The organism is Ruminococcus sp. XPD3002, assembly GCA_900119535.1.
Taxonomy (GTDB): Bacteria; Bacillota; Clostridia; order Oscillospirales; family Ruminococcaceae; genus Ruminococcus; species Ruminococcus flavefaciens_H.
The window spans coordinates 246,004-294,359 of sequence record FPJT01000004.1 but is presented as its reverse complement, the minus strand read 5'-3'; the positions used below and the strand labels follow the sequence as shown (position 1 = coordinate 294,359).

33 protein-coding genes and 2 rRNA genes (1 of these 35 running past the window's edge) are annotated in these 48,356 nt (G+C 45.4%); 29 read left to right on the top strand and 6 right to left on the bottom strand.

Going from position 1 to position 48,356, the window contains the following annotated elements; all coding sequences use genetic code 11:
* The 3 genes from BT127_RS05650 to BT127_RS05640 form a co-directional block, all read left to right on the top strand.
* A 23S ribosomal RNA gene (locus BT127_RS05650) occupies nt 1-140 on the top strand; the annotation flags it as partial.
* Nucleotides 141-190: 50 nt separating this feature from the next.
* Nucleotides 191-307 (top strand): 5S ribosomal RNA (gene rrf / locus BT127_RS05645).
* A gap of 56 nt (nt 308-363) precedes the next feature.
* Nucleotides 364-1,953 carry a DUF6056 family protein gene (locus BT127_RS05640; protein ID WP_075424048.1) on the top strand — a complete coding sequence of 530 codons (1,590 nt, stop codon included), beginning with the start codon at nt 364-366 and terminating at the stop codon, nt 1,951-1,953.
* A gap of 257 nt (nt 1,954-2,210) precedes the next feature.
* On the opposite strand, the gene BT127_RS05635 is transcribed toward BT127_RS05640, so the two are convergent.
* Nucleotides 2,211-3,374 (bottom strand): phosphoglycerate dehydrogenase, encoded by a 1,164-nt coding sequence (locus tag BT127_RS05635; protein ID WP_075424047.1) that lies wholly within the window; start codon nt 3,372-3,374, stop codon nt 2,211-2,213.
* A gap of 74 nt (nt 3,375-3,448) precedes the next feature.
* Complete coding sequence (serC, locus tag BT127_RS05630) at nt 3,449-4,534, bottom strand: 3-phosphoserine/phosphohydroxythreonine transaminase (RefSeq protein WP_075424046.1); 1,086 nt, start codon at nt 4,532-4,534, stop codon at nt 3,449-3,451.
* A gap of 322 nt (nt 4,535-4,856) precedes the next feature.
* Here serC and htpG point away from each other — a divergent pair, with 322 nt between their 5' ends.
* The 13 genes from htpG (at nt 4,857) to BT127_RS05565 (ending at nt 22,219) form a co-directional block, all read left to right on the top strand.
* Complete coding sequence (htpG, locus tag BT127_RS05625) at nt 4,857-6,761, top strand: molecular chaperone HtpG (RefSeq protein WP_075424045.1); 1,905 nt, start codon at nt 4,857-4,859, stop codon at nt 6,759-6,761.
* A gap of 366 nt (nt 6,762-7,127) precedes the next feature.
* Entirely contained in the window at nt 7,128-8,486 is a 1,359-nt protein-coding gene (gene trkA, locus BT127_RS05620) for a Trk system potassium transporter TrkA (RefSeq protein WP_075424044.1), read from the top strand.
* Nucleotides 8,487-8,504: 18 nt separating this feature from the next.
* The gene (locus tag BT127_RS05615; protein WP_075424043.1) at nt 8,505-9,944 is read left to right on the top strand and encodes a TrkH family potassium uptake protein; all 1,440 of its coding nucleotides are present in this window, start codon (nt 8,505-8,507) and stop codon (nt 9,942-9,944) included.
* A 91-nt stretch (nt 9,945-10,035) separates the two neighbouring features.
* Nucleotides 10,036-12,489, top strand: a complete 2,454-nt coding sequence (locus BT127_RS05610) for a leucine-rich repeat protein (protein ID WP_075424042.1) — start codon at nt 10,036-10,038, stop codon at nt 12,487-12,489.
* Between the two features lie 745 nt (nt 12,490-13,234).
* Complete coding sequence (gene rpsL, locus BT127_RS05605) at nt 13,235-13,651, top strand: 30S ribosomal protein S12 (RefSeq protein ID WP_075424041.1); 417 nt, start codon at nt 13,235-13,237, stop codon at nt 13,649-13,651.
* Nucleotides 13,652-13,878: 227 nt separating this feature from the next.
* Nucleotides 13,879-14,349, top strand: a complete 471-nt coding sequence (rpsG, locus tag BT127_RS05600; protein WP_031559491.1) for a 30S ribosomal protein S7 — start codon at nt 13,879-13,881, stop codon at nt 14,347-14,349.
* Nucleotides 14,350-14,367: 18 nt separating this feature from the next.
* The gene (gene fusA, locus BT127_RS05595) at nt 14,368-16,446 is read left to right on the top strand and encodes an elongation factor G (protein ID WP_075424040.1); all 2,079 of its coding nucleotides are present in this window, start codon (nt 14,368-14,370) and stop codon (nt 16,444-16,446) included.
* Nucleotides 16,447-16,611: 165 nt separating this feature from the next.
* Nucleotides 16,612-17,811, top strand: coding sequence for an elongation factor Tu (tuf, locus tag BT127_RS05590; protein ID WP_075424039.1), 1,200 nt, complete (start codon nt 16,612-16,614; stop codon nt 17,809-17,811).
* A 165-nt stretch (nt 17,812-17,976) separates the two neighbouring features.
* Nucleotides 17,977-18,495 carry a MotA/TolQ/ExbB proton channel family protein gene (locus tag BT127_RS05585; protein WP_075424038.1) on the top strand — a complete coding sequence of 173 codons (519 nt, stop codon included), beginning with the start codon at nt 17,977-17,979 and terminating at the stop codon, nt 18,493-18,495.
* On the top strand, nt 18,492-19,088 hold the full coding sequence (locus BT127_RS05580; protein ID WP_075424037.1) for a hypothetical protein: 597 nt from the start codon (nt 18,492-18,494) through the stop codon (nt 19,086-19,088). The genes BT127_RS05585 and BT127_RS05580 overlap by 4 nt, the downstream gene beginning before the upstream one ends.
* Nucleotides 19,089-19,101: 13 nt before the next feature.
* Nucleotides 19,102-19,596 (top strand): hypothetical protein, encoded by a 495-nt coding sequence (locus BT127_RS05575; protein ID WP_075424036.1) that lies wholly within the window; start codon nt 19,102-19,104, stop codon nt 19,594-19,596.
* Between the two features lie 417 nt (nt 19,597-20,013).
* Complete coding sequence (locus tag BT127_RS05570; protein WP_075424035.1) at nt 20,014-20,958, top strand: flavodoxin family protein; 945 nt, start codon at nt 20,014-20,016, stop codon at nt 20,956-20,958.
* Between the two features lie 238 nt (nt 20,959-21,196).
* Nucleotides 21,197-22,219 (top strand): dockerin type I repeat-containing protein, encoded by a 1,023-nt coding sequence (locus BT127_RS05565; protein ID WP_075424034.1) that lies wholly within the window; start codon nt 21,197-21,199, stop codon nt 22,217-22,219.
* A 166-nt stretch (nt 22,220-22,385) separates the two neighbouring features.
* Here the strand turns inward: BT127_RS05565 and BT127_RS05560 are convergent, their stop codons facing one another.
* Nucleotides 22,386-23,180 (bottom strand): PfkB family carbohydrate kinase, encoded by a 795-nt coding sequence (locus tag BT127_RS05560; RefSeq protein WP_318257164.1) that lies wholly within the window; start codon nt 23,178-23,180, stop codon nt 22,386-22,388.
* 556 nt (nt 23,181-23,736) lie between these two features.
* Between BT127_RS05560 and rpoB the strand changes: the two genes are divergently transcribed.
* The 3 genes from rpoB (at nt 23,737) to BT127_RS05545 (ending at nt 33,092) form a co-directional block, all read left to right on the top strand.
* Complete coding sequence (rpoB, locus tag BT127_RS05555) at nt 23,737-27,651, top strand: DNA-directed RNA polymerase subunit beta (protein ID WP_075424033.1); 3,915 nt, start codon at nt 23,737-23,739, stop codon at nt 27,649-27,651.
* 98 nt (nt 27,652-27,749) lie between these two features.
* Entirely contained in the window at nt 27,750-31,475 is a 3,726-nt protein-coding gene (gene rpoC / locus BT127_RS05550; RefSeq protein ID WP_075424032.1) for a DNA-directed RNA polymerase subunit beta', read from the top strand.
* A 468-nt stretch (nt 31,476-31,943) separates the two neighbouring features.
* Nucleotides 31,944-33,092 carry a hypothetical protein gene (locus BT127_RS05545; protein WP_075424031.1) on the top strand — a complete coding sequence of 383 codons (1,149 nt, stop codon included), beginning with the start codon at nt 31,944-31,946 and terminating at the stop codon, nt 33,090-33,092.
* Nucleotides 33,093-33,137: 45 nt separating this feature from the next.
* On the opposite strand, the gene BT127_RS05540 is transcribed toward BT127_RS05545, so the two are convergent.
* Nucleotides 33,138-34,466 carry a hemolysin family protein gene (locus tag BT127_RS05540; protein WP_075424030.1) on the bottom strand — a complete coding sequence of 443 codons (1,329 nt, stop codon included), beginning with the start codon at nt 34,464-34,466 and terminating at the stop codon, nt 33,138-33,140.
* A 392-nt stretch (nt 34,467-34,858) separates the two neighbouring features.
* Between BT127_RS05540 and BT127_RS17145 the strand changes: the two genes are divergently transcribed.
* The 6 genes from BT127_RS17145 to BT127_RS05515 all read left to right on the top strand — a co-directional run bounded on the left by BT127_RS17145 (nt 34,859) and on the right by BT127_RS05515 (nt 41,229).
* Nucleotides 34,859-34,993: a hypothetical protein gene (locus BT127_RS17145; RefSeq protein WP_318257162.1), complete on the top strand. Its 135-nt coding sequence runs from the start codon at nt 34,859-34,861 to the stop codon at nt 34,991-34,993.
* A 24-nt stretch (nt 34,994-35,017) separates the two neighbouring features.
* A complete protein-coding gene (locus tag BT127_RS05535) occupies nt 35,018-35,569 on the top strand; it encodes a 4'-phosphopantetheinyl transferase family protein (protein WP_075424029.1) in 552 nt (183 codons plus the stop codon).
* Nucleotides 35,566-36,249, top strand: a complete 684-nt coding sequence (locus tag BT127_RS05530; RefSeq protein ID WP_075424028.1) for a response regulator transcription factor — start codon at nt 35,566-35,568, stop codon at nt 36,247-36,249. The genes BT127_RS05535 and BT127_RS05530 overlap by 4 nt, the downstream gene beginning before the upstream one ends.
* Nucleotides 36,242-37,906: an ATP-binding protein gene (locus BT127_RS05525; protein ID WP_075424060.1), complete on the top strand. Its 1,665-nt coding sequence runs from the start codon at nt 36,242-36,244 to the stop codon at nt 37,904-37,906. Before BT127_RS05530 ends, BT127_RS05525 begins: the two co-directional genes overlap by 8 nt.
* An 11-nt stretch (nt 37,907-37,917) precedes the next feature.
* Nucleotides 37,918-38,691, top strand: coding sequence for a histidinol-phosphatase (locus BT127_RS05520; RefSeq protein WP_075424027.1), 774 nt, complete (start codon nt 37,918-37,920; stop codon nt 38,689-38,691).
* Between the two features lie 156 nt (nt 38,692-38,847).
* A complete protein-coding gene (locus BT127_RS05515) occupies nt 38,848-41,229 on the top strand; it encodes a glycoside hydrolase family 94 protein (RefSeq protein WP_075424026.1) in 2,382 nt (793 codons plus the stop codon).
* Between the two features lie 354 nt (nt 41,230-41,583).
* Here the strand turns inward: BT127_RS05515 and BT127_RS05510 are convergent, their stop codons facing one another.
* On the bottom strand, nt 41,584-42,549 hold the full coding sequence (locus tag BT127_RS05510) for an exonuclease domain-containing protein (RefSeq protein ID WP_075424025.1): 966 nt from the start codon (nt 42,547-42,549) through the stop codon (nt 41,584-41,586).
* A 331-nt stretch (nt 42,550-42,880) separates the two neighbouring features.
* Between BT127_RS05510 and BT127_RS05505 the strand changes: the two genes are divergently transcribed.
* The 3 genes from BT127_RS05505 (at nt 42,881) to BT127_RS16725 (ending at nt 46,443) form a co-directional block, all read left to right on the top strand.
* The gene (locus BT127_RS05505; protein WP_075424024.1) at nt 42,881-43,060 is read left to right on the top strand and encodes a DUF1540 domain-containing protein; all 180 of its coding nucleotides are present in this window, start codon (nt 42,881-42,883) and stop codon (nt 43,058-43,060) included.
* Between the two features lie 523 nt (nt 43,061-43,583).
* Nucleotides 43,584-45,329 (top strand): DUF6583 family protein, encoded by a 1,746-nt coding sequence (locus BT127_RS05500; protein ID WP_075424023.1) that lies wholly within the window; start codon nt 43,584-43,586, stop codon nt 45,327-45,329.
* 256 nt (nt 45,330-45,585) lie between these two features.
* The gene (locus BT127_RS16725; RefSeq protein ID WP_075424022.1) at nt 45,586-46,443 is read left to right on the top strand and encodes a hypothetical protein; all 858 of its coding nucleotides are present in this window, start codon (nt 45,586-45,588) and stop codon (nt 46,441-46,443) included.
* A 276-nt stretch (nt 46,444-46,719) separates the two neighbouring features.
* Here the strand turns inward: BT127_RS16725 and BT127_RS05490 are convergent, their stop codons facing one another.
* Nucleotides 46,720-47,697: a hypothetical protein gene (locus tag BT127_RS05490; protein ID WP_075424021.1), complete on the bottom strand. Its 978-nt coding sequence runs from the start codon at nt 47,695-47,697 to the stop codon at nt 46,720-46,722.
* A 382-nt stretch (nt 47,698-48,079) separates the two neighbouring features.
* Here BT127_RS05490 and BT127_RS05485 point away from each other — a divergent pair, with 382 nt between their 5' ends.
* On the top strand, nt 48,080-48,356 hold the start of the coding sequence (locus BT127_RS05485) for a radical SAM/SPASM domain-containing protein (RefSeq protein ID WP_175541914.1). Its footprint extends 695 nt past the window's final position; 277 of the gene's 972 nt are visible here — the first part of the coding sequence; it begins with the start codon at nt 48,080-48,082; its stop codon lies off the right edge, out of view.

Genomic DNA, 48,356 nt, shown 5'->3' with positions numbered 1-48,356 from the left:
AAGCGTGAAGCCGACCTTAAGATAAGATATCCCTTCGTAAGAGTAAGACCCCTCAAAGACTATGAGGTTGATAGGCCTGAAGTGTAAGCATGGTGACATGTTCAGCTTGTAGGTACTAATCGGTCGAGGGCTTTTCCTTTTGATTCATGTAAAGAGTTCTAAGTATTACAAAAGCTGTTCAGTTTTCAAAGTCGGTGTTTATGGCGCAGAGGTCACACCCGTTCCCATTCCGAACACGGAAGTTAAGCTCTGCCGCGAAGACGATACTTGGCTGGTGACGGCCCGGGAAACTATTTCAATGCCGACACATTTTTAGCCTGTTCTTTTGAACAGGCTTTTTTGTTATTTATTCGGAGGTGTGATATGCTTAATAAGATCAAAGAAAATAAGTTTACTTTTATTGTATGCGGAATATTTATGTTATATGCTATTATTCAATGTTGTACATTTGTTATGTCCGGTGATGACTATTGGTGGAGTTCTTTAGATACTATTTCTGAGATTTTTGGTGATAGTGATTTGAATGGCAGATATCTTACTAATTTTATTACGTATTATGTTATTAAAGTACCAATTTTTAGACCTTTATTTTGTGTTCCATTCCTTGTTGCACTTTTTTTCCTTATTGCTGATGTTCTTAAGACTTCAAAAAAATCATCATTAATGACATATTTAATATCAGGACTTTGTATTATGCTTGTACCTTCTGGTATTGCTATGCTTACCACTCTCTGGATATCTGGATTTACTAATTATATTGTTTCGATTGTTTTAACACTTATATATATTAATTTTGTTATTCCTCTTTTTAATGGTAATCAATGCAATTTACCTGTGTGGAGCTCAGTATTATTTTTATTACTTGGTTTTATAAGTGCTCTATGTTTGGAAAATATTACTATTTATAATAATGTTCTTGCTGTTTTTACAGTTATTTTTTCTTATGTTCGGTTTAAGAAATTACATATCATGCATATTTCTTATTTAGTAGGTTCGATTGTTGGTACAGTGATAATGTTCTTAAACCCGAATTATCATCAGATTGCATCAGATAAAGGCGATCAACACGGATTAAGAACTTTTGAATTCGATTTTAGCGATATTTTTTCAACGTTATATCGAGACATATCTACGGCATTCAGTCATTCCTTCCTTTTTATTCATCTTGCAATTGCTGTATCAATTACGGTTTTATTTTATAAAAAATATCATTCTCTTAATTCTAAAGGTGCTCCTAAATATGCAAAAATTTTTCTTCCTGTTATAATTGCATATGCTGCTTATTCAGCTTTTTCTCAGGTGTTTTGCGGTTTGATCTCAATGACTCCTGCATTAAGAGTAAATGCGATTTTGCTTGCTTTTGCATTTATATATATGCTTGGTATTGTTTATATGTCATTTGTTTTGCTTGATTTATCCAGATTTATTAAGGTTAGTTTCTTAATATGCTCTGTTATCATTGTTACAGCACCTTTTATAGTAGTTAAACCGATAACTCCTCGCTGTTTCTTTGCTACCTACATATTCTGGGGCCTTACTGCAGGCACCCTTCTTATGGAGATGTTTGGTGTTATTTCCTCTATACAGTTAAAGTCGATAAGTTATGTATTGTCTGTGTTCTTTTCTTTTATATGTTTCATACTTTCAGATATTTACATATCTAATTACTTTGTAGATCAGCTTCGAATTGATTATGTAAAAGAGCAATTCGAATCTAATTCTAGAGTTATTGAAGTCATTTCACTGCCATATACGGAATATTGTGATTATTCTATCTATAAACATTTATCTAATAACAGCAATACTGATAATGTTATGGATGGTTTTAATTTATATTATGATTATCCTAGTTATATCATTAAAACGTGGGGTGTTGATAAGGAACTGTTAAATAAGAAATTTGTTGAGATTAGCATACAGGATTATTACATGTCACATTCTCTTGAACAATGAACAATGGCGGTCAGTTTAAAGCTGACCGCCATTGTTGTTAGGGTGGTTAATATGAAATCATCTGGATATCTTATTTATTCGGCAGTATCAAAGGCCCGGGAAACTATTTCAATGCCGACACATTATCAAAGGACTGCAAATGCAGTCCTTTTTGTTTTGTGCAGATTATTTCCTTTATTCTATACATTATATAACTGAAAAGCCATAGCACCTGTAAAAAGTGCTATGGCTTTAATTGTATTAGCTGTAGTGAATTATTACTTATTGATAACTCTTACTCTGATAACGCCGTCAACAGCATTTATCTTGCCCTCAACAGATGCAGGAACATCGCCAGTAACGTCGAGCATAGTGTAAGCGAAATCGCCCTTGCTTGCGTTAGCCATGTTTTCGATATTGATACCCTCGTTACCGACAACAGTAGTAATTGAAGCGATAGTTGTAGGAACGTTCTTGTGGATAACGCAGATCTTAGTACCCTGAGCATCCATAGAAAGGTTAGGATAGTTAACGCTGTTCTTGATGTTGCCCTTTTCGAGGTAATCGATGAGCTCCTCAGCAGCCATAGCAGCGCAGTTATCTTCACTTTCGGGAGTTGAAGCGCCGAGGTGTGGAAGAACGATAACGTTTTCTGCGCCGAGAACTGTATCATCAGCGAAGTCTGTAACGTACTTGGCAACCTTACCATCAGCAATAGCCTTAACTACTGCCTCACTGTTGATGAGTTCGCCTCTTGCGAGGTTGATAAGACGAACGCCGTCCTTCATCATAGCGATCTGCTCAGCATCGATAGTATTCTTTGTCTGAGGAGTGTAAGGCATATGGATCGTGATGTAATCACTTCTCTTGTAGATATCGTTGATATCCTTAACGATCTCAACAGTAGGATCGAGGTGGAGAGCAGCGCCGACAGAGAGGTATGGATCGTAACCGATTACCTTCATGCCGAGAGCCTCAGCAGCGTTAGCGATCTTACCGCCGATAGCACCGAGACCGATGATACCGAGAGTTTTGCCTGAGATCTCAGGACCTGCAAACTTGCTCTTACCGCTTTCAACAGTCTTAGGAGCATCTTCTGTGCCCTTAAGTGAAGCGGACCACTGAGCAGCCTCTACGATCTTTCTTGAAGAGAGGAGGAGAGCGCAGATAGCGAGCTCCTTAACAGCGTTTGAGTTAGCGCCGGGAGTATTGAATACACAGATACCTTCCTGAGCGCAGCGGTCAACAGGTATGTTGTTTACGCCTGCACCTGCACGAGCGATAGCGATAAGCTTGTCGCCGAAAGTCATATCGTGCATCTTAGCGGAACGTACCATGATAGCATCGGGGTTCTTTGGCTCATCAGCGATAGTGTACTTGGTTTTGTCGAATACGTCAGTACCGATCGGTGAGATCTTATTAAGAGTCTGTATATTGAACATTTCAGTTCAGTCCTTTCATATATGATATATACCTCCGCCGATAGTCTCAGCGGAGGTCATTTTCTTGGATTTTATCAGGAATTCTCTTCCTCGAACTTCTTCATGAAAGCAACGAGCTTCTCAACGCCCTCGATAGGCATTGCGTTGTAGATAGAAGCACGCATACCGCCGACAGTTCTGTGGCCCTTAAGGTTCTCGAAGCCTGCAGCCTTGGACTCTGCAACGAACTTCTTGTCGAGCTCTTCGTTGCCTGTGATGAAAGGAACGTTCATGAGAGAGCGGTCCTTCTTTTCAACAGTACCCTTGAACATCTTGCTCTGGTCGAGGAAATCGTAAAGGATCTTAGCCTTCTTCTCGTTATGAGCCTTCATAGCCTCGAGTCCGCCCATCTTCTTGATCCACTTGAATACCTTGCCGCAAACATAGATACCGTAGCATGGAGGAGTATTGTAGAGAGACTCGTTATCAGCCTGAATCTTCCAGTTCATCATAGTAGGAGTGATGTCGAGTGCAGGACCGTCAGCGATGAGGTCTTCACGAACGATGATGATCTGAACGCCTGAAGGGCCAACGTTCTTCTGAACGCCGCCGTAGATAACGCCGTACTTAGAAACGTCAACAGGCTCTGAGAGGAAGCATGAGCTTACGTCAGCAACGAGCTCGTGGCCCTTTGTGTTAGGAAGCTCCCAGAACTTTGTACCGTAGATAGTATTGTTCTCGCATATGTAAACATAGTCAACATCGTCGGGGATGTCGAGGTCTGAGCAATCGGGGATATAAGAGAAAGTCTTGTCAGCAGAAGAAGCAACTCTTACTACTTCGCCGTACTTTTCTGCTTCCTGAGCTGCCTTCTTAGCCCACTGACCTGTGATTATATAAGCAGCCTTCTTGTTCTTCATAAGGTTCATAGGAACGCCTGCGAACACGAGAGAAGCACCGCCCTGAGCGAAGATCACCTTGTAGTTATCGGGGATATTCATAAGATCGCGGAGATCCTTCTCTGCGTCCTTGATTATCTCATCATAAACCTTTGAACGGTGTGACATTTCCATAACGGACATGCCGCATCCCTTGTAATCCATCATTTCCTCTGCACATTCCTTAAGAACTTCTTCAGGAAGAACAGCAGGGCCAGCGCTGAAGTTGTAAACTCTGCTCATTTTAATATACCTCCATGATTATATGATTAATGAATTAATAAATAAGTATATTCCATACATATCAATTATACTATCTTCACGGAAATAAGTCAATATTATTCTTGACTTTTTTTGAAAATGAGAGGATTTGTTTCACTGGGTAAACAAAAAGAACGCAGAATAAGGAACGAAGTGCAGTTTGCAAATGTGAACAAATTGTAAATATTCCTTTTCGGACTTGACTTGACTTCTGCAAAGTGGTACACTGTATTTAGCACTCGGAGCATCCGAGTGCTAACACTTTTGTTTGTTAAGTGCTAATTCTATTACGGAGATGTTTAATATGGAAACAAAACAGTTCAAAGCAGAGTCCAAAAGACTTCTTGACATGATGATCCACTCGATCTATACACATAAGGAGATATTCCTCAGAGAGCTCATATCCAATGCCAGCGATGCTATCGACAAGCTCTATTTCAAGTCCCTTACAGATGACAAGGTAGGTCTTAACAAGGACGACTTCGCTATATGGATAACAGCCGATAAAGACAGCCGTACACTTAAGATATCCGATAACGGTATCGGCATGACCGAGGAGGAGCTTGAAAACAACCTCGGTACTATCGCAAACAGCGGTTCTTTCAAGTTCAAGAACGAGAATAAGCTTGAAGAGGATAACCAGATAATCGGACAGTTCGGTGTAGGTTTCTATTCTGCGTTCATGGTAGCAAAGAAGGTCACAGTCATAACAAAGGCTTATGGAAGCGACAAGGCTTATCAGTGGGAGTCGGAAGGCGTTGACGGCTATACCATTACAGAAGCAGAGAAGGCTAATGCAGGTACAGAGATAATCCTTGAAATGCTCGATGATACAGAGGATGAGAACTATACAGAGTTCCTCGACCAGTACAGGATAAAGGGACTCGTCAAGAAATATTCCGACTATATCCGCTTCCCTGTTAAAATGGAAGTCAGCCACAGCAGACCGAAGGAGCAGTCCGAGGAGGACAAGGAAGCAAAGAAGCCTCTTGAATATGAGGACTACGTCGAGGTTGAAACTCTCAACAGCATGGTTCCGCTCTGGAAGAAGAACAAATCGGAGCTTAAGGAAGAGGACTACAAACACTTCTACACAGAGAAGTTCTATGACTATACAGAGCCTTTGAAGTACGCTCATGTAAAGAATGAAGGCGTTCCGAGCTATAATGCTCTCCTTTACATTCCGGGCAGAGCGCCATTTGACTTCTATTCCAAGGACTACGAAAAGGGACTTCAGCTCTATTCAAACGGCGTTCTCATAATGGACAAGTGCGCTGACCTTCTCCCCGATTATTTTAGTTTTGTAAAGGGACTTGTTGATTCCGAGGACCTTTCACTCAATATCTCCCGTGAGATGCTCCAGCATGACAGACAGCTCAAGGTAATAGCAAAGAGCATCGAAAAGACTATCAGCAGTGAACTCAAGAAGATGCTGAAAAAAGACCGTGAGAAGTACGAGGAATTCTGGAAGGCATTCGGACTTCAGATTAAGTACGGCGCTTACAGCGACTACGGCATGAACAAGGAGAAGCTTCAGGATCTTCTGCTGTTCACATCATCCAACGAGAAGAAGCTTGTTACACTTGATGAATATGTAACAGGTATGCGCGAGGATCAGAAATACATCTACTATGCCGCAGGCGACAGCATCGAGCGTCTTGAACAGCTCCCGCAGACCGAGCTTGTAAAGGATAACGGCTATGAGATACTCTACCTCACCGACAAGGTCGACGAGTTCGTTATGCGTACACTTCACAGCTATAAGGAGAAGGAGTTCAGAAACGTTTCTTCGGACGATCTCGGCATAGAGAATACAGAAAAGCAGGAGGAGATCAAGGCTAAGGAAGAGGAGAGCACAGATATGCTCAAAACTCTCGGCGAAGCACTTGAAGGCAAGGTAAGCAAGGTAGTTCTCTCTCAGCGCCTTAAGACTCACCCTGTATGCATTTCCACCGAGGGTGATATCACTCTTGAAATGGAGAAGGTACTCAATTCGATGCCTTCCGACCAGAAGGTTAAGGCACAGAGAGTTCTTGAAATAAACCCGGAGCATGAGATATACGGAAAGCTCAAAGCGCTCAGCGATTCGGGGGACAGCGAAAAGCTCGGCAAGTACGCAAAGCTGCTCTATACACAGGCACTTCTTATTGAGGGAATGGATATAGAGAATCCTGTTGAGTTCTCGAATCTTATCTGCGAGTTGATGTAATTGTATTATCAGGCTGGGATTCTAAAGGGGTTTTACCCCTTTAGCGGATTCCAAAGGCAGAGCCTTTGGTGGGGTTGGAGGGGCAACGCCCCTCACTTAACAAGGCGCTCAGCAAAGGGTGAATTTCAAAACAGTCCGGTGGACTGTTTTGAAAGAGGGAACGCCCTGCAAGAGAGGGCGTTCCTTGATGAATCCATACTTTTTTGACAATCGCGTACTGAATAACATGAGGTTGACGTGACCAAACGTCAGCCTCTTTTTTTATATGGTTTGCTGTATTGACAAATATAAGACAGAGGGGTATAATTATAATGAGTAAATATATCTGTGTTTTGCACAGATAAATATATGCTCGATGGAGGAAATATGGAAATTATCATAGTCGGCGGAGGAAAAGTGGGCAGCGCCCTTGCAGAGGTCCTCAGCGGCGAACACAGCGTAACTATAATAGATAAAAACGAGGCAAGAATAAAGAGCCTTACAAACGATTTCGACGTAATGGGAATCGCAGGAAACTGCCTTCAGACAGAGATACTAAGCGAAGCCAACGTTGACAAGGCAAATATCTTCATTGCCGTTACAAGCTCGGATGAGGTCAATATCCTCTCCTGTCTTATCGCAAAGAAAATGAAGGCGAGACACTGTATCGCAAGAGTAAGAAGTCCCGAATTCGATAAGCAGATGGTCTTCATGCGTGAGGAACTGGGCATCAGTATGATGGTAAATCCCGATTACAATGCCGCAAATGAGATAGCAAAGGTGCTGAGATACCCCGAGGCTATCAATATCGAGTCCTTCGCAAAGGGCAGAGTGGACCTTGCAGAGATACGTATAACCAAGGGAAGCATCCTTGAAAATCTCGCTCTTACACAGCTTTCACGCCGCCTTAGACTGGACGTTCTCATCTGTGCGGTTCAGCGCGGCGAGGAACTTATTATCCCTAACGGCAATTTCATTCTCCGTGCAGGAGACAAGATACATATGACCGCTTCACACAGCGCTATGGTCAAGTTCTTCAAGAGCATCAGTGCCGCATACCGTGAAAAACGTGTAAAATCGGCAGTTCTGATAGGCGGAGGACGAGTGGCTTACCACCTTGCACAGCAGCTTCGTGAAATGGGCGTAAAGGTCAAGATTATCGAGATAAACAAGGAGCGGTGTCTGGAACTCAGCGAACGTCTCAACAAGGTAAGCATCTGCTGCGGAGACGGTACCGACCACGATCTTCTTAAGGAGGAGAGAGTGTACGATGCGGATGCTGTTGTAACTCTTACGGGCATCGACGAGGAGAACATCCTTCTTTCACTCCTTGCAAAGAACAACGGCGTTGAAAAGGTCGTAACAAAGGTAAACCGAATGACTCTTATGCAGCTTACCGAAACTCTCGACCTGGACAGCATTATCTCGCCGAAGTCCATAACCGTCAGCCAGATTCTCCAGTATGTCCGTGCAAAGCAGAATTCTCAGGGCAATAATATCACTACCCTCTACCGTCTTGTAAATGACAGACTGGAAGCCATCGAGTTCATTATCCGCGAGCCGAAGGACTACGTTGACGTTCCCCTTAAGAAACTTAAGATAAGGGATGATGTTCTCATTGCAAGCATCGCAAGAGGAAACGAACTCATCATACCGAAGGGTGACGACTGCCTTAAGATAAACGACAGCGTTGTTGTCGTAACAACAAACAAAGGCCTTGTCAATCTCAGTGATATTTTTGACTAAGGAGCGCTGCCGGACTATATGAACTATAAAATGATAATCTATATTATGGGACAGATACTTAAGGTCGTTGGACTTTTCATGCTGCTTCCCATAATCGTCGGACTCATCTACGGTGAGGACCATGTTATAACATCTTTCGGAATACCATTTGCGGCACTTATGATAGTATCACTTATCATAACGGCGAAGAAACCAAAGAACAATGCCATATTCTCTATGGAGGGATTTGTCAGTGTTGCGGCATCGTGGATAGCAATGTCACTGATAGGTGCTGTGCCGTTCGTTATCTCGGGCGAGATACCCCACTATCCCGACGCTCTCTTCGAGACCGTCTCAGGCTTTACGACTACAGGCGCTACTATCCTTTCGGACGTTGAAGCTATGTCGAAGTCATGTCTTTTCTGGCGAGCCTTCACCCACTGGCTGGGCGGTATGGGAGTCCTTATGTTCGTGCTGGCGGTCATGTCCAGCAACGACAGCCGTACAATGCACATGATGCGTGCTGAGTGTGCAGGACCTAACGTAGGAAGACTCGTATCAAAGTCGAAATTCTCGGCGAGAATACTCTACGGTATATATATATCCCTTACTGTTGCGGAAGCAGTGCTTCTCATGTGCGGCGGAGTTCCCCTCTATGACGCTGTGCTCCATGCCTGTTCATCCGCAGGTACAGGCGGATTCTCCATGTGGGGTGACAGTATCGGACACTATAACAGCGTTTACGTTGAAATGGTCGTTGCGATATTCATAATCCTCTTCGGAGTTAACTTCAACCTGTACTACTACCTCATTATCCGCAAGTTCTCGCTTGCCTTCAAGAACGAGGAGGTAAGAACGTATTTCGGCATTATCATTGCCGCTACGCTCATTATAACCTTCAACGTCATGAAGCTCTATAACGGATTCGGAGATTCACTGAGACATTCGTTCTTCATGGTCGCATCCACCATAACCTCCGCAGGATTCTCAACTACCGATACGGCGCAGTGGCCGATGTTCTCGCAGACACTGCTGCTGCTCCTGATGTTCGTGGGCTCCTGTGCAGGTTCAACGGGCGGCGGTATGAAGGTATCACGTATAATGATAATCATCAAGACAGGCATCAAGGAACTGAAATACATAGTCAGTCCCCGTGCTGTTGCAACAGTAAAAATGGACGGCAAACCCGTCGAAAAGGACGTTGTCCGCGGTGCAAGCAACTACCTGATACTGTTCATCATGCTTATGTGCATATCTCTGCTCCTCATCACTCTCGATAATTTCACCATAGAAGAGAGTGCTTCGGCAGTTATAACATGTATGAACAATATAGGCTTCGGTGTAGGCGCTTTCGGACCTGCGGGAAACCTCGGCGGTCTGTCATCGTTCTCAAAGATAGTCCTCTGCTTCGATATGCTTCTGGGACGTCTTGAGATATATCCGCTTATTATGCTGTTCGTTCCGAAGAAGAACAGCTGATAAATATTATATAAAGAGACCGTTCCCGTGCATGGAACGGAAAAGGGAAAAATTGATAGTGCCGCAGATATTGCGGCAAAAGGAGGAAATTATGAAAAAATTACTGAGTATCGCACTTGCGGGACTTATGTGCGTTACATCCGCCTCGTATGTCCCCGTAACAGCCGCAGATGTCACCTTTGACTATTCTGCTGTGGAAAGCCTCAATGCTGCAACTTCGGGACAGTGCGGAGATAACCTTACATGGAATCTCAGCGGCGGTACACTGACTATCTCGGGTTCGGGAGATATGGCAACATGGCAGATCGTTGAGTATGTACCGTGGCATGAACATGCTTCCGAGATCAGGAATGTTGTGCTTGATGAAAGTGTAACTCTGATCTCAAGATGTGCTTTTGCTGATTGTTCTAATCTCTCAAGCATTAATATTCCCGCAGGTTTAACAGCGATAGCAGCTTATGCTTTCAAAGGCTGCTCATCACTTACAACGATCACCGTTCCTCCGAATGTGGAGTTCATCGGTAATCATGCTTTTCAGGATTCAGGATTACAATCAATTGTAATAGAAGGAATGAATACTGAAATAGTAGGTGTAGGTGATACTGTAAACAATGCGATGATCTATACACCTGAGGGCTCATCAGCTGCCAGAAAGGCATACAGAATCGGTCTGAATTACTCTTCAAGCGGAGCGCCTTCAAACCCGACGCCAACACCTACTCCTACAGCACCGCCTGTAACAACGACTACGACAGCAAGACCTACAACTACGACTACAGCAAAACCTACTACAACAACAGCAAAACCTACCACAACAACAGCAAAGCCTACAACGACTACAGCAAAGCCTACCACTACTACGGCTAAGCCGACTACCACAACAGCGGCACCTACAACAACTGTTCCTGTGACAACTACCGTTGAAGTGACCGAGCCCCCTGTGACTACTACGGACATAAATGCACTTCGTTTCCAGGCAAAGGTAGAAGTTGCGGATATGCCTTCAAAGGTCAATTACGGCATAGGTGAGAAGCTCGACACAGCGGGACTCACCATGGATGTATGGCACAATACCGCAGGAAATGAGCAGAAGGTCTACTCAAAAGACCGTGTATCGGACCACAGTGACAGATATATCGTTTCCGAGCTGGACAGCAGTACTCCCGGCATGAAGCAGATATCCGTTACATATCAGACCTTCAACAACGCTACAGGTGAGTGGGTATACGCAAGCACACATTTCTGGGTAGACGTTATCTCTCCCGTTACCACAACAGAACCGCCTGTTACCACAGTAGTAACAACGACGGTAACTCCGACTGCTGAGCTGGATTTCCGTATCGTATCCGAGCCTTCAAAGAAGTACTATGAAGTTGGCGAGCCTCTTGACCTCAGTGATGCGACCGTTATGGACAAGGTAACATTCCACGATCGCTACGGCAATACTCAGTATATCGATTCGGGCGAGAAGAGCGTTCTGGACTATGATATAGATGCATCCTCATACAACAACAGCATCCCCGGAATCTATCCGATACGTGTTACAAAGCGCTTTGAAAGAGACGGAGTCGTTGCAGAAAAGACTGTATCATTCGATGTTACGGTAAAGGTGCCCGTAGTCACTACACCCCCTGCAACCGAGCCGATACCCGATAATATAACCTACATCTACTTCCTGAACAAGGACACAAGAGAACCTATCGACGTAAGAGGTCTCTTCTATATCACTCCGAGCGGACAGTCGGGACAGCAGACCATGCTGACTGCGATTTACAAAGAGGGATATGAGTTCGAGCATACAAGCAGTGCGGCAATACTCAGGATAAGCGAGCTTGCCAAGGGCTATGAGTTAGAAGGAAGCAAGAGCATCGATTTCAGAAACACCGATAAGGTAGTAAACGTTTATGTCAAGGTAACGGCAGTTGCTACAACGACCACAACTACGGTTACAACAACAACTGTAACAACAACTACTACAACAACTCCCGTGACCACCACAACAGCACCGCCTGTTACAACAACTGCTCCCGTAAAGGAAGTTGTCATCGATATCCAGCAGCCTTCCGCAGATCTTCTTAAGGTTGGCAATACGTTCAAGATAAACTATACCACCGACAGCGATATGAAGATGTTCTACGCTTATCCGAGTGATATGAGCATCGCAAGCGTAACAAATGACGGTGTTGTAACTCTCCTTAAGAGCGGCAAGGTAGTCATCAACATGGGATTCCGCGACAACAAGTGGAACGTTGAACAGCGCAGCATAACCCTGAATATACCGAATTCGGGTACTGTTACGGATTATATGCTCGGCGATATCAACCTCGACGGAACCGTAAATGCATCGGATGCAACAGCGGCACTTTCCGAGTATGCACGCCTTTCAACAGGTGAAAAGGGCATGTTCAGCGAGAAACAGATGCTTGCGGGAGATATCGACAGAAACGGTCAGATAAACGCCACCGATGCGACCATGATACTTTCGTACTATTCGTTCCTGTCAACGGGCGGAAGCGGTCCGATGGAGGATTACATTAACAGGTAACGACAGCATTTAAGTTAATACGTGCTTTGCGGGGAGACCTTTCAGGGGTTTCCCCGTATTTTTATCAGGGAACCTTGCAACATTGCCAGCTTTATAAGAACAGACATTGTTGCAACCTTGATTCGGATGAGATTTGGAAATTATGTGTAGGGGCGCATTCCGTGCGCCCGTCTCTTACACGTACAATCGCCCACAACCCTGATACCTTGTAGGGAACGCCGCTCTCAGCTTTCTGCTTTCTGATCGCTGAGTTCTGATAACTGCTTTCTGAAAACTGAAAGGGGAACATTGCAACATTGTCTTTTCTTATAAAGCCGGCATTGTTGCAACCTTGATTTGGATGAGATTTGGAAACTATGTGTAGGGGCGCATTCCGTGCGCCTGTCTCTTACACGTACAATCGCCCACAACCCTGATACCTTGTAGGGAACGCCGCTCTCAGCTTTCTGCTTTCTGATCGCTGAGTTCTGATAACTGCTTTCTGAAAACTGAAAGGGGAACATTGCAACATTGTCTTTTCTTATAAAGCCGGCAATGTTGCAGTCTTGATTCGTATGAGATGCGGAAAACACGAAAAATAGCCAATACATTAAGGATTAATGAAGTCTGTAATGGTGAAATCTCCGAAAATGGAAAAAATCCCTGTTTTTCATGATTATCTCTTGACAATATGGCTTTTTTAGGATATAATATTTAGGTATGCTGCTTATGGGCATACTATATCTTAAGAAAAAGGAGGAAGATTGTGCCTACATTTAACCAGTTAGTTCGTAAGGGAAGAAAGGACCTCGAGACAAAGTCTACAGCTCCTGCACTCCAGAAGGGCTACAACGCTAAGAAGAAGGCTCAGATCAACCAGAGCTCACCTCAGAAGAGAGGCGTTTGCACAGCTGTAAGAACAGCTACACCTAAGAAGCCTAACTCAGCTATGAGAAAGATCGCCAGAGTTAAGCTTACAAACGGCTACGAGGTAACTTCTTACATTCCGGGTATCGGCCACAACCTTCAGGAGCACAGCGTCGTTCTCATCAGAGGCGGACGTGTTAAGGATCTCCCTGGTGTGCGTTACCACATCATCAGAGGCGCTCTCGATGCTCAGGGTGTTGCAAACCGTAATCAGGCTCGTTCCAAGTACGGTGCAAAGAAGCCGAAGCAGAAGTAATAAGTTCTCTGTATACAGCTTGCGGCATGCTGTATAAATCATCGCCGTATACATTAATATAGGCTATCTACTACCGCAGGATGATGCGGAGATTATATATAGATGATATGATCCTCTGCATTGGCCCTGACGCACTGACCGGTGAAGCATTGTCGGTCAAACGACAGTAATCGGTCAAGTACGAGTACCTATGAATTCATGAATCTATATGAAGGAGGGAAGCGAAAATGCCAAGAAGAGGTAATATCGCAAAGCGTGACGTATTACAGGATCCTGTATACAATTCAAAGCTCGTTACACGTCTGATAAACAATATCATGTTAGACGGTAAGAAGGGTGTTGCGCAGAAAATCGTTTACGGTGCATTCGACATCGTTGCTGAAAAAACAGGCAAGGACGCTCTTGAGGTTTTCGAGCAGGCTATGGAAAACATCATGCCTGAGCTCGAGGTAAAGGCTCGCCGTCTCGGCGGTGCTACTTACCAGGTTCCTATGGAGGTAAGACCTGAAAGACGTCAGACACTCGGTCTCCGCTGGATCACAAAGTATTCCAGAGAGAGAAACGAAAAGACAATGAAGGAAAGACTCGCAGGTGAGATCCTCGACGCTCTCAACGGCACAGGCGGTGCTTGCAAGAAGCGTGACGATACTCACAAGATGGCTGAGGCTAACAAGGCCTTTGCTCACTATCGTTGGTAATGCTCTAAGGAGGATATTATGGCAAGAGATTGTTCACTTGAAAATACCAGAAATATCGGCATCATGGCCCATATCGACGCAGGTAAGACCACTACCACAGAGCGTATCCTTTTCTATACAGGTGTAAACCACAAGATCGGTGAAACACACGAAGGTTCCGCTACTATGGACTGGATGGAGCAGGAGCAGGAGAGAGGTATCACAATCACTTCTGCTGCTACAACTTGCTACTGGGCAGGCCACAGACTTAACATCATCGACACCCCGGGCCACGTTGACTTTACTGTTGAAGTTGAGCGTTCACTCCGTGTACTCGACGGCTCTGTAACAGTTCTCTGTGCTAAGGGCGGCGTTGAGCCACAGTCTGAGACAGTTTGGCGTCAGGCTGATAACTATAAGGTACCACGTATGGCTTATGTAAATAAGATGGATATTATGGGTGCCGACTTCTATCATGTTGTTGACATGATGAAGGACAGACTTAAGTGTAATGCCGTTCCGATCCAGCTTCCTATCGGTGCTGAGGACGAGTTCAAGGGAATCATTGACCTCGTTGAGATGAAGGCTTACATCTATACAAACGATATCGGTACAGATATCAAGGTCGAGGATATCCCCGATGATATGAAGGAACTCGCTCAGAAGTACCACGATGATATGGTAGAGCACGTTGCAGAGCAGGATGAGGAACTCATGATGAAGTACCTCGACGGCGAAGAGCTTACTCAGGAAGAGATCAAGACATGCATCAGAAAGTCTACTATAGCTAACGAAATGGTACCTGTAACATGCGGTACTTCATACAAGAACAAGGGCGTTCAGAAGCTTCTCGATGCTATCATCGACTATATGCCTTCTCCACTCGATGTTCCCGCTATCAAGGGCGTAAATCCCGATACAGACGCAGAAGAGGAAAGACCTTCTTCAGATGACGAGCCATTCTCAGCTCTCGCATTCAAGATCGCTACTGATCCTTTCGTTGGTAAGCTCGCATTCTTCCGTGTTTACTCAGGCGTTGTAAACCAGGGCGACACAGTCCTCAACGCTACTAAGGACACTAAGGAAAGATTCGGCCGTATCGTTCAGATGCACGCTAACCACAGAAAAGACCTTACAACTGTTTACTCAGGCGATATCGCTGCTGCAGTTGGTCTTAAGAATACAACCACAGGTGATACACTCTGTGATGAAAAGCATCCTATCATCCTCGAATCCATGGAATTCCCGGAGCCTGTTATCCAGCTCGCTATCGAGCCTAAGACTAAGGCCGGTCAGGAAAAGATGGGTATCGCTCTCGCAAAGCTTGCTGAAGAGGATCCTACTTTCAAGACATGGACAGACGAGGAAACAGGTCAGACTATCATCGCCGGTATGGGTGAGCTTCACCTCGATATCATCGTTGACCGTCTCCTCCGTGAGTTCAAGGTAGAGGCTAACGTTGGTGCTCCACAGGTTGCTTACAAGGAAACTATCAAGGGCAAAGCAGATATCGATTACAAGTATAAGAAGCAGTCAGGTGGTTCAGGTCAGTACGGTCACGTTAAGATCCGTGTTGAGCCTAACGAGTCAGGTAAGGGTTACGAGTTCAAGAACGCTGTTGTCGGCGGTTCTATCCCGAAGGAGTATATCCCTGCTGTTGACGCAGGTATCCAGGGCGCTATGAAGTCAGGTATCCTCGCAGGTTACGAGGTTGTTGACGTTAAGGTTGAGCTCTATGATGGATCATACCACGAAGTTGACTCTTCAGAAATGGCATTCAAGATCGCAGGTTCTATTGCGTTCAAGGAAGCCCTCAAGCAGGCTAACGCAGTTCTCATGGAGCCTGTTATGAAGGTTGCTGTTATCGTTCCTGATGATTACCTCGGTACCGTTATCGGTGACCTCAGCTCACGCCGTGGTCAGATCCAGGGCCAGGAAGCAAGATCAGGTTCTATCCAGGTCGACGCTCTCGTTCCGCTTTCAGAAATGTTCGGCTATACTTCAGACCTCCGTTCCAACACACAGGGCCGTGGTCAGTATACAATGGAGCCTCACAGCTATGAGGAAGTTCCGAAGAGCATCGCTGAAAAGATCATGGCTAACAGAGCTAAGAACTGATCATTTCTGCAAAATTAACAGAAACTCCGCCTGAAAACGGCGATAATTATCAGAATCATGTGCTTCGGAGAAGTTTTTTCTACGAAACACTTGAATTTACCAAAATAATCTGGTATAATATATATACAGATTTTACTGAATTCTTATTTAAGGAGGAATTTTCCAATGGCTAAGGCTAAATTTGAAAGAACTAAACCCCATGTTAACATCGGTACAATCGGCCACGTTGACCACGGTAAGACAACTCTTACTGCTGCTATCACAAAGACTCTCGCTATGAAGGGTCAGGCTCAGTATGAGGCTTATGATATGATCGATAAGGCTCCTGAGGAGAGAGAGCGTGGTATCACAATCAATACTGCTCACGTTGAGTATGAGACAGATAAGCGTCACTATGCACACGTTGACTGTCCTGGTCACGCTGACTATGTTAAGAACATGATCACAGGTGCTGCTCAGATGGATGGTGCTATCCTCGTTGTTGCTGCTTCTGATGGTCCTATGGCTCAGACAAGAGAGCACATCCTTCTCGCTCGTCAGGTTGGCGTTCCTGCAATCGTTGTATTCATGAACAAGGCTGATCAGGTTGACGACGAAGAGCTCCTCGAGCTCGTTGAGATGGACATCCGTGACCTTCTCTCAAGCTATGACTTCCCTGGCGATGAAACACCTATCATCAAGGGTTCTGCACTTGCTGCTCTTAACGCTCCAGATGATCTCAGCGATCCTGCTTACAAGCCAATCCTTGACCTCATGGATGCTGTTGATGAGTACATCCCAAGCCCTGAGAGAGACGATGCTAAGCCATTCCTTATGCCTATCGAGGATACAATGACTATCTCTGGTCGTGGTACTGTTGTTACAGGTAGAGTAGAGCGTGGAAAGCTCAACGTTAACGAGCCTGTTGAGATCGTTGGTCTTTCTGACGAGAAGCTCAACACAGTTGTTACAGGTCTTGAAATGTTCAGAAAGACTCTTGACTTCTGTGAGGCTGGTGATAACGTAGGTGCTCTTCTCCGTGGTATCACAAGAGACCAGGTTGAGCGTGGACAGGTTCTCTGTAAGCCAGGTTCAATCCACCCACACACAAAGTTCTCTGGTCAGGTTTACGTTCTTAAGAAGGAAGAGGGCGGACGTCATACTCCTTTCTTCAATAACTACAGACCTCAGTTCTACTTCAGAACAACAGACGTTACCGGCGTTGTAACACTTCCTGCAGACAAGGAAATGTGCATGCCTGGTGATAACGTAGCTATGGATGTTGAGCTCATCACTCCTATCGCTATCGAAGAAGGACTCCGTTTCGCTATCCGTGAGGGTGGTAGAACAGTTGGTTCAGGCGTTGTTACAAAGATCAACGAATAATTAAATTTTTGCTCAGACGATTATTAAGACCGTACCTTCGGGTGCGGTCTTTTTGTATGTTCAGGCGGGTTTCTGCGGACCTTCTCCCGATTTTTTTCATTTACCGTCATTTCCCCTTGCATTTCATTGTAAAATGTGTTATAGTTGAATACGGGAGGTGCGATGATGAAAGATCTGATCTCTGTTATTTTTATGAACTTCTGGGGATATGACTGTATCATATTCCTTGCAGCCGTTTTTACGGCTTTTATTTACTATGCAGTCCGAAGATCGTCGGAAAAGCTCCATAAGAAACTCCACCTGACGGTCTATGTGCCCGATGACGAGCTTTCGCAGTACGAAGCAGCCGACGAGATTGCCGAGCTTCGTGAGAATGACGTTCTTACCATGCGAAATCATATGGGCAAGCTTTATTCTCTTTTCGTGAACATGACGGGTATTTTTCCCCTTCTCGGAATACTTGGCACAGTGGTTTCACTGCTATCACTGGTAACGGACATGCATGACGTTACAGGCAATTTCTACGGTGCGCTCACTTCTACATTCTGGGGAATAGTTTTTGCTATCATTTTCAAGCTTCTGGACGGTATTATTTCCCCACGTATCGAATACAACGAGAAAAGTGTCTCTCTTTACCTTGAAAGACAGCGTGAACGCCGTAAGGACAAGGTGAGCGCTCCATGAAAGGCAAGGGTATTATCATAGAGCTTACCGCTCTGCTGGACGTCATACTTATCATGCTGTTCTGGGTTATGATGAACATGAAGGACGAGACCGAAGCCGTGCAGAATGAAGCGGAGGCTAAGGTCAGCGAGGTACAGCAGAAGTACAGTCAGCTTGTGGAGGACTACGAGCTGCTTGAAATGGACAAGGACGAAATGAGTTCGGAGTACGAGGAGGAAGTGAACTTCCTTCAGGACAAGCTTGATAACCTCGATACCGACGCCGCAGTAAATCAACGTGCCCTTGACCGCTATACCGAGGGACTTCCTGTGATGCTGAACCTGAAATACGATTCGGTTGGAAAGCTTTTCGTCTATGATGATGAAAGCGAGATAGGCAAGACTCTGCTCATATCAAAGGACAAGGTAGCGGAGTGCATAATGGATTTCCTTGAAGCGGCGGACATGTCCGAAGATGACGTGATACTCTGTGCGCTGGTCTATGACGGCGAAAGAGCGCTGTACAGGGACGTTAAAATGGTAAGAGATGCGATAGATGAGGTCGGTGTAGAATACCGCCATTTCTACTGCACTTATATAAATACAAACAGATGAAAGGGTGAACTGTATGCCAAAGAAAACGGCAAAAACAGAAAATCAGGCTGCTGAAAACGGCGGAAAGAAGCGCAGGGGAGGAGTTAAAGCAGGTATAGGTGCGCTTATAATCGGACTTATTCTCGCACTTCTGCGTCTGCTTGGATATCTCGGACTCGGTCCCGATTTCGGACTTGGTACAGGAAAGGTATCGGGAAACAGCGAGAGCAGTGTTTCGGCAACTCAGGATATCAACGACAAGGAAGCGGAGACAGAGGCGGCAACTGAGCCTGAAACCGAGGAAGTTACCGAAGCTCCTGCAATAGAGTATGTTGAAGTCAAGGTATCGGGCGGTACTATCATGTATAACGGCGAAGAGGTGTCTGCTGACGATGTAGTTTCGGCTGCAAAGTCCGCAGGTGAGGACGCTATAATCCGTATAACCGACGATGATGCAACTCAGAACGCTATGGAGGCACTTAAGACTGTCCTCGATAACAACAGCGTGAATTATATCATAGTCGAGTAAAATACACTGCCTGAGAGTGATGCTCATACAGCAAGTTAATACGTCTTTATCGGGGAAAACCTTTCTGAGGAAAGGTTTTCCCCGAACCCCTTTCCAAAGACTTTTTGCCCCAAATTTTCAGTCTTACAGGGTACTTAACCAATGTATCACTAAACCGTCAGCTTTACATGCGTACCCTGTAAGGCTGAAAATTTAAAGTAAAGGCTCTGAAACAGTTCGGGAGAACCATTTTCAAAATGGATTTCCCAGATAAGTACGTATAAGCTAACTATGTAGGTATTACTAACAGACGGTGTTTGCTTTTGCTTGATTTTGTATAATTTACAGCAATTATTATCTTGTGTTTATAGGGGATATGCTGTATAATTGTAATATAAACCATGCAGATGCGGAAAAGCATCGGAAAAGGAGTAAAATATGGGATTTAAAGTAATGGGCGTTACAGCCGGAAGAAAAGACAGCAACTGTGAGATACTGCTTAAGGAAGCCCTTCTTGTCTGTCAGGAGCAGGGTGCAGAAGTAACAATGATAAACCTTAAGGATTACGAGCTTCTCGACTGTTCTGGATGTACTTCATGTACAATGGGAATGTCAATGGGAAAGAACACAGGCTGCGCTCTTGCAGACAAGGATGACAAGCATAAGATAATGGAAGTTCTTCTTGAACAGGACGCAGTTATTTTTTCTGCACCTACATATGCGCTTATGCCTTCTTCACTCTTCCTTAAGTTCATGCACCGCAACCTCGCCTACGAGACTGCGTTCCTTACCAAGATAGGCGCTATAACTCCCCGTGACCGTATAGGCGCTCTTATCGCTGTAGGCGGTTCTACACGTTCATGGCAGTCAATGGCTCTTGAATGTATGCAGGCTTCAACATTCTCCAACAGCTTCAAGATAATAGATATGTACATGGCAACAATGGTTCCTGCACCTGCACAGGTGCTCCTGCACGAGGAAAAGCTTGCCCGTGCCCGTGAGATAGGCGAAAACATCATGAAGTCGCTTAACACTCCCGCAAGCGAGAGAAAGTGGCTCGGCGAACCCGATGCAGGCTGGTGTCCTAACTGCCACAGCAACTGTCTCTGTCTCGGTGAACCACAGTGGAGAGGCTTACAGTATCCTATCGAGTGCGCAGTATGCGGCGCAGGCGGAGACCTTGTAAAGACAGATGACGGAAAGTGGAAGTTCGTTATCGCTGCAAACGGACTCGAAAGAGACCGTACCTCGGAAGAGGGACGCGGAGTTCACTGCGACGAGATAGCAGATACACAGGGCGGTTTCTTCATGGATCCCGAAAAACGTGCTACAGTAGCTGAAAAGGTGAAGAAATACAAGGCTATCAAGTTCAAGGGCATCTGATAATTTAAGCGGCTTGCACCTGATTTGAACTTTAAAAATAGCTAATTAATTGTAAAATCAGACAAATTGAACAAAATGGGGAGCAGATCTTTTATGCATGATACACGTTAACCGCGTGCAACATTTGCAAATTTGCTCCCCGTTTTGTGTTATAATTATTCCTGCTGGCGCCAATTTTTTTAATAACGTTATAATAATCAGATCTACTAATCAAATTCAGCAAAGGATTGAAATTACAATGAAGAAGAATTTTACAAAAATTGCAACAACTATCTCAGCAGCTGCACTTTGCGCTGTTCCAATGCTCATGAACACAATGTCAGCAAGCGCTTTCAAGTTTGTACAGGGTTCAAGTATTGCAGGTGATGCAAATCAGGACGGCTCTGTAGACATGTCTGACGTAGTAACTATCAGACAGTTCAGAATCAACCCATCTGTTGCAGGTCAGATAAACATCTATACTGCTGATGTTAACGGCGACGGCGCTGTTAACGAAATAGATGAGAAGCTCGTTCAGAAGTACGTTGGCGGAAACTTTGGTTCAGGCTATACAAATTACAACTTCAGAACATTCTACAGAAGTGTAGGCGATGTTAACGGCGACGGCACAGTTGATATGTCAGACGTTACTTCTATCACACGCTATGTAGCAAACCAGATCAAGTATCCTATCAAGGAAAGCAGAAAGATCTACGCTGACGTTAACGGTGATAACTCTATCACAGGTACAGACGCATACCTCATCCAGCGCCGTCTTCTCGACCTTCCTTGGACTTACACAAAGCAGACAACTGTTTTTGAAAAGGGTTCAGAGATCGCAGGCGATGCAAATAATAACGGAAGCGTTGATATGTCTGATGTAGTAGCTATTACTGCATTCCTTGCAAATCCTAATCCAAATTCAGGAAGCAGCTATAAGAAGAATAAGCTCAATATCTATACTGCTGATGTTAACGGAGACAGCTATATAAACAGCGTTGATGCTAACCTTATCCAGAAGTATGTTGGCGGAAACTTCGGCTCAGGCTATACAAATTACAGCTTCAGAAGCTTCTATAAGTATGTTGGCGATGTTAACGGAGACAATGTTGTTAACAATGCAGATGCAGATGCAGTGCTTCGCTATATTGCTAACAATGATAAGTATCCTATATCTAACGGCAGAAAGATCTACGCTGATGTTAACGGCGATAACGCTATAACAGGTGCGGATGCATCTGCGATCCAGCGCCGTGCAAGCGGACTTCCCTGGACATATTGATAATATTACAGTAAAAGAATAATGCTCAAGCGAAAGGCTCCTGTTTAAGACGGGTACGCATATAGAAGTTTTGCCCCGAAGCACTTCAAAGTGCTTCGGGGCATTGTATTTTATACAACTGCTAAGACAAATCATAATTTGATGTTGCAAGATTAACATATACCCGTTAAAAGCCGCCAATATGACTTAATGTTTTAGAAGCGACTCTTGAACCTTCATTCATTGCATTTATAATATCACAATCTCTCAAATATGAACAAAGAAAGCCAGCATGATAACTGTCACCGCACCCAGTTGTATCAATTACATTATTGACAGGCACAGCATCCACTCTATATTCTTTTCCCATATAATAAGTAACGCTGCCATTTTCTGCAAGTGTAATGTTAAATATGTTGTCATACCGTTCAGACCATTTTTGAAATTGTAAAAGAATACTCTTCTCACCACTGATAAAAAAGAAGTCAATGTACGGTACAATAGTTTCTATTTTCTTAAAATCTCTTAGCACGTTGAAGTCAACGGCAAGCTGAAAACGACAACTCTTTCTAAGTTCGAATACATCATCAAAATTAGGAGAATCAAAGGTTATAAAGATAACATCAGCACTTGCAATTCTGTTCTTGTCAGAATCGCTAAGAAGATATGTGTCATGAATACCACCGTTCCATGAATCATCTTTGAAATATCTATCACCTTTCTCAGTAAGATAAATCCGATGGTTTGCAGTAGCAGAGCCTGAAATAATGTGGATAAACTCTTTGTTGATAGGTTTATTTTCAATAGATCTCAATATTGCCTTACCATAATCATCGTCACCAATTGCACCAAGAAGATCAACTGAAATATGATTGTATTTTGATGCAATTGCAGCAAAGTTCAATGCTTCACCACCGGGTCGGATTTCTCCGGTATCATCAAAAACATCTACGCACATACAAGTCATAGCAATAATATTCACATTTATCCGACCTTTCTGTTTTGGAAAAGTAAATTACGATTTATGTTAGTTACCATTATAGCACGTCATCTATGCACTGTCAATAGAAACGCCATAGTACTTCTGACTTTGCATCAGAAATACCATGGCTTAAAACTTCTATATCAGCGCCGCCCTTATCGGGAGCTTTGTTTTATATGGTATTCAGTTTAATGCAAGCTGAAAAGTATCGTTGAAAATTTTTCGCAGTTTCATTTATAGTACTTCTTTCATCGTTTTTTAGTATTACCATTTGCAACCAAAAAACTTCCGCTGCGGCAGTGAAAAACATACATAATCACTAATATTGAAAAAACCGCTTGACACAGCGGTTTTTCTGTATTATAATAATATAATGTATCAGTATGGATAACCAGCATATTTCTGCAAGATATTATAGCATACTTAGTATGCTCTTGTCAATAGTTTTGCGGAAAAATTTCCGTACTGTAACTTATTCGTCTATAAACCCTGTGGGTTTTCACAGGCTGACAGACTTGTGAAAGCCCATAAGTAAAATATTAAGGAGGTTTCGCCTATGGTGAAAGTTACGCCTAAGCAGCTGGGTAAGAATACCAGAATGAGCTTCGGTAAGATTACCGAACCGCTTGAAATGCCGAACCTTATCGAGGTACAGAAAAACTCGTATAAGTGGTTCAGAGAAGAAGGCCTCAGAGAAGTGTTCCGCGATATGACCGCGATCACTGACTACAACGGCAATCTCGTTCTCAATTTCAAGGACTACCGTTTCGATGATACCCCGAAGTATACTCTTGCAGAGTGTAAATCGAGAGGTGCTACGTATCAGGTAGCAATGAGAGCTACTGCTACTCTTTGCAACAAGGAAACAGGCGCCGTAAGCGAAAGCGAGATCTACATGGGCGACTTCCCGCTCATGACAGACAGCGGAACCTTCGTTATCAACGGTGCAGAGCGTGTTATCGTATCACAGCTCGTTCGTTCACCGGGCGTTTACTACGCTTTCGAGAAGGATAAGACAGGTAAGGATCTCTTCAATACTACAGTTATCCCTAACCGCGGTGCATGGCTGGAGTATGAAATGGATTCCAACGATGTTGTTTACGTTCGTATCGATAAGAACAGAAAGATACCGATAACAACATTCATCAGAGCACTCGGCGTTGGTACCGATGACGAGATCTATGAGATGTTCGGTGCTGATGAGCGTCTTAAGCAGACTATCCTCCAGAAGGATCAGACAAAGAACCGTGAGGAAGCTCTTATCGACGTTTACAAGAAGCTTCGTCCGGGTGAGCCTCCTACGGTAGAAAGTGCTGTAACTCACCTCAACAACCTCTTCTTCGATGCAAAGAGATACGACCTCTGCCGCTTCGGCAGATACAAGTATAACAAGAAGCTCGGCATAGCTTCACGTCTTTCGGGACACCTCCTTGCAGAGCCTGTAATCAATCCTATGACAGGCGAGATCATGGCTGAGGCAGGCGAGACTGTTACCTACGACAAGGCTTGCGAGATCGAGCAGGCAGGTGTATACTACGCTTTCGTAAAGGTAGAGGCTAAGGAGTATTTTACCAACGAGCGCGGCGAGACCAACATCAAGATGGTCGAGAGGACCGCTAAGATCATCGGCAACGGAATGGTAGATATCAGCGGTTATGTTGACTTCGATGCAGAGAAGTACGGCATCAACGAGAAGGTTTCCTTCAAGGTGCTCCGCGAGATACTCGAAAATTCCGCAGACGCTGACGAGATAGAAGAGAATGTCAAGAAGAGAGCTGACGAACTCGTTCCCAAGCACATCATCCTCGACGATATCTTCGCTACTATCAGCTATTTCATCAACCTCTGTGAGGGTGTTGGTACCGTTGATGATATCGACCACCTCGGAAACAGACGTATCCGTTCTGTCGGTGAGCTTCTCCAGAACCAGTTCCGTATCGGTTATGCACGTATGGAGCGCGGTATCCGCGAGAGAATGAACATCCAGACTCAGGATGTAAATACACTCACTCCTCAGACACTTATAAACATCAGACCTATTTCTTCGGCTATGAAGGAGTTCTTCTGTTCATCCCCTCTGTCACAGTTCATGGATCAGAACAACCCTCTTGCCGAGCTTACTCATAAGAGACGTCTTTCAGCTCTCGGTCCCGGAGGCCTTTCAAGAGACCGTGCCGGATTCGAGGTTCGTGACGTTCACTACAGCCACTACGGAAGAATGTGTCCTATCGAGACTCCTGAAGGACCTAACATCGGACTTATCTCCTATCTGGCTACTTTCGCAAGGATCAATGAATACGGCTTCATAGAGGCTCCTTACCGCAAGGTCGATAAGGCTACAGGCGTTGTTACAAACGAGGTAGTTTACATGACTGCCGACACTGAGGATAACTTCGTTGTTGCTCAGGCTAACGAGCCCCTTACAGAAGAAGGAAAGTTCGCAAGACCTCGTGTAAACGCTCGTTTCCGCGATCAGATCCTCGAATGTGAAAGAGAAAGAGTAGACTACATGGACGTTTCGCCTAAGATGGTCGTTTCAGTAGCTACTTCAATGATCCCGTTCCTCGAAAACGATGACGCTAACCGTGCTCTCATGGGCTCTAACATGCAGAGACAGGCAGTTCCGCTCCTTAAGACAGAGCGTCCGTTCGTTGGTACAGGTATGGAATACAAGGCTGCCGTAGACTCGGGCGTTTGCGTTGTTGCAGACTGCGACGGCAAGGTTACTTACGTTGACGCTGATAAGATCCACCTTATCGGTACAGACGGAATCGAACACAAATACGAGCTCATCAAGTTCAAGCGCTCCAACCAGGGTACCTGCGTAAACCAGAGACCTATCGTAACTGTCGGCGAAGAGATCAAGAAGGGCCAGGTTCTGGCTGACGGTCCCGCTACAGCAGACGGAGAGATATCACTTGGTAAGAACGCTCTCATCGGCTTCATGACATGGGAAGGTTACAACTACGAGGATGCCGTTCTTCTTAACGAGAGACTCGTCCGCGAGGATGTATTCACCTCTGTTCATATCGAAGAGTATGAGATCGAGTGCCGTGATACAAAGCTCGGACCTGAAGAGATCACAAGAGATATCCCGAACGTCGGAGATGACGCTCTCGCTAACCTCGATGAGAACGGTATCATCCGCATCGGTTCGGAAGTTACATCAGGCGATATCCTCGTTGGTAAGGTCACACCTAAGGGCGAAACAGAGCTTACCGCAGAGGAAAGACTCCTCCGTGCTATTTTTGGTGAAAAGGCAAGAGAAGTCCGCGATAACTCACTTAAGGTACCTCACGGTGAGGCTGGCGTTATCGTTGATGTCAAGGTATTCACAAGAGAAAACTGCGATGAGCTTTCAGCAGGCGTTAATATGCGCGTTATCTGCTATATCGCTCAGAAGCGTAAGATAACAGTCGGCGATAAGATGGCCGGCCGTCACGGTAACAAGGGTGTCGTTTCACGTATTCTCCCTGAGGAGGATATGCCGTTCCTTCCTGACGGTACTCCGCTCGATATCGTGCTGAACCCTCTCGGCGTTCCTTCACGAATGAATATCGGACAGGTACTTGAAGTTCACCTCGGTATGGCTTGTAAGGCTCTCGGCTGGCATATCATGACTCCTGTTTTCGACGGCGCTCACGAGGACGATATCCGTGAATGCTTCAAGATGGCTAATGAACACGCTCAGGAGCATAAGGATGATATGTTCGAGCTCAATGCTATGGATAAGGTAATCAATCCTAATGCACTCGAATTCACAGAGGATTGTAAGTTCACTCTCTATGACGGACGTACAGGTGAGAAGTTCGATAACCGCGTAACAGTCGGATATATGTACTACCTCAAGCTCCATCACCTTGTTGACGATAAGATCCACGCACGTTCCGTAGGTCCTTACGCTCTCGTAACTCAGCAGCCTCTGGGCGGTAAAGCTCAGTTCGGCGGCCAGCGTTTCGGAGAAATGGAAGTCTGGGCTCTCGAGGCTTACGGTGCTGCTTATACTCTTCAGGAGATCCTTACAGTCAAGTCTGATGATACTATAGGAAGAGTTAATACCTATGAGGCTATCGTTAAGGGACAGAACGTTCCTACTCCTGGTATACCTGAGTCGTTCAAGGTACTTATCAAGGAGCTCCAGTCACTCTGTCTGGATGTCAAGGTCCTTGATATCAATCAGGAAGAGATCGACCTCAAGCAGAACTTCGACGATGATCCGATACCTGCAAGAGATTCCTTTGCAGATGAGGATACTGCCGACAGCACAAGCTATTCCGACAGCGATATGGCTGATGCAGGATTCGGCTTTGAAAGCGAAGAAGGCGATTCACTCGACAGCGTTGACAAGGATGACGAGTTCAGCTTCGATGACGATGAATCAGACGACGACTTCAGCTTCGATGACGACGAGGAAAGCGATGATGATATCTATGACCGCTTCGACCTCGGCGAAGGATCAGACGACGAGTAATCATCCGCAATTACAGTTACAGACCGGCGGATATGTCCTTATAGGACTTCCGCTTGGTCTGATACGTATTCCGCTTTAGAATTGCAGGAGGTAGCAGTTTGGAATTTAATACTTTTGAATCTATAAAAATAGGTCTCGCTTCGCCTGAGCAGATCAGAAACTGGTCATACGGCGTTGTTGAAAGACCGGAAACTATAAATTACAGAACTCAGAAGCCTGAACGCGACGGTCTTTTCTGCGAAAGGATCTTCGGACCTACAAAGGACTGGGAGTGTCACTGCGGCAAGTTCAAGAAGATACGCTTCAAGGGCAAGGTCTGCGACCGCTGCGGCGTTGAGGTCACAAGAGCAAGAGTTAGAAGAGAACGTATGGGACGCATCGAGCTTGCAGCTCCCGTATCACATATCTGGTACTTCAAGGGTACTCCTTCACGTATCGGTCAGGTGCTCGAGGTTTCTCAGAAGCGCCTTGAAGAGGTTCTCTATTTCACAAAATATATCGTTACAGATCCGGGTAATACAGAGCTCGTGAAGAAGCAGCTCCTTTCAGAGAAGGAATACCTCTCTTACGTTGAGAAGTACGGCGACGACTTCAAGGCAGAAATGGGCGCAGAGGCTATCAAGAAGCTCCTTAACGAGTATGATCCCGCAAGATATGATGTTCAGAAGAACCGTCTTATCGAAATGGGCAAGATCTCTCTCGGCGGCAACAAGTTATCATGCTTCAACAATCCTATGGAGTGTGAGTGCGAGGAGTGTGCAAAGTTCGCTGAACTCATCGACGTTGAGTGGAAGAACAACCTCGAGATCGTTTCCGACGACCTGAAGAACGAGCTCGTTGGTCTCCCTTCAGGACAGAAGAAGGTAAAGCTCCTTAAGAGACTCCAGATAATCGAGGCATTCCGTCTCTCAGGCAACAAGCCCGAGTGGATGATTCTGGACGTTATCCCCGTTATACCGCCTGATCTCCGTCCTATGATAATGCTGGACGGCGGACGTTACGCTACTTCAGACCTTAACGACCTCTACAGACGTGTTATCAACAGAAACAACCGTCTTAAGAGAATGTTAGAGCTCGATGCTCCTGACATCATCGTAAGAAACGAAAAGCGTATGCTCCAGGAGGCTGTTGACGCTCTCATCGATAACGGCAGACACGGCAGACCTGTTACAGGTCCGAGCAACCGTGCCCTCAAGTCACTTTCCGACATGCTCAAGGGTAAGCAGGGACGTTTCCGTCAGAACCTTCTCGGTAAGCGTGTTGACTATTCGGGACGTTCCGTTATCGTCGTTGGTCCTGAGCTGAAAATGTATCAGTGCGGACTTCCTAAGGAAATGGCTCTCGAGCTCTTCAAGCCTTTCGTACTTAAGAGACTCGTTGATAAAAAGGCTATCGCTAATATAAAGAGCGCAAGAAAGCTCATCGACCGTGCAGACAATAAGGTATGGGACGCTCTCGAGGATGTTATCAAGGATCATCCCGTTATGCTGAACCGTGCCCCCACGCTTCACCGTCTTGGTATCCAGGCATTCGAGCCTATACTCGTTGAGGGCCGTGCTATAAAGCTCCATCCTCTCGTTTGCTCTGCGTTCAATGCCGACTTCGACGGCGACCAGATGGCTGTACATCTTCCTCTTTCCGCAGAAGCTCAGGCTGAGGCTCGTTTCCTCATGCTTGCTGCAAATAACCTTCTTAAGCCTTCAGACGGTAAGCCTGTTGCTGTTCCTTCACAGGATATGGTACTCGGTTCTTACTACCTTACTATGGCTAAGGACGGCGAACCCGGTGAGGGTAAGGTGTTCCGCGATGTTAACGAGGCTCTCATGGCTTACAACGAGCATGATGTATCCCTCCACGCAAACATCAAGGTAAAGATAACAAAGGATATCGGCGAAAAGAAGGTATCCAAGATAATAGATGCAACTGTAGGACGTCTCATATTCAACGAGAACATCCCTCAGAACCTCGGCTATGTTGACAGAACAAACTCAGACAAGCAGTTCGACCTTGAGATCGCTTTCCTCGTAGGAAAGAAGCAGCTTTCAGACATCATCGAGCGCTGCATCAAGATCCACGGTACTACAACTACTTCAGAAGTTCTCGACCGTATCAAGGCTCTCGGCTATAAGTACTCCACAAGAGCTGCTCTTACCGTTGCAGTATGTGATGCTACTATACCTCCTCAGAAGAAGGAGATACTCGCTAAGGCTGATGAGGAAGTTGCTCAGATCACAGCAGAGTATGAGTACGGTTATATCTCAGAGCAGGAGAAGTCCAAGAAGATCATCGCTCTCTGGACAGATACCAACGATCAGGTTACTGCTGCACTGAAGGCAAACTTCGACCGCTACAATCCTATCTGGATGATGGCAGACTCGGGTGCCCGTGGTTCTATTTCACAGATCCGTCAGCTTGCAGGTATGCGTGGACTTATCGCTAATACCTCAGGTGCCGTAATCGAGATCCCGATCAGAGCTAACTACCGTGAAGGTCTTAACATCCTCGAATACTTCATCGCTTCACGAGGTGCACGTAAAGGTCTGGCTGATACGGCTCTTCGTACCGCTGACTCAGGTTACCTTACACGTCGACTTGTTGACGTTTCTCAGGACGTTATCATCCGTGAGGAAGACTGCGGTACTACAGACGGTATCGAGGTTTACGAGATCAGAAACGGCAACGAGATCGTCGAGCCGTTCGAGGAGCGTCTTGTGGGCAGATTCCTTTCAGACGACCTCCGCGATGAAACAGGCGAGCTCATCGTTTCACGCAATAAGATGATAACAGACGCAGATGCCAAGAAGATAATGGAGGCAGGCGTTGAAAAGATAAAGATACGCTCCGTGCTCAACTGTAAGGCTAAGAACGGTGTGTGTGCTAAGTGCTACGGCGCTAACCTTGCTAACAACAACATGGTATCAGTCGGTGAGGCTGTTGGTATCATCTCCGCACAGTCTATCGGTGAGCCGGGTACACAGCTTACCATGAGAACCTTCCATACCGGCGGCGTTGCTTCTGCCGATGCGGAAGATATCACACAGGGTCTTCCACGTGTCGAGGAACTCTTCGAGAGCAGACGTCCAAAGGGTGCTGCTATCCTCTCACGCATTTCAGGTAAGATCCATATCGAAGAAGTCAAGACAACAAGAAATATCGTTGTTACTAATGACGAAACAGGCGAGACTGAGAACTACATGATCCCTTACAACCTCAAGATCCGTGTTCAGGAGGGCGAAGAGATCGAAAAGGGTACTCGTCTTACAGAAGGTAACATCTATCCTGCTGATATCCTCAATATCCTCGGTACACAGGCTGTTCAGAACTACATCATCAATGAAGTTCAGAAGGTTTACCGTTTACAGGGTGTTGATATCAACGATAAGCACATCGAAGTTATCGTTCGTCAGATGCTCCGCAAGATCAAGGTCGAGGAAACAGGCAGCAGCTATCTGCTTCCGGGAACTCTTGTTGACCGCAAGGAGATCGACACTATCAATGACGAGATACAGGCTCGTATCGATGCAGGCGAATATGATCTTCAGCTTGTACAGACAAGTCCTGTGCTTCAGGGTATCACAAAGGCTTCATCCAACTCAGACAGCTTCCTGTCCGCAGCTTCATTCCAGGAGACTACAAAGGCTCTTACAGATGCTGCTATCAGAGGCAAGAGCGATAAGCTCCTCGGTCTTAAGGAGAACGTTATCATCGGTAAGCTCATACCTGCAGGTACAGGTATGGAGTGCTACAGCCATGTCAAGGTCGTAAAGAACGAGGCATACAGCGAGCACAATGCAAATCCTGTTATGACAAATCCAATGGTATAATATCGATGCGCATATAGAAGTTTATGTGTATTTATCGGGGGAAGCTTTATGAAAAAGTTTCCCCTGATTTTTTTCTGAGCCTTTTACTTTAAATTTTCAGCTTGGCATGGCACTAACGAAATACTACAGTTTCGGATATATGTAACAGAGTGTCATGTCAGGTTGAAAATTTGGGGCAGAAAGTTTTAGGAAAGGAGTTTGAGGGTGACTCCCCGCAGTGCGGGGAGATGTCACGCAGTGACAGAGGGGACCGCCTCCGTCAGAGGAACCCTTTTTCAAAAGGGTTTCCCTCAATAATGCACATAAAACCTCAGTATACGTATCACTGTTATTCCGTCTTTTTAACTGTAGATCGTCCGATTTGTTTGCATTTATTATCAAAATATACGAAATAATGTGGATTTATTGACTTTATCCCCTTTTAAACTGTATAATAGATTGTGGATTAATTATTCGGAGGTAAAAAACATGAAAAACAGAAAACAAATGATCAAAATGATCGCTGTTATCCCTGCGGCACTTATACTCACAGGCTGCGGAAGAACAGCGATCGACGTGAACGACTATGTTGATATAGAATGCGAAGGCGCTGATACAAAGGGTACAGCTACATGCACTGTAGACTTCGCAAGAATGGTCGAGGATAATCTTGAGCTTTTCGGACTCGATGAAGCAAACGAAGTTAAACAGAACGGCATTGTTACCAATATCGAGAGCAACCTTACAGGTAAGCTTGACAAGGAAGAGGAACTCTCAAACGGCGATACAGTAACCTTTAAGTGGGATGATTCAGGCCTTGAAAAGCTTGAAAAGAGATACAAGAAGGTAAAGTTCAACGTTTCTGACAAGGCAATGGAAGTTACAGACCTTGAAGTTCCCGAGGAATTCGATCCTTTTGAATATCTGACCGTTAACTTTGAAGGATATGCTCCTAACGGAGAGGCAATTCTTTCTGCTTCGGATCTTCCTGTAAGCGGTATAAATTTCACAGCAGACAAGACAGAAGGCCTCAGCAACGGCGATGTAGTTAAAGTAACATTCGGCGATGCGGACTGCGAGGAGCTTTGCTTCGAGCAGGGTTATGTCCCGACAGCTACAGAAAATGAATATACTGTAGACGGACTTACTTCATACATCCAGAATATAGATGATGTCACTGAGGATGCATTCAATAAGATGGATTCTCACGCTCAGGATGTCCTAAAGGCACACGTAGCTGATAAATGGGTTAACAAGAATGGCCTTAAGAAGATAGAACTCATCGGAAACTATCTCCTTACTCCAAAGGATCCTTCTATCTATACAAGCTTACATGACAAGCTCTATTTCGTATACAAGGTAACTGCAAAGGACGAGACAAAGCCTGATGACGATAAGGCAGAGTTCAGCTATTACTACTATTCATCCTACTCTGAGATAACACTGCTCCCTGACGGTACATGTTCATTCGACCTCGGCAGTATCGAAACTCCTATAGGTTCATGGTTCACTTCCGGTGCAGACTTCAAGAGAGGTGATCTCATATATTATGGTTATGAGGACCTTGATTCACTGTTCAACAACCTTATAACAGCAAATATCGATTCTTACAATTACGAATCAACAGTTGAGGAATAACAATAAAGCCATAAAGAGGTGTGATGCTTCTTTATGGCTTTTCTTTTAATCTTCGGTTTCTTCCGTATCGGTCTCTGCTGTCAGCTTTTTAACTGTACAAAGCTCTATTCTGTGATGGCGTATCTCCTGTATCTCAACGTGAAGACCGTCCTTTTCTATGGTGAACCTTGTACCGTCCTTTGGTATCTCGCCAAGTTCGGACATTATATAACCGCTGAAGGTGTCATACTTGTCCGCAGGAAGTGTGATATCAAGCTCCTCGCAGACATCGCTGAGGGGAGTGATACCGGGGATAGACCATGTATCCTCGGATATCTTTTCAAAGGTGATATCAGGCTCGTCCAGTTCATCATCGTCGAACTCGCCCACAAGCTGTTCAACAAGGTCCGTAACGGTTATTATACCTGTCATGCCGCCGTATTCATCAACTACTATAGCGAAGTGGTCGGCGCCGTTCTTTTTCATCTGAGCGAAAAGCTGGTCGGCTTTCATATTCTCGTGTACGAAATAAGGCTCACGAACTGCATTTTTCATTATGTTCTCGCGGCTTTTATCGTCAAGACGGAAGTAATCCTTTGCTTTGAGTATTCCCACTATGTTGTCAACGCTTTCGCCGCATATCGGGAAAATGGAATGTCTTGTGCGGTGAATGGTCTCTTCCCAGACTGATACATCGTCGTTGCTCCAGAGTACGGAAACGTCGGTACGGTGGGTGCATATCTGCTCAGCGGTCATATCATCGAATGCGAAGACGTTCTTGATGATACGGTTCTCGTCCTCGTCAATGGTACCGTTTTCGGCACCTGCATCCGACATCATCATTATCTCTTCCTCTGTAACGGGAGTTTCCTCCTTCTCGGGATCGATGCCCATGAGACGCAGGATACCGTTTGTTGATGCGTCAAGGAGAAATACGATCGGCTTGAAGAGCTTCTGGAAGAACGTTATTATACCCGACACCCTGAGAGCAAGCTTTTCGGGATCCTTCATAGCGGCGCGTTTCGGAACGAGTTCACCGAACACCAGTGTAATGAATGACAGCAGCAGTGTTATGAGAACTACCGATACCGAGCGTATCGCATCAGGTGAAATTCCGATACCTGTTCTGTCGATGAGTTCAGCGAGTCTTCCTGCGAAGTTATCCGCAGCGAAAGCAGCACCGATGAATCCTGAAAGGGTAATAGCCACCTGTATCGTAGCAAGGAACCTTGTAGGCTGATCTGTCAGCTTTTTGAGCCGTACAGCACGTTTATTCCCGCTTGCGGCAAGCTTTTCAAGGCGAGTATCGTTAACTGAAACGACGGCTATCTCCGCACAGGCGAAGAAAGCGTTAAGTGCGATAAGTATTATTTGCAGTATCAACTGCCCAAACATAAAATTCATCCTCCGTAATATGAACGGGTTGCTACCCGTATTAGTGATAGATCATTAACCTCCAAAAGGCACAGCCCGTCACAAAACAGTGCAGACTATGCCTTGCCGATCTATATAAAACGAAGAAATTATCGGGATAACTGCCGTCCGCGGCACTGTCCATCAGAGCTTCCACCTCCAAAAGAGAAATTTAATATATTATATACCATATTTGAGCAAATGTCAAGGGGTTAGGAACAAATAGCGTGAAAAACGGGTTTTGGTTTTTCGTGAAATGAGTCTGAAAGTTTTTGGTAGACACACCGCAAAGAATGTGATATAATTAATGTGTATTCAGTAACTGCCATCAGGCGGTTATTGCCCCGAACAAAATTTATAAAGGTAGTGATACTATGATAGTTCTTCTGGATATTTTAATAGCATGTTTGTTTTTAGGCGGATCTGTTTTTTGTTTTCAGCATGCATATCAGCTCTCTCAGAAAAAGAAAAATGAAAATAATGAAAAAGATGACGATGACAGGGACTGATATACGTCTTTCGGAGTTACATTTATGATAATGATCTCACTTCTGGAAACAGAAAAAAACCAGCAGCATCTTCACGCACATAATCTGCTGAGAGAATGCCTTAAGGCATACGGAAAAGAGTACAAAGGCGAAGCGGAGCTCTCCGTCGGCGAACACGGAAAGCCGTATCTTACGGCGCATCCCGAAATACACTTCAATCTTTCCCACAGCAGCGGCATCGCAGTCTGTCTTACAGCTGAGCATCCCTGCGGAGTGGACTGCGAAAAGGTAAGGAGCTTCCGCGAGAACGTTGTAAAAAGAGCTTTCTCCGCTGAGGAACAGGCGCAGATCGAAGCTGCCGCACCCTCTGAGCGGGACCTGCTTTTCTTCCGCCTGTGGACGCTTAAGGAAGCCTACGTCAAGGCTATAGGGATAGGTATATCCTATCCCCTTAACGAGGTCAGCTTCAGACTGGACGGAAACAGTATAGAGTGCAGTATCACAGGATGCCGCTTCCGACAGTATATACTCCGTGGCGGAGGATATGTAGTATCGTCCTGCATCCTTGACGAGAACAAAAAGGGAGGTCAGTTATGATTTATATGCTTGAAGATGACGAAAATATCCGTAATTTCGTACTCTATGCCCTTAACAACTCGGGACTTGAAGCAAAGGGCTTTGAACTGCCATCGCAGTTCAGGGCGGCAATGACAGATGAACTGCCCGACCTTGTGCTACTTGATATAATGCTCCCCGAGGAGGACGGCCTTTCCGTACTGAAATCCATACGAAGCGCTCCCGAAACAAGTGCTCTCCCCGTTATCATGCTGACCGCGAAGAGCACAGAATTCGACAAGGTCGCAGGACTCGACAACGGTGCCGATGATTACATAGCAAAGCCCTTCGGCACTATGGAGCTGATATCACGTATAAAGGCGCTTCTGCGGCGCACCTCGGGAGAACTTCAGCAGAGCAGCGATTTGACCGCAGGCGCACTGAGAGTATGTCCCGATAAACATTCAGTCTATGCCGAGGGAAAACAGGTCAGTCTCACCCTTAAGGAGTATGAACTCCTTCTTCTTTTGATGAGGAATAAGGGAACTGTATTCAGCCGTGAGGCACTTCTCAGCAAGGTGTGGGGATACGATTTTTCAGGCGAGAGCCGTACAGTGGATGTTCATGTGCGTACCCTCAGAGCAAAGCTCGGCAGCTGCGGAGAGCTGATACAGACTATCCGCGGAGTCGGATACAAGGTCGGTGAAGATACAGGTGACTAAAAAAATACTTACAGGGATACTGACCATTTCCACCGCATCTGTAATACTTGCCATTCTTCTCATAACGGGATATATGCACAGATACTACTCGGATCTCGCCGAGACCGAGCTTGAAAACAGCGGCGACCTTATAGCCTCGGCTGTGGAATACATCGGTGATGAATACCTTGATAATACTGACCTCAGTGAATTCCGTGTAACCTGGATAGACAGCAGCGGAAATGTGCTTTTCGATTCCGAAGAGGACGCCTCAAAGCTCGAAAACCATGCTGACAGAAGCGAAGTCATTGAGGCAATGGAAAAAGGCAGGGGAAAGTCCTCTCGCTATTCCAGTACCCATATGCGTACTACAATTAATTACGCAATAAAGCTCAGCGACGGCAGTATAATCCGTGTATCCGATGACCACGTCTCATACCTTGCAAGACTTGCATCCATACTGGACAAGATACTGCTCATGCTTCTTGCTGCTGCTGCTCTTGCAGTTGCCGCAGCATTACTTGTTGCACGTCATATAGTACGTCCCATAAATAATATAGACCTCGACCACCCTGACGAACACAAAAGCTACAAGGAACTTGCTCCGCTGCTTTCAAGGCTCCGCGCACAGAACGGACGTGTGAACCGTCAGATACGTGACCTGCGAAGAAGTCAGGAGCAGTTCGTACTTATCACCGAAAGCATGAACGAGGGACTCATCATCGCCGACAATAAGTCAGTGATGCTCGCCTGCAATTCCGCCGCATGGAAGCTCATGGGAAGTGAAAAGCCTGCGGATAATGCAAGTATCTTCTCACTGGACCGCTCCGAGAAGTTCAGAAGATGCATACAGGACGCTATGGGCGGAAAACGTTCGGAGTGCATAATCAGTACACCTCAGGGAGAACGTCAGATAATGGCAAGTCCTGCAAAGAGCGTGAATATCGTCAACGGTATCGTCGTTATCATCATGGACGTCACCGAAAAGCAGGAACTTGAAGTAATGCGCCGTGAATTCACCTCAAATGTTTCCCACGAGCTGAAAACTCCACTGACTACCATATACGGCATATCCGATATGCTGGCAAACGGCATGGTGAAACAGGAGGACGTTCAGTCCTTCGGCGGAAATATAAGAAGCGAAGCGGACAGACTCATAACTCTTATAAATGACATAGTTTCGCTCTCTAAACTCGATGAGGACAGCATTCCCCGACGTGATGTTGATATGGACCTCTATGAGCTTGCAGAGGAAATAATCAAGCGGCTGAGGCCTAATTCCGAACCACGCGGCATAACGGCTTCACTCAGCGGCGAACATGTGGTTTTCAGGGGAAACAGTACAGTTATCGACGAGATAATATACAACCTCTGCGACAATGCCATAAAGTATAACAAAGAGGGCGGAAGCTACAGCGTTGAGATAAAGAAGCTTCCGAGAAAAGCTGTCATAAAGGTCAGCGATACGGGAGTCGGCATCCCGGCAAAGCACATCGACCGCATTTTCGAGCGCTTCTACCGCGTTGACAAGAGCCGTTCACGCAAGGTCAAGGGTACGGGACTGGGACTTTCAATAGTAAAACACGGCGTACTGTATCATAATGGTACCGTACGTGCCGAAAGCAAGGAAAACAGCGGCACTGTATTCACAGTTGAACTGCCGCTGAGAACTATCTAAGGAGTGTTAACATGCTTGCAAACTATCATACACATACTTACAGATGCAGACACGCTGAGGGCGAGGACAGGGAATACGTAGAGGCTGCAATAGAAGGCGGACTTAAAGTACTCGGTTTTTCGGACCACTGTCCCTGGGTTTTCCCCGACAGATACGCTTCCGCTATCCGTATGGACGAGGGACAGGTCGAGGACTATTTCACGTCCCTTACTGCGCTGAAAAAGGAGTATGCAGATGATATAACCATATACATCGGCTTTGAAGCAGAGTATCTTCCTCCACTCATGGAAGCGCAGGAAAGACTCCTTGAAGGCTATCCGCTGGACTATATGATAATGGGACAGCACTTCGTCGAGCCTGAACCCTTCGGCGATTATATGGGACGTCCCACAGACAGCGAGGAAGTACTGAAACAGTATATCGATTCCATAATAGCAGGCATGGAAACGGGAAAATACAAGTACGTTGCTCACCCCGACCTGCTTGCATTTGAGGGGGACAGGGAGATATTCCGAAGTCATTACAGCCGTCTCTGCCGATACCTTAAGGAGAAGAGTATCCCCGTTGAGATAAACCTTCTCGGAGTTCGCAATTTCCGCCACTATCCCTCGGATGAGTTCCTTGCAATGGCACATAACGAGGGCAATTCCGCAATAATAGGCTGCGATGCACATCAGCCCGAGCTGCTGAACTATAAGGCGGGAGTCGCAATATGCGAGTCGCTTGCGGAAAAGTACGAGCTTCCCCTTGTGGACTACCTTGAAAGTCTCGGACCTGAAAAGTGAGATGTGTTTAACGCCTGTACATTTTTCTCGCAGTCATTTTCCAAAAATATTGGAAAAAACCCTTGAAACAGAGCTGAAAAAATGATATAATGGATTTAATATTATTCCGCAGAGAACAGGGAATGGCTCGCGGAGGGAAAAAGGAGTATTTTATCTATGAATTTCGGATATTTTGATCTTGAGAACAAAGAGTATGTTATCACAGATCCTGCTACGCCCTCACCCTGGGCAAATTACCTCGGTGATCCCGAGTATGGTGCTATGATTTCAAATAACGCCGCAGGATACAGCTTCGTTAAGTCGGGCGCTAACGGACGTATATCACGTTTCCGCTTCAACTCGACAATGGCTCTTCCGGGACGCTATATCTATATCCGCGACAACGAGGACGGCGACTACTGGTCCGCTTCATGGCAGCCTGTAGGCAAGCCCCTTGACAAATACAAGAGCGAGTGCCGCCACGGTACTGCATACACAGTTATATCCGCAGATTATGCAGATATCAAGTCTGAGACAACTTATTACGTACCATACGGCAAGACCTATGAAGTATGGCGCACAAAGATAACAAACAACAGCAGCAAGGAGAGAAAGCTTTCTGTTTTCGGCTTTGTAGAGTTCACAAACGAGGATAACTACGAGCAGGATCAGGTAAACCTCCAGTATTCGCTGTTCATATCACAGACTAAGTTCGTTGATAACCGCATCATGCAGACTATCAGCGAGAACGGCGGTGATGATCGCCGCAGCCGTTTCATCGGCGTTGTGGGAGCTCCCGTATGTGCAAGCAACGGCGACCTCAGCAGCTTTATCGGTCCCTACAGAACTTACTCTAACCCTATCGCTGTAGAGCGCGGAAAGTGCGACAACGTTATGAACTTCAACAGCAATTCATGCGGTGCGCTCCAGTCCGATATAACTCTTAAGGCAGGCGAGACTATTGAACTCACTTACATAATGGGACAGCGTACAAGTGATGAAGCTGCCGCTATCCTTGACGAATACAAGGTACAGGGCAGAGTTGACGCTGATATCAAACAGCTTAAGGACTACTGGCATGGTCAGCTCTCAAACTTCAAGGTCGAGACTCCTTCCGACGAGTTCAACAACATGATAAACGTATGGAACGCTTACCAGTGCTTCATAACATTTATCTGGTCCAGAGCAGCATCCTTCATCTACTGCGGACTCCGCAACGGTTACGGCTACAGAGATACAGTTCAGGACATACAGGGTATCATCCATCTTGATCCCGAAATGGCTGCTGAAAAGATCCGCTTCATGCTCTCTGCTCAGGTAGATAACGGCGGCGGACTTCCGCTCGTTAAGTTCACACATAACGCAGGTCACGAGAATACTCCTGATGATCCCGATTACGTAAAGGAAACAGGTCATCCTTCATACCGTGCGGACGATGCTCTCTGGCTCTTCCCGACAGTTGTTAAGTACCTCGGCGAAAGCGGCAACAGAGCATTCCTTGATGAGGTCATCGTATACGCAAACGGCGGCGAGGACACTGTTTATGACCACCTTAAGAACGCTATCCGCTTCTCTATGGAGCGTCTCGGTGAGCACGATATGCCGGCAGGTCTCCACGCTGACTGGAACGACTGTCTCCGTCTCGGTGCAAAGGGCGAATCCACATTCGTTGCATTCCAGCTCTATTACGCAATGAGCGTTATCAGAGATATGGCTGAATACAAGAACGATAAGGAATATATCGCATACATAGATGATGTACAGGCTAAGCTCGGCAAGGCACTTGAAAAGTGCTGGGATGACGACCGTTACATCCGCGGAATCCGTGAGGACGGCGTTATCGTAGGCGCAAAGAAGGATCCCGAGGCTAATATGTGGCTCAACCCACAGAGCTGGAGCGTTATCTCACGCTTTGCTCCCGAGGACAAGGCTGAAAAGGCTATGGAAAGCGTACACGAGATACTCAATACACCATACGGTGCAAAGCTCCTTGATCCGCCTTACAAGAAGCACTATTTCGACGGTGCTCTCATGCACATATTCAACGATGATACAAAGGAGAACGGCGGTATCTTCTCGCAGTCACAAGGCTGGCTGATACTTGCTGAGTCTCTTCTCGGACACGGCGACCGTGCTTTCGAGTACTTCATGGAAAGCTCTCCTGCTGCAATGAACGATAAGGCTGAGATACGTGTTATGGAGCCTTACGTACATGGTCAGTTCACCGAGAGCAAGGCTTCTCCTTACGAGGGCCGTGCTCACGTTCACTGGCTCACGGGTACTGCATCCACAGTAATGGTAGGATGCGTTGAGGGTATCTGCGGAATGCGTCCCGACCTTGACGGACTGGAGATCGCACCTGCTATCCCTGCATCATGGGACGGATTCAGAATAGAGAAGAACTTCCGCGGCAAGAAGCTTAACATCAGCATCGACAACTCCGCACACGTACAGAGCGGCGTAAAGGAACTCACACTTAACGGTGAAAAGCTTGAAGGCAATTACGTACCTGCCGATAAGCTTGCTGACGTAAACGAGATAAAGGTAGTTCTTGGTTAATTTCAATGCATAATTAAAGGCGGACCGAATGGTCCGCCTCAGCTTGTAAAAAAAGAGGGAACGCCCTCTCTTGCAGGGCGTTCCCTCTTTCAAAACAGTCCACCGGACTGTTTTGAAATTCACCCTTTGCGGAGCGCTTCGTATTGCAGGGCTCTGCCCTGCACCCGCCAAAGGCTCTGCCTTTGGAATCCGCTAAAGGGATAGCATCCCTTTAGAATCCCCAAATTAATGGTTTCAGGCTTTTTTGACACTTTCAGGTTGAACGTTCTGCCTGACTTTTTTGCATGATTTCTTTGGATGAACAAATCGTAACAACAAACAGCCATTCCGAAAGGAATGGCTGCTTTCATACGTTTATGCTGTTACCGAACTGCGGTATTTGGTACATACCTTCACGAGAGAATCACCGAAGGAATACCGCGAGAACCGAACGACCTGTCTTGCCGATCTTCCGCGGTTTGGATCGTAGTTGCATTCGGGTATGACCTTTATCGAACCCGGATACATGAATATCACCATAACGAAATCGTTTTCGTTCGGGAACTTGTTCATGACCTTGATGATATTGTATCTGAGCAGTATGTACTCGTGCTTAAGCTCGTCTGTGCTCAGATTGTTATAGAAATTGCGCTCTTCGGCGGACATCGATATAGAAAACGCAAGCTGGAGCCTTCTCTCCTCGTCGGCGTTCTTTTTGGCAAGAAGCTTGTCGATACGCTCCTTTTTAAGCTGGATGAAGCTGTCGTTTGAAGCCATATCTGCCGTGTATGCAGCCTTGTGGATATAGTAGAGCGCCATTGCGTCGTTATATGCGTTATGGAAGGAACCGTGCTCGGGAGTATATCCGCATACGGGAGCGAGTTCCTCTATGCTCACAGCCTGCGGAAGGTCCATTATATGTATGATAGGTTCCTGTATATCGCGGATGTATGTGCTTATGGTCTGTATATGCTCCGAGTTCTTGTTCATCCTGATATGAGCGTTCATATCGGAAATAAGTCCGGGCCTATCGAAATTTCCCCATACATACAGCTTTTTTATGTCGTATTTTTTTATCATTGAGACTACGTTTTTAAGAACATTGTTGCTGTCATCGGAAGAATTTATCTCCTCCTGAGTGAGTTTGGTAAGCTCGCGGCAGTGGCGGCTCATTTTGTGTATTTTGGCAGGTCGTGCTGTACTGTAATATGTATCTGTTATGTTATATTTCTCATCACAGACTATAATACCAACGGAAAGCATCTCGCAGCCTGTTCTGCCGACGCCTCCACCGCAGGTGAATTCAAAATCCGCAAAGCAAAGATGATCATGCTCTGCCACTTTTATCCCTCCTGATATATTTTTTTCATGTTTTCATGACTTCGGCGCAAAAAAATGTACGTTCATCGCCTAAATGAAGCGGACATAAAGCCGAAAGTCAGCCCCTCTAAGATATTATATCAGATTATTCGGAAAAATGCAACAATTTTTGATAACATAAGGTATGTATCAATGCATAAAGTTTGTGCTGACTTATCGTGAAGTTTTTGCGGAAACGGAACATTCTTGATAAACCGTGAATAAAACAGCTTTAATGATACATAATATGTATGCGCCCTTTGATCGGGGTACTGTTAAAATTCGTCTGCCGAAAGGCGGAAAGGAGCTAACTATGGAGAACAGAAAAAAGAACGAACACGTAAAATGTACCGTATCGCAGTGCAGACACAATCTGGTGACAGATCCATACTGCTCGCTGGACTGCATATCAGTGGGAACACACGAACCTGATCCCGAGGTCCCCGAATGTACAGACTGTAACTCGTTTGTAAAGAGAGACGGCTGCTGCTGAGGATATCCGAACGAAGTCCCTGTGCTATACAGGGACTTCAGCTTGTCAAAAAGTATGGATTCATAAGGGAACGCCCTCTCTTGCAGGGCGTTCCCTCTTCCAAAACAGTCCACCGGACTGTTTTGAAATTCACCCTTTGCGGAGCGCTATAAGGCTATATGTGGGGCTTTGCCCCAACCTAACCGGTCCGTCCCCTCTGTCAGCTTCGCTGACATCTCCCCACACTGTGGGGAGTCACCCCACCAAAGGCGCTGCCTTTGGAATCCGCTAAAGGGATAGTATCCCTTTAGAATCCCCAAATTAATGATTTCAGGCTTTTTAACATTCTCAAGTCCCTGTGCTATACAGGGACTTTTCACATATCTATCATATTCTTGTTCACCGTTCTTTCAAACTGTTTACAGCATTTATACAATTCATTATTTTATATTGACTTTTGTAAATTGCTATGTTAATATAAAGGCATGCGAGGGGGAAAGTCCTCTTCACGAAAGTAAGGATGAATTATCAGGAGGAAAAAGATATGGCTAAAGAGTATAATTTTGATACAGTGTCAGGCGTAGAGAACGTCTCAGGCAAAAAAGGAAAGAAGATTGCAGGCATTACTGCAGGCGCACTTGCTGTTGCAGCAGTAGGCGGCGGTGCAGCTGCTTACAGCTTTTCGGACTATGTTAAGAATCAGGTAAACCTTCGTGTAATGAAGCCTCAGAGCTATTATGCATGGGTAAATGAAGAAAACTCTAAGACCACAGCAGAAAAAGCTGCTGACAGATATAAGCAGTACGTAGAGAACCTTAAGAGCGGTCAGACCGTCAAGGGCGATCTTACATTTGAACTTTCAAAGGAATGCAAGGATATGCTCTCTGAGGAGCTGGCTTACGGCGATGACGAATACGTTGATATCATCAAGAATATCGATTCTCTGAATTTCAACATGAACAGTTCTTCAAAGAAGGGCGTTATGGACGCTGCATTCTCATTCGGCATCAACGGAAACACTATCGTTTCAGCTGATTATGCCCTCGATCCCGAGAATATGGACTACTTCTTCCGCATTCCCGAGCTTACTGAAAAGTGGCTTGCTATAGATGCAGATTCCTTTACAGAGGAAATGACCGACGAGCAGTCCCGCAAGATCTCCAACGCTTACAAGGAGTTCATAAAGGATCCCGAGTCGTTCCTTTCACCTGACGAGTTCCAGGACGTCGTTGAGAGATACATGGGTATCTGGAACAAGTCTATTGAGGAAGTTACAGAGGAGAAGAACGAGAGCGTTGACATCTGCGATATAACTGTTGAGTATACAGCTCTTACAACTGTTCTTGACGGCGCAAAGCAGAAGGAGATCGCTGAGAATGTCATCAACGAACTGAAGAACGACGAAGTTATCAAGAAGATAGTTGTTGATAAGATCGGTCTTTATACAGAGGAAGAGTACGCTGAGAATCTTGACGAAGAACTCGAAAACATCAGTGAAGATGCAGAGACTCTTACAGTAGTTACATATGTTGATCCAAAGGGCGAGATCAGAGGTATTACCGCAAACGAAGGTGAATCCTTCGGCGTTAAGCTCCTTGCAGGCAAGGACGACGATCAGGTCCGCGGAGAGTTCGAGGTAAATGACGACGGCGATATCACAAGCGTAAAGGTCAAAGCTACCGAGAACAATGACAAGTATACAGGCAACGTTGAGATCTTCTCGGAGGATACTACAACTACAGTGGATTTCACTGATTTCGAGATAGTAAACGAGGAGACATGCTTCTTCAATGCTGATCTTACAGTAAATGCTGAGGACGAGGAGCCTTTCTCTGTAAAGTGCAGCTCTGACGGCAACTCACAGGAAGTGACCGCAGATATCGAGGTTGACGGAGTTAACTACGGCAAGCTCAAGCTTGATCTTTCAGTTGACAAGAGCGCTTCTCCTGAAACACCTTCAAAGGACGATGCATTCGTATTCGATCCCGAGAACAGCGAGATAAAGGACTATGTATCAAAGGATGAGTTAAGCAGCTTCATCAATGATGTTATGACAAAGATAGGCTTCTCAAAGGAGACAGCAGACTCTTCCGCTTCTTCTTTTGCAGCACTCCTTTACGGTGACTATTCTTCAATGTTCGGCGATTATGATCCGACTGACAGCTACAAGGATTTCGATGACTCGGATCTTGAAGATTTCGAGTTCGACAGCTCTGCATTCGAGGGTGCTGACTTCGATTTCAGTGATCTTGATATGGACAGCGAAGACTACGATTATTTCAAGTTCTGATAATATTCTGCTGCCGTTCCTAAGGGGACGGCAGTTTTATGGACTGAAATAAGAAAATCGCCATAGTGATACAGCAGTTTATACAAGCTAAGCATTGTTTTTTTATACAATATTAATATTAAATTGGAGCGATAATGCATAATGATTAAATAAACTTAATTTTATTCGCCCCGTTTTTCTTGACACTCAGTCGACTCTGAGATATAATATGACAGGTCAAAAGATATAAAGCAATTATTTTCAGGAGGAAGAAAAAATGAAAAAGAAACTCATCGCTATCTCACTCGTAGCTATGCTCGGACTTTCAGGCTGCGGCTTGACAGGTACATCAAGCTCATCAAGTGAGGCATCTGTAGCAGAGGAAACTACTGCTGAGGAAGCAACCACAGAAGCTGCAACAGAGGAAGAGACAACCGAGGCAGCTACAGAAGCTCCTACAGAGGCTGAAACAGAGGAGGAAACTACCGAGGCTGCAACTGAAGAAGAGACTGAGGAAGATTCAGACAAGGATTCAGCTGATAAGGGTTCAGCTTCCGCAAAGCCTGTTGAAGGTCTCAGCGATAAGTATGTTGATTTTGACAACAGAAGCTTCGCTTATAACGGCAAGGTATTCACAGTAGGCGAAAGCACATTCCAGGATCTCGTTGACGGCGGCGTTGCTTTCAAGGAGGATGACCTCAATAACATAAACAACAACGTTAACAAGAACCACAGCACTTCAACATACACTGTAAAGATATCTGACTATTCAAGCATCCAGTTTGAATTCATAAACTGCACAGACGATAGTATGCAGGAAAAAGACTGCGTTCTTTCATCTGCAAGATGGTATACTATCTATGTTCCGCAGTTTGCTGACGATCAGAAGCGTAACGATGATATAATTGCAGATCTTGAGAAAGCTGCAGAGGTTGTAAGCTTCTCATTCCCACTTACACTTAAGAAGGACGATCTCCTTGCACAAGCTCCAGACTATACTGATTATAGCGAAGGAATGGAGCAGTATTCATATCAGGTCGATTCAACAAAATATTTTGGCGGAAGCGGATATAAGTTTGAATTCAACAAGGATATCGGCCAGCTTGAAGAAGTTTATATCACTTGGCTTCCATAAGTTGATACGTATACCGAAAGTTAATACATACTTACCAAGGGAAGTACTTTTGATGAAGTGCTTCCCTTAATTTCTTTTCTAAGCCTTTACTTTAAATTTTAAGCCTTACAGGGTACTCATGTAAAACTATCAGTTTAGTAATACTATAAGTGAGTACCCTGTAAGGCTTAAAATTTGGGGCAAAAAGTCTTTGGAAAAGGGGTTCGGGGGAAGAACCTTTCTTCAGAAAGGTTTTCCTCCGATAATTACGTATTAACTTTCGGTATATGTATCACATTATGATAAAAACTGTCGCTGTGCTTTTCTGAGTACTCTTTTGCAGCGGTGTTTCAGTATACTGCGGTGCTCCTTTGAGAATACAAAAGCTGCGGCGATGAATATAACCGTGCCTGCTGTGATCTCGAAAGGAAATTTCAGCAGTGCGGTATCAGGGATTATAAATGGCAGAGTTGCTATTGCTCCGCATGGCGGAAAGTACAGCTTGACTTTGCTTACTGCTGCAAGCATAACACCGCAGGAAATTGCAGCAGGAACAGCCAGTGGAAGTCCGAGCTTTTCTGTAAGGATGAAGCGTGATACAACTCCGCATACAGCCGCAAGGAGTATCAGCAGAAACGCCTGCGGTGAACGTTCTATAAGCTTGCCGCCCGGTTTGGACATCTCAAAGAAAGCCACTATCAGCGGCGGTGCAATGAAGAATATCTCTCGGTTGGCGGCAGGTATCAGACAAATGAGGCTTACGGCGGCTATCTGTATTATCCTCAGCCGCAGAAGCTGCTTGTCAGCTTTTACGGGAGTGAAGCTGTTCTTTTCACGTATGCCGCATTTTTCAAATATCAGCTGAGCTGCCAGTATGAGCGAAGTCATCACCACTACCGAGCAGATGTAAACGGGACTCTCAGTACCTAAAAGTACAGGCAGTACACATGCCGAAACAGCAGGCAGGAACTCCGTCCCCGATATAGTGACGCAGGCAATTGCACATAACAGTGCAATGGGAATCTTGAACTCTATACTCAGCGGTACGAAAAGAACTATACCGACTCCGAGCACCGCAGCGGCGGTTATAGTCAGGAGAAGTCTGAGCCTTGAAGTGTTCCACGGCATTTTAGGTGCTGCAAGAGCGCCTATGGCAACAGCGGTTATCTCGGGGAAAATTATCTCCTTGTTATGCATTATCTCCGATACCGTGACCATAGCAACAGCCAGTATAAGTGCAGTCACGGATGGTATCATTTTTTTCAGTGTATTCAATAAAGTCACCTTTCTTTATATTGCTCCACCAATTGAACTTTGCCAAAAAGGCGATGGCAGAAAGGAAATTAATCAAGGAAGGAAAACGCAGAAATGCTGTCGCATTTCAAGTTTTTCTGACACCGAGAAATTTTCTTTATGGCAAGCATTGTTTGGCAAGATTTAGTTGGGGGAGCAATATGATCGCAAGTATCATTGTATCACATATAAAGCTGAATTTCAATCGTCTGCGGCACCACTTTATAGCCTTTGTTTGCGCCCGATAACCTCTAAAACAGCTTTTTGTTGAGTTTTTACAAATATTGCTTGCATTTACGAAGAACCTATGATATACTAAAGGTGAGCAGGATAGGTAATGATCTCTGTTCAGGGAGGCGATTCGGTGGATTACACAATAAGTATTACGAACAAATGCAATCTCAGATGCAGCTATTGTTATGAACGGCACCTTAACACGGAATACGGATGTATAACGCCGGAGATAATGAAGAAGATAACTGATTTTGTAAACGGACGCGGTGATGCAGGTACAGTGTACCTTTTCGGAGGCGAACCGCTGCTGTATAAGGATGAAGTTATGTTTTTCTGCGAGAACCTCAGAGCAAAGCAGATAGTTATAACTACCAACGGTACGCTTCTTGATGAGGAGTTTATAAAGT

Excerpts from the sequence above, each read along its gene's own strand:
- BT127_RS05565 (WP_075424034.1), top strand. The coding sequence starts at position 21,197 with ATGAAGAAGAATTTTACAAAAATTGCAACAACTATCTCAGCAGCTGCA.
- rpsG (WP_031559491.1), top strand. The coding sequence starts at position 13,879 with ATGCCAAGAAGAGGTAATATCGCAAAGCGTGACGTATTACAGGATCCT.
- fusA (WP_075424040.1), top strand. The coding sequence starts at position 14,368 with ATGGCAAGAGATTGTTCACTTGAAAATACCAGAAATATCGGCATCATG.
- BT127_RS16725 (WP_075424022.1), top strand. The coding sequence starts at position 45,586 with ATGAAAAAGAAACTCATCGCTATCTCACTCGTAGCTATGCTCGGACTT.
- BT127_RS05640 (WP_075424048.1), top strand. The coding sequence starts at position 364 with ATGCTTAATAAGATCAAAGAAAATAAGTTTACTTTTATTGTATGCGGA.
- BT127_RS05530 (WP_075424028.1), top strand. The coding sequence starts at position 35,566 with ATGATTTATATGCTTGAAGATGACGAAAATATCCGTAATTTCGTACTC.
- htpG (WP_075424045.1), top strand. The coding sequence starts at position 4,857 with ATGGAAACAAAACAGTTCAAAGCAGAGTCCAAAAGACTTCTTGACATG.
- BT127_RS05585 (WP_075424038.1), top strand. The coding sequence starts at position 17,977 with ATGAAAGATCTGATCTCTGTTATTTTTATGAACTTCTGGGGATATGAC.
- serC (WP_075424046.1), bottom strand. The coding sequence starts at position 4,534 with ATGAGCAGAGTTTACAACTTCAGCGCTGGCCCTGCTGTTCTTCCTGAA.
- trkA (WP_075424044.1), top strand. The coding sequence starts at position 7,128 with ATGGAAATTATCATAGTCGGCGGAGGAAAAGTGGGCAGCGCCCTTGCA.
- BT127_RS05515 (WP_075424026.1), top strand. The coding sequence starts at position 38,848 with ATGAATTTCGGATATTTTGATCTTGAGAACAAAGAGTATGTTATCACA.
- BT127_RS05500 (WP_075424023.1), top strand. The coding sequence starts at position 43,584 with ATGGCTAAAGAGTATAATTTTGATACAGTGTCAGGCGTAGAGAACGTC.
- BT127_RS05610 (WP_075424042.1), top strand. The coding sequence starts at position 10,036 with ATGAAAAAATTACTGAGTATCGCACTTGCGGGACTTATGTGCGTTACA.
- BT127_RS05575 (WP_075424036.1), top strand. The coding sequence starts at position 19,102 with ATGCCAAAGAAAACGGCAAAAACAGAAAATCAGGCTGCTGAAAACGGC.
- BT127_RS05580 (WP_075424037.1), top strand. The coding sequence starts at position 18,492 with ATGAAAGGCAAGGGTATTATCATAGAGCTTACCGCTCTGCTGGACGTC.
- BT127_RS05635 (WP_075424047.1), bottom strand. The coding sequence starts at position 3,374 with ATGTTCAATATACAGACTCTTAATAAGATCTCACCGATCGGTACTGAC.
- BT127_RS05520 (WP_075424027.1), top strand. The coding sequence starts at position 37,918 with ATGCTTGCAAACTATCATACACATACTTACAGATGCAGACACGCTGAG.
- BT127_RS05535 (WP_075424029.1), top strand. The coding sequence starts at position 35,018 with ATGATAATGATCTCACTTCTGGAAACAGAAAAAAACCAGCAGCATCTT.
- tuf (WP_075424039.1), top strand. The coding sequence starts at position 16,612 with ATGGCTAAGGCTAAATTTGAAAGAACTAAACCCCATGTTAACATCGGT.
- BT127_RS05570 (WP_075424035.1), top strand. The coding sequence starts at position 20,014 with ATGGGATTTAAAGTAATGGGCGTTACAGCCGGAAGAAAAGACAGCAAC.
- BT127_RS05545 (WP_075424031.1), top strand. The coding sequence starts at position 31,944 with ATGAAAAACAGAAAACAAATGATCAAAATGATCGCTGTTATCCCTGCG.
- BT127_RS05540 (WP_075424030.1), bottom strand. The coding sequence starts at position 34,466 with ATGTTTGGGCAGTTGATACTGCAAATAATACTTATCGCACTTAACGCT.
- BT127_RS05505 (WP_075424024.1), top strand. The coding sequence starts at position 42,881 with ATGGAGAACAGAAAAAAGAACGAACACGTAAAATGTACCGTATCGCAG.
- rpoB (WP_075424033.1), top strand. The coding sequence starts at position 23,737 with ATGGTGAAAGTTACGCCTAAGCAGCTGGGTAAGAATACCAGAATGAGC.
- BT127_RS17145 (WP_318257162.1), top strand. The coding sequence starts at position 34,859 with ATGATAGTTCTTCTGGATATTTTAATAGCATGTTTGTTTTTAGGCGGA.
- BT127_RS05615 (WP_075424043.1), top strand. The coding sequence starts at position 8,505 with ATGAACTATAAAATGATAATCTATATTATGGGACAGATACTTAAGGTC.